The organism is Sphaerisporangium sp. NPDC005289, assembly GCF_040607455.1.
Classification (GTDB): Bacteria; Actinomycetota; Actinomycetes; order Streptosporangiales; family Streptosporangiaceae; genus Sphaerisporangium; species Sphaerisporangium rhizosphaerae.
Genome location: NZ_JBEXGS010000002.1, coordinates 574,941 through 632,611 on the forward strand (window position 1 = coordinate 574,941; position 57,671 = coordinate 632,611).

The following is a 57,671-nucleotide window of genomic DNA, read 5'->3' on the forward strand; positions in this document are numbered from 1 at the left end:
GCACACGCGCACTGGTCCAACGCGGTGACCACACCCGTCCACCGGGCACCCCTCTCCCCCCGCCATGTGCCGCAACTATCGGCTCCGAAACGGCGGGCCGAGGTACGGCGATGCCGGCGCCCACACACAGGTCCAGTGCGATGGTCACATCCGTCCACCAGGCGTCCGTCTCCACCCACGGCCACATGCCGCAGTGATCGGCGCCGCGCCGGCGGGCCGTGGTACGGCGATTCCCGCGCCCGCTACGGCGACCGAGGCGGAGCGCCGCCGCCGTGGTGATCCCCGCCCGTATGCGCCGTCCTCACCTCGCGCCCCTCGCCGTCTACCCGGAGCGCTTCTTCGACGAGGGTCGTCGCGTGTACCGCCTTCCGAGACGCCGACTCGTCACCCATGTGCCAGGCGGCGGGCAGAGCGCTCGCGTGGGGGCCCCGGCGGCGCGGGCCATGAGCTTTTCGGCCGTGCCGCCAGGCCGCCCCAGAACCGGGACCGGCCTCGGTCGGGGTGCACGTGCGGATGGCGGACCGGGCGCCCGCGGGCCGCGCGGACGACCCGGCCCGTGCCTCTCCACCGGGCACAGGGCCCGGTGCCGCGCCACCGGAGGGTGCGGGCTCCGGCGGAGCGGCGGACCGCGGACCGGCCAAGGCGGCGGTTCCTGGGCCGACCGGGTGTGCGGTCCGCGGGTCCGAGGGTGCGGAGTGGCTCACACCTTCTGCACCAGCCGGCCGTTCACCAGGTCGAGCAGCTGGCGGGGGGTCGTCACCTCGCCGATCTCCTCGTCCAGCACGGCGACGCCGACCTCGTGCTCGATGCGGCTCGCCGTCTCCAGCAGGGCCAGCGAGTCGTAGCCGAGCTCCTCGAAACCGCTGTCCAGGATGTCGCCGTCCAGGCCGACCGCCTCGTCCTCGCCCGCGCAGGCGCGCAGGATGCGCTTGAGGTCGTCGATGGTGAACTCGCTCATGTTCCTTCTCCTTGGATGACGGCCGCGGCCCTTGCGGGCCGCGGCGCGGCCGGGGGGCATCGCCGCACGACCATCGCGGCGTTGAAGCCGCCGTAGCCGCGGGCGATGATCAGCGCGGCGCCGACGCGCACGTGCCGGGCGCCGGTCACCAGGTCCAGGCCGTAACGCTCGTCGGGGCCGGTGACGCCGGCCGTCGGAGGGATGACCCCGTCCCTGATGGACAGCAGCGCCGCCGCCAGGTCCAGGGCCGCCCCGCCCGCGTTCAGCCGGCCGGTCATGCTCTTGGGCGCCGTCACCGGCACCCCGTTCCTGCCGAAGACCTCGGCGATCGCCTCGGCCTCCGCCAGGTCCAACTCGGGCACGCCGGCGCCGTCGGCGTAGACGACGTCGACGTCGACGGCGTCGATGCCGGCGTCGGCGAGCGCGCCGCGGAGGGCCGCGGCCAGGCGCGGCGGGCGCCCGGTGCGCGGTGCGGGGTCGAAGGTGGAGCAGTATCCGGCGACCTCGCCGTACAGATGCGGCGCGCCCCGGCGGCGGGCGCTCTCGGCGTCCTCGACGACGAGGATCGCCCCGCCCTCCCCCGGCAGGTGACCGCGCGCGCCGGCGGCGAACGGCTGGTAGGCGGTCCGCGGGTCGTCGCCGGTGCTCAGCCGGCCGTTCGGCAACTGGGCGACCAGCCCCCACGGGCACAGCGAGGCGTCGACGGCGCCGGTCACCACCAGCGGCGTGTCCCCGCGCACCATGCGCCTGGCCTGGGCGACCGCGTCAAGGCCGCCCGCCTGTTCGGCGACGTTGATGTTCATGGGCCCGCGCAGGCCGTTCCTGATGGAGATCTGGCCCGCGTTGACGGCGTAGAACCAGGCGAACGACTGGTAGGCGCTGACGTGCCGCGGGCCGAGCCGCCACAGGTTCTGCAGCTCCTTCTGTCCGAACTCGAACCCGCCGGCCGAGGCCGCCGTGGCCACGCCCATGTCGTACTCGCCGAAGTCGCCGGGGTCGGCGGCCGCGTCCAGCAGCGCCCAGTCGGCGGCGGTCAGCGCGAGCTGCGTCATCCGGTCGGTCTGCGGGACCAGCCGCCCCGGCAGGTGGTCGCGGGCGGTGAACCCGGGCACCTCGCCCGCCAGCCGCACCGGGTAGCGCGAGGCATCGAAGCGGGTGATGGGGCCGATGCCGCTCACCCCGTCCAGCGTCCGGCTCCAGAACTCCTCCGTGCCGAGCCCGTTCGGAGCGAGCACCCCGATGCCGGTCACGACGGCGCTCATGCCGCGGTCCCCGGTCGCTGGAGCACCATCGCGCTCTGGAAGCCGCCGAAGCCGCTGCCCACGGTGAGCACGGCGTCCAACCTCTTCTCGCGGGCCGTCAGCGGGACGTAGTCCAGGTCCAGCTCGGGGTCGGGCTCGCGGAGGTTGGCGGTCGGCGGCACCACGCCGTGCTCGATGGCCAGCGCGCAGGCCGCGATCTCGATGGAGCCGATCGCGCCGAGCGAATGCCCGAGCATGGACTTGATCGAGCTGACGGGCACGTCGTAGGCGTGCGCGCCGAGGGCGGCCTTGAAGGCGGCGGTCTCGTGCCGGTCGTTCTGCTTGGTTCCGGTGCCGTGGGCGTTGACGTAGCCGACCTCCTCGGGCGCGAGCCGTGCCCGGTCCAGCGCCGCCCGGATGGCCTCGGCCATCTCCTTGCCGTCGGAGCGCAGCCCCGTCATGTGGTAGGCGTTGCTCCGGTTGGCGAACCCGGTGATCTCTGCCAGGACGCGGGCGCCGCGCCGCCGGGCGTGCTCCAGCTCCTCCAGCACCAGCACCGCGGCGCCCTCGCCGAGCACGAAGCCGTTCCTGGTGCGGTCGAAGGGCCGCATGGCGTGCTCGGGGTCGTCGTTGTGGTTCGAGGTCGCCATGATGGCGTCGAAGCAGGCCACGGTGATGGGCGAGATGGGGGCGTCGGTGCCGCCGGCGAGCACGACGTCCGCCGTGCCCTCGCCGATCAGCTCACAGCCGTGCCCCACCGCGTCCAGGCCGGAGGTGCAGCCCGCCGACACGACGGTGACCGGGCCCTCGGCGCCGGCGACCCAGGCCACCTCGGCGGCCAGCGAGCCGGGGGTGAAGTAGTCGTACAGGTGCGGGACGGCGTAGGCGGGGTCGACCTCCCACAGCCGGCCCGCGTCGCTGACGACGGCGTACTCCCATTCGAGCTTGATGGTGCACCCGACGGCGCTGCCGAGGCTGACGCCGGTCCGCTCGGGGGCCAGGTCGCCGTCGTGCAGGCCGGCGTCGGCCAGCGCCTCCCTGGCGCAGACGACGGCGAACTGCGCGGCTCGGTCCAGGCGCCGCACCTCCTGCGCCGACAGTCCCTCGCGGACGGGGTCGAAGTCGCATTCGGCCGCGACGCGCGACCGGTAGGGGGCGGGATCGAAGAAGCTGATCGGCCTGGTGGCCGTGGACCCCGACGTGATCCGCTCCCAGAAAGCCTTCGCCCCCGGCTCGCCTGGCGCCACCACGCCGATCCCGGTGATCGCGACCCGGCGCTTCATCGACACCTCCGGGACACCGAGGCTCCGCACATGATCGGGCTCCTTCCGTACGGAGGACGGGCCCTTCCGGACCCGTCATGACCTTGCGGAACGCGCCTCGAGTGCCGCTCGAAGTGCGGTGGAGGGCGGCGGCTCGACCGGTTCTCGAGGGGGCGGCGTGACCATCCCGCCATGACGCTGGGAAACGACGCACGCGAGGAGCCGGCCGAGGTCCTGGTGGCCGGCGCGGGACCTGTGGGGCTGACCATGGCCCATGAGCTCGCCCGGCGGGGGGTGCGGGTGCGGCTGGTGGACGCCCGGGAGGGCCCGGCGACGACGAGCAGGGCGATCGCCACCCATCCCCGCACACTGGAGGTCTACGACCAGATGGGGATCGTCGAGGACATCCTGCCGCGCGGGCGGCGGATCACCTCCTTCACGATGTACCAGCGGGGACGCAGGCTGACCCGGCTGGAGGCCGACTACGCCGAGACGCCCACCCGCTTCCCGTTCACGATCGCGATCGACCAGGTGACCACCGAGGAGACCCTGCGCGCGGCGGCCGCCCGGCGCGGCGTGGCCGTGGAGTGGGGGGTGCGCCTGGACGGCTTCGAGCAGCACCCCGGCGGAGTGCGCGCCAAGCTCGTCCGCCCGGACGGGACGGTGGAGCACGCCGAGACGCCGTGGCTGGTCGGCTGCGACGGCGGGCACAGCACCGTGCGCAAGCTCCTCGGGCTGCCGCTGCTGGGCGAGTCCAGCGAGACGTGGCTGATCGCCGACGCCCAGGTGGAGACCGACCTGCCGCGCGACAGCATCTACTGGGTGCGCTGCCCGGGCGTCACCATGATGACGGTGCCGATGATCGAGCCCGGGCGCTGGCGGCTGCTGGACACCGCGGCCGTCGAGCACGACCCCGACCCGGCGGCGGTGGCGCGGCGGTTCGGATCGCTGATCACGGCCGGCGTCGGAAGCGCCTTCCACGTCGCCGAGCCGAGCTGGATCTCGGTGTTCACCTTCCAGCAGCGCATGGCGCCGCGCATGCGCGAGGGGCGGTGCCTGGTCGCCGGGGACGCCGCCCACGTGCACAGCCCCGCCTCCGGTCAGGGCATGAACACCGGCGTGCAGGAGGCGTTCAACCTGGCCTGGAAGCTCGCCATGGTCGTGCACGGACAGGCCGGCGAGGAGCTGCTGGACAGCTACGGCGAGGAACGGGTGCCGGTGGGCCGCACGCTGCTCGCCTCGACCAAGCGGGCGACCCGGCTCATCCAGCTCAGGAATCCCGTGCTGGCCGGGCTGCTGCCGGTGGTGTTCGCCGTGCTGCGGGCCGTCCCGCGGCTGCGCGTGCGGATGCAGCGCGCCATCCTCGGCGGGGTGTCGGGGCTGGGCCTGCACTACGCCGGCGGTTCGCTCACCACCCCCTCCGACGACGCGGCCTCCGGGCCGGGGCCGGGCGAGCGGGTGGCCCAGGCCGACGCCGCGCGCGCCGCCGACCCGGCGTGGCGGGAGGTGCTGGCCGAGCTGCGCGACCCCCGCTGGACGCTGCTCGCCTACACCGGCGGCCCGCGGGACGCGTTCGGCGCCGTCGCGGCGGAGGCGGACGCGCGGTACGGGGCCTGGCTGTCGGTGCGCACGATGTCGCCGCGTCCCGGCTCCGGCCTGCCGAACCCGTTGCCGCCCGGCCCGGGGGTGCCGGGCCTGCTGGCCCCGGTCGAGGGCCACTGGCTGCTGATCCGCCCCGACGGCTACCTGGCCGCGCGCGGCGAGGCGCTGACGGCCGACGCGCTCGCCGTCGCCCTGGCCCGGCTGCCACTGACCCCGAACGCGCTCGGCACCACACCCACCCAGGCGCCACCGGCACCAGACGCGCTGGACGCCACACCCGCCTAGGCGCCGGACGCCGCACCCACCCCGACGCCACCGACCCCGAACGCGCTGGACACCACACCCGCCTAGTGCGGTGACCGCATACGTTCACCGGGCGCGGCTCTCTACCCCCGGCCACGTGCCGCAGTGATCGGCGCCGCGTCGGCGGGTCGTGGTACGGCGATGCCGGCGCCCGCTACGGCGCCCGAGCCGGTGAACGTTCGTGGACAGCGCACCAGGCGCCGGACGCCGCGCCCACCCGGGCGCCACCGGCGCCCGGGTGGGCTGGGGGTCACGCCCGCGGGAGGCTCCGCTCACACCCCGGGCGCGGGGCGGCCGGGAGAGTGAGTCCCCCAGCGCGGGCGCTCGGTCACCTCGAGGACGGCGCACGACCAGGTGAATCCGGCGCCGATGCCCAGCAGCATGAGCGTGTCGCCGGGGGCCGCGGCGCCGGAGGAGAGCAGGTGGTCCAGGGCGGCGATCTGGTCGCCGGCCCCCAGGTGACCGACGCGCCTGCTCCACGGCCACGTCGTGCGTTCGACGTCCACGCCGAGCGGACGCAGCAGCGCCGCCGCGAGGCGCCGCCGCCCGAAGTGCGGCAGCAGGAACCGGTCGACGTCCGCCAGCTTCACCCCGGCCTCGTCCAACGCCGTGTCCACCGCCTCGCGCAGGCCGGCGGCGATGCGGCTCAGGCAGGCGGACAGCCCGGTACGGGCGACGAAGGCGCGCTTCCACACCTCCAGGTCCATGGGTCGCCGGACGCTGAACGGCGCGACGCCGAACGGGTCGTCGCCGCGGTGCATGCCCTCGAGCTCGGGGTCGGAGACCGTGACGATGGTCCGCAGCCGGGCCAGGCCGTGACCGCGCGCCAGCACCAGGGCGACGCCGCCGTCGGCGTACACGGTGCCCGGGTCACTGCGCCAGCGGTCGAAACCGGGCGGGGAGAACCTGTCGGCCGCGGTGATCAGGGCCGCCGATCCGGGGCGGGCCGCGCTCAGGTACCCGGCGGCCAGGTCGATCGCCGCCATCCCGCCGTTGGACATCTGGCGGACCTCCACGGCCGGGCACCGGTTGCCGACGGCCGTCCGCTGCACGTAGGAGGCCGGCGGCCACAGGTCGTGGCCCTGGTAGTACACGGCGGCGTGCAGGATCAGGCCGATGTCGGCGGGGTCGCGCCCAGAGCGGCCGAGCGCCGCGCGGGCCGCCGCCGCGGCCATCTCGGCGGGCGACTCCTCCCCGGCGACGGCGACCGACAGCGCCTCGGTGCGCCGGGCCGTGTCGGGGTCGCAGTCGCCCCGCGCCAGGGCCTCCTCCACGGTGACCAGCGGGGCCAGGGCGCTGCCGGTCGCGGCGATGTGGATGTCGCGTGGGCGCATCGGTCTCCTCGGGGCGCGTGTCGCGGGCATGTCGCCCGTATTGCGAACGGACCACGGCACGTGTGGCGAACGGACGATAAGGCCGCATGGCGAACGGGCCACGTGGTCGTGTGGCGAATGGGCCACGGTGCCGTGTCGCGACCTGGTCGTGTGGCGAATGGGCCACGGTGCCGTGTCGCGACCGGGTCGCATGGCGTATCGCGGACGGGTCACAGGACCGTGTCGCGGGTATGGCCGGGGCGGGCGGGCTCGCTTGTGGCGAGCTCACCGCCCCGGCATGTGCTGACCGACGACTCGCGTCAGACGGTTCGCTTCCTGCACCGGTTCCCCGACTGTGCGCTTTCCGCTTCGACCCCTGACAGAGCCGCACTCGAGTCGCCCGCCCTGTTCCGAGGCCGCCGATCCGCCGCCCCGCACGCCACCGGCCCCCGCCGACCAGACCGGGACGATGCCGTGCCTGGTCTCCTTCTCGCGCCCCGGCCGTGGTCACCGGCGCCGGTGCTCAGGTGGGCGCGCGAGCGCCCGGCCCGGCGGTGGACGCGACCAGGGGTCGAGCGGGTCTCGATGGGTGGGGCCGACCATGACCGCCGGAGCCGAGGAGGAAGGACCCCCGCCATGGGAACCGCCAAGGACACCGTCACGGGTATCAGCACGGGCACGGGTATCCGCACCGGCACCGGGACCGGCACGGGTGTCGGCACGGGCACGGGCACGGGTGCCGGGACGAGTACCGACGCCGGGACCAGTGCCGGGAATGGGGCCGACGCCGGGACGATTACCGGGGCCGGGGCCTCCCGTGCGGATCGGGAACGGCCGCGCGGGCCCCGTCCGGTCGCGCTGCTGTTCCCTGGGCAGGGCGCGCAGCACACGCGGATGGGGACGGGCCTGTACGACCACGACCCGGTCTTCACCGCGACGATGGACGAGATCTTCGCCGAGCTGGGACGGGAGGGCGCGCGCATCCGCGCCGACTGGCTGTCGGCCGACCCCGCCGTGCCCATCGACGACGTGCTGCGCGCCCAGCCGCTGCTGTTCGCCGTGGACTACGCCCTCGGGCGCACCGTCATGAGCTGGGGCGTGCGGCCCGCCGCGCTGCTCGGGCACAGCGTGGGCGAGATGGCCGCCGCCACGCTCGCCGGGGTCTTCACTCTGAGCGACGCCGTCCGGGTGATGTGGGAGCGGCTGGTCCGGCTGAGCCGCACGCCGCCCGGCGGCATGCTCGCCGTGGCGGCGACCCCGGCGGAACTGGCGCCGCATCTGGACGGCGAGGTGGTGATCGGGGCGGTGAACGGACCCCGGCAGGTCATGCTCGCCGGGGCGGCGGCGCCTCTGGCCAGGGCCGCCGCCGAGCTGCGTGAGCGGGGCATCACCTGCAGGCCGGTGCGCGCCACCATCGGCTTCCACAGCCCGTCAGTGGCCGCGACGGCCCCGCAGGACGAGGCGGCCTTCGCCGCCCTGCCGCTGCGCGCCCCGGGCATCCCGGTCTACTCGTGCTACACCGGCGCTCCGCTCACCGAGCGGGAGGCCCGTGACCCGGGGTTCTGGGCGCGGCAGCCCTCCGCCTGCGTCGTGTTCGGCGCGGCCCTGGACGCGCTGCTGTCCGGTGGGGATCTGGTTCTGCTGGAGGCGGGCCCGTCCCAGAGCCTCACCACGCTGGCGCGGCGGCACCGCGCCGTGGGCGCCGGGAGCACGGCGCTGGCCCTGCTCCCGCCGCGGCGCCGCGAGGACGCCGCCGACCGGGAGTCCTTGGCCAGGGCCGCCGAGGCCCTGCGCGCCGAGGGAGCGGCCCCGGACCTCGCCCGGGCCTGAGCCACCGCACGCGGCTCTCCCTCACGACGGCAAAGTGACACGGCCGGGGAAGACGGGCGCCCCCAAGGCCGGCATGAGGTGAGAGCCACCAGGCAACGAGCAAAACGGCGGCCGACGCGCTCACAGCAGGCGCCAGTCGAAGAAACCGCGCAAGCCCAGGCCGACATGAGATGAAAGCCACCGGACGACGGGCAATCCCGCGGGTGACGCGCTCGCAGGGGGGGTCAGGGGAGGCCGCGGGGGTGGAGGCCGGCGTGGTGGTAGAAGGCGTCGATCAGGCGCAGGGTGGCCGTGGCGTTGGCGGCGTCGGTGGCGACCGGCGCCCCGTCCAGGACGGCTGCGGCGAAGGCCCGGAGCTGGCCGTGGTAGGTCGGCTCGCCCCGCAGCCGCTCGTGCCAGGTGCGCCCGCCCGCCCGCACCGTGATCCGGTGGAACAGGTGCGGCATGAGGTAGCCGGTCACCCGCATCTCGCCGCGTTCCCCGGTGACCCGGACCGACATCGACGGCCGGGCGGCGCTCCATAGTGAGCAGCGGAACCGGCCGGTCGCCCCGCCGGGGAAGACGCACTCCCCGGTCATGGCCCGGTCGGCGCCGGGGCCGCGCAACAGGGCACGGGCGCCGGTCGCCGACGGCTCCCCGAGGCTCGCGGAGCCGACCAGGCGCAGGCAGTCGATCGCGTAACACCCGGCGATCATCGTCGCCCCGCCGCCGAGCGCGTAGTCGTAGATCAGGCCGTCGAAGCGCGGGACGGGCCAGCAGTTGGCGGTCTCCACGCGGGTGACCGTGCCGAGCGCCTCGCCCGCGAGGACGCGCATGCGCTCGGCGAGCGGGTGGTGGCGGTAGTGCATGCCCTCCATGACGACCAGACCGGTCCGGCGGGCGGCGGCGGCGACCTCGGCGGCCTGCCGGGCGTTGGCGGCCAGCGGCTTCTCGCACAGCACGTGCTTGCCGGCCTCCAGCGCGCGCAGCGTCCACTCGGCGTGCGCGGCGTTCGGCAGCGCGATGTAGACGGCGTCCACGCCCGGGTCGTCCAGCAGGGCCTGGTAGCCGGGCAGGACCCGCGGCACGCCGTGCCGGGCCGCGTAACGGCGGGCCCGCTCGGGGTCGCGCGCCGCGACCGCCGCCACCTCGGCCCCGGGGACCGCTCGCGCCGGGCCGAACAGCGCCTCCGGCGCCACGCGGGACGCGCCGAGCACCCCTATCCGCACCACTCGCATGCCCGCACGCTAGAAGCCCGCTTTCGAGCCGACCTCGAGCCGTCCTGCACGGCCGGTCGCTAGCGTGCCGGGCATGTCAGTGACTCCTCCGCTCCCTGCAGGGAGCGGCTTCTCGCTAGGCCGCTTGTGCAGCGTCGCGAAGGGCAAGCCCTGCCCTCAAGATGTTGCGTGCCGCGTTCACGTCGGCGTGCGCGGCATGCCCGCACGCCGTACAGAAGAACTCGGCCTGGGTGATGCGGTTGTTCTGCGCGCAGTGCCCACATCGGGCACACGTGCGGGAGGTGTTGACGGGGTTCACCGCGATCAGCTCTCGACCGGCGCTTTCAGCCTTGTGCGACAGGATCGTCAGGAACACCCCCCAACCTGCGTCCAGGATGCTCCGGTTGAGGCCGGATTTCTGTGCCACGTTGGTGCCGGGCGCTTGGAGCGTGCCGGACGCCGAGCGGGTCATGTTCGCGATCCGCAGGTCCTCGTGCACGATGACGTCGTAGGCGGCGACCAGCCGCAGGGCGGTCTTGTGCGCGCCGTCCAGGCGCTGGCGGCGGACCTTGCCGTGCAGGGCGGCGAGGCGGGCCACAGCCTTTCGGCGCCGCTTGGACCCCCGCTTCTTGAGGGCAAGCTCCCGCTGCGCGACGGCCAGGCGATCGGCGGAGGCGGCCAGGTGGCGCGGGTTGACCAAATGCTCGCCATCGCTGGTGGTGGCCAGCGACGCCACCCCCAGGTCGATCCCGGCCGCCGTGCCCGTCGCGGGCAGGGATGCGGCGGGCACGTCGTCACACGACAGGACGACGTACCAGCGGATGCCCTCCCGATTGACGCTGATCGTCTTGATGGTGCCGCGCACGGCGCGGTGCTGGTGGACACGGACGTGCCCGACGCCCTGGAGCCGGACGAACGTCGCGGTGGGGTGTTCGGGCTGGGAGTCCCACCGGCAGCCGTCACCATCCTTGGGCCACTCGATGGTGTCGAACCGGTTCTCGCCTTTGAAGCGGGGAAAGCCCGGCGTGCGCCCGGCCCTGACCCGGGCGAAAAACGCGGTGAACGCCCTGTCCAGACGGCGCAAGGTGGCCTGCTGGGAGGAGAACGACCAGCGGCCCTGACCATCGGCGTCGTCGGCACGGATGTGCTTGAGGTCGGCCGACTGGTCGCCGTACCGGATGCTCACCCCGGCTTTGGCGTAGGCGGTGCGGCGATGCTCCAGCGCCGCGTTGTACAGCGCGCGGTGATCGTCCAGGCACGCTGTCAGCGCCACCGTCTGCTTGGCGGTCGGGCGCAGCAGGAACTTGAACGACCTACGCACGACCGCGCCCCTTGGGGGTGCGCTCGTACTGCGGTTCGATGTGGCGCCGCACCGTCTCGGCGGACACCGCGCCGGCCGTGGCCACGAAGAACGACCGTGACCACAGCGTGGGCAACCGGGAGCGCAGGTGCGGGAACTCGCCGCGCAGTCGGCGGGAGGTGACGCCCTCGAACTGGTCGGCCACATACGACGGTGAGTCGTTCGGGAGCGCCTTGACCAACAGGCGGCCGAGGTCGTAGGCCGCGCCGGGGGAGGTGCGCGCCTGACGAGTCACACGATCTTTATAACAGCGTCATCTGTCTAACATTCGATGAACGGAGAACTCTGATGCGCAGACCTGACCGGTCAGAGCACGCTCGGGCCTTGGCGGCCCTCCCGCTCCCGATTCCCCTGTCGCTTAAAGGCGACGGTCCCCTCAGGAGGATCTGATGGATGGGAAGGTCGCTCTGGTAACCGGAGCCAGCAGGGGAATCGGCGCGGCGATCGCGCGGGAGCTCGCGGCGCGCGGCGCCGCCGTGGCGGTCAACCACCGCGACTCCGCCGACGCCGCCGAGCAGGTCGTCAAGGAGATCACGGCGGCGGGCGGGCGCGCCCTGGCCGTGCGGGCCGACGTCACCGACGCCGGCGCGGTGCGCGAGATGGCCGCGCAGGTCGAGGCAGGGCTCGGCCCGGTGGACATCCTGGTGCTGAACGCGCACGGCTTCGACGAGAAGGTGCGCGCGCTGCCTCTGGAGGTGGACGTCGAGGCACTCGCGAACGTCGTCAGCGGGCAGATCCGGGCGACCATGCTCCCCGTGCAGGCGTTCGTGCCCGGGATGGTGGAGCGCGGCGGCGGGTCGGTGGTGTTCATCTCGGCGCTGATCGCCCGCGACCCGTGGCCGATGTCGATCACGCACGGCGCGGCGAAGGCGGCGATGGAGCTGGCCGCGAAGGTGCTGGCGCGCACCGAGGCCCGGCACGGCGTCCGGGTGAACACGGTGATCGCGGGCATCACCCGCACCCAGGCCTCCGACCAGATCCCGCAGGACAAGCTGCAGAAGCAGGCCGCGCTCATCCCGATGCAGCGCATCGGGGAACCCGAGGACGTGGCGCGCGCCGTCGCCGCGCTCGCCGGAGACGACACGGCGTACGTCACCGGGGCCTTCGTGCCCGCCTGCGGGGGCGCGCTCATCATCTGACCGCCGCGACCGCACCCACCCCAGCCCGGCGCCCGGCCCCTGCCGCCGCGCCGGGCACCGTCGCGCCCGCCCCCGCGCTCGGCCGTCGCGGCTCCGGCCAGGAGAAGCGTCGTCCCGGCCGTCGCGGCTCCGTCCGGAGTCGAGTTGCTTGGGCGAGCATGGAAGCATGAGCACTCTTCTGGTCACGGGCGCGGCCGGCTTCATCGGCGCCAACTTCACCCGGTACTGGCGGCGCGAGCACCCGTCGGACGCGGTCGTCGCCCTCGACCTCCTCACCTACGCCGGCGACATGAGCAACCTCGCCGGCCTCGCGGAGGAGATCGTCTTCGTGCGCGGCGACATCGGCGACAGGGAGCTGGTCGCGCGGCTGCTGCGCGAGCACCGCGTCGAGGTGGTGGTGAACTTCGCCGCCGAGTCGCACAACAGCCTGGCCGTGCTGGACCCGGGGCGGTTCTTCCGCACCAACGTCCTTGGCACCCAGTCGCTGCTGGACGCCTGCCGCGACGCCGACCTGCGCCGGTTCCACCACGTGTCGACCTGCGAGGTCTACGGGGACCTGGCGCTGGACTCGCCGGAGGCGTTCACCGAGCGCTCGCCCTACCGGCCGCGCACCCCCTACAACGCCAGCAAGGCGGGGGCCGACCACGCCGTGCGGGCCTACCACGAGACCTACGGGCTGCCGGTCACGCTGTCGCACTGCGCGAACAACTACGGCCCGTACCAGTTCCCGGAGAAGGTGCTGCCGCTGTTCACCACCCAGGCGCTGCGCGGCGAGCCGCTGCCGATGTACGCCTCGACCGGCAACCGGCGCGAGTGGATCCACGTGGAGGACCACTGCCGGGCGATCGACGCCATTCTGAGCCAGGGCCGGGACGGGCGGGCCTACCACGTGGGCACCGGCGACGAGGCCAGCGTCGAGCGCCTGGCCGACTTGGTGCTCGACGAACTGGGCCTGCCCGCGGAGCTGAAGACGATCGTCCCTGACCGTCCCGGGCATGACCGGCGCTACCTGCTGGACTCCGGCCGTATCCGGCGGGAGCTGGGCTGGCGGCCCCAGGTGCCGTTCGAGCCGGGGGTGCGGGAGACGGTCCGGTGGTACCGCGACAACCGGGCGTGGTGGGAGCCGCTGCTCGGCCGCCGCCCGGTCCACGAGCCGGGCACCTGACGGGTCGAGCTCGTGTCGCCGCAGGACGGGGGCGGCAGTGGCAGCGGTGGCGGCGGTCAAGGACGACCGACCGCGCGGGGACGGGACGCGGCACCTGGTCGGGGCCGGCGGGGGCCGGGCCTCGGCCGGGAGGGCGGCCGGGCCCGGCGGTCAGCGGTCCAGGTGCACGCGGCTGTGGTCGCCCAGGACCAGACGGTGCGCCTTGGGCGCGGACTCGGCGGGCGCGACGGTCACGTCCTTGCCGACCAGCGAGTCCTGGATGCGGCGCACGCCGCGGATGACCGACCGCTCCATGACGATCGAGTACTCGATCTCGGTGTCCGACAGCCGGCAGTCCGCGCCGATCGAGGTGAACGGGCCGACGTAGCTGTCACGCACCCGGGCGCGGGCGCCGATGACGAGCGGGCCGACCAGGTGGGACCGGCTGACCTCCGCGCCCTCCTCGACCACCACCCGGCCGATCACCTTGGTGTCGCCGCACACGCGGCCGGCGAGGCGGTGCTCGGCGGTCTCCAGGACCATCCGGTTGCACTCGAGCATGTCCTCGACCCGCCCGGTGTCCTTCCAGTAGCCGGAGATGACGTGCGAGCGCACGTCGGCGCCCTGGTCGATGAGCAGGCGCAGCGCGTCGGTGATCTCCAGTTCGCCGCGGGCGCTGGGCGTGAGCGCGCGCACGGCCTCGTGCACGCGCGGCGTGAACAGGTACACCCCGACGATCGCCAGGTCGCTGACCGGGTGCTCGGGCTTCTCGGCGACGCCGACGACCCGGCCCGCCGGGTCCAGCTCGGCGACGCCGAAGCCGCTCGGGTCGGGGACCTTGGTGAGCAGGATGCCGGCGTCCGGGCGCGAGCGCCGGAAGTCGCCGACGAACTCGGCGATGCCGTCGACGATGAAGTTGTCCCCCAGGTACACCACGAAGTCGTCGTCGCCGAGGAAGTCGCGGGCGATCAGCACGCAGTGCGCGAGGCCGAGCGGCGCGTGCTGGGGGATGTAGGTGACGCGCAGCCCGAAGCGTGAACCGTCGCCCACCGCCGCCCGGACCTCGGCGGCGGTGTCCCCGACGATGACGCCGGCCTCGCGGACGCCCGCGTCGCGCAGCGCCTCCAGGCCGTAGAACAGCACCGGCTTGTTGGCGATGGGCACGAGCTGCTTGGCCGAGGTGTTGGTGATCGGCCGCAGCCGGGTGCCGTGGCCGCCGGCGAGCACCAGGGCCTTCATTGGGGCCTTCATCGCGCTCCCGCGCCGGGATCCACCCCGGCGAGCTTCTCGAGGACCGGCACCAGCTCGGCGGGCGCCGGCTGCCGGCGGATGTCGTCCTGGACGGCGCGCGCCGCCTCGCCGTAGGCGGGGTCGCCGAGCAGGCCGCCGACGATCTCGCGCACCCGGTCGGCGGTGGTGTCGGCGGGGAACAGGTGGTGCCCGGCCCCGGTGGCCGCGAGCTGCTCGATGCTGATGCGCGGCTCGGGCACCTCGGTGATGCCGAGCTGGGGCACCGCGTTCGCGGCCGAGGTCAGCGTCGTGCCCGCGCCGCCCTGGTGGACGATGGCGGCGCAGGTCGGCAGCAGCATGTGCAGCGGCACCCACTCCACCATGCGCACGTTGTCCGGCAGGTCGCCGAGGTCGCGGCGCAGCTCGGCCGAGCCGGCGAAGACGACCTCGACGTCGAACGAGGCGACGACGCCGACCACGCGGCGGACCAGGTCGCTCACGCTCTCGCCCATGATGCGCTCCTGCGTCGTGCCCCAGGTGACGCAGACGCGGGGCCGCCCGGTGTTCTGGAAGAGCCAGTCCGGGGAGGAGCCGGGGCCGTTGTAGGGGACGAAGCGCTCCTGGTAGCGGTTCAGCGAGGTGGGGGCCGGGCGGATGGCGAGGTCCTCCGACAGCCGAAGGGACGGCGGGCAGGGGTCGATCCACTCGGTGGGGTTCACGCGCGGTTCCACGCCGAAGCGCTCGAACAGCCTCAGGAAGCCGGGAAGCGGCTCGCTGCCGAGGTCCTTCATCTCGATGCGCAGCAACCCGGGCGAGCCGAACATGTGGGCGACGGTGGGCACGTCCAGGACCTGCCCGGTCACCGGCCCGGCGAAGGTCACCGGGTCGTGCACGATGACGTCGGGGCGCCAGGACCGGGCGTAGGCGACCATGTCGTCCACCATGGCCTCGCACATGGCGAACTGCATATTGGCGAGGTTCTCCAGCATGCCCGACCACGCCGCCCGCTGCTGCTCCTCGGGGGTGCCCGCCTGGACGTCGCGCTTGGGCGCGAAGTCGCCGCGGGCGAGCATGGCCGCCAGGTCGAGATCGTGGCCGACCTCGACGGCCGGCAGCCCGGCCCGCGTGGTGGTCTCGGCGAGCGAGGGGGTGCTGACCATCCTGACCTCGTGGCCGGCGGCCATGCAGGCCCAGGCGAGAGGCACCATCGGGTAGAAGTGCGGGCGCTCGGGGAAGGTGGTGAAAAGCAGGCGCATGCTCGTCGCCCTTCTCGGATCCGTGGACAGGCCGAGCGAAATGTTCCCGGCGCCGCATCGAGCGCCGGTCGAACAGCGGTCGAGCAGCCTGTTTCCGACCGTTCTCGTCCACCCCTCGAGAAGGCGAAGCCTTAATCGGTGCTCTGACGTCCCCCCCACGTTCGGAGCCAGACATGGACGGAAACGCCCTCACGGCCGCCGTTCCCCCCGCGCCCCTCACCCTCGCGGAGCCGCCCGGCGCGGAGCCGCCGGCGCCGCTCGTCCCGTACGCGCCGGGGTTCCAGGCCGACCCTTACCCGGTGCTGGCGCGGCTGCGCGAGTCCGACGCGGTGGCGTCCATCCCGCATCCCTTCCTCCCGGACGTGCCGGCGTGGCTGGTGCTGCGGCACGCCGCGGTCCGCGCGCTGGTCACCGAGGGAAAGGTGGTCAAGCCGGTGGAGGAGGGCGAGCCTCCTTCGCTCAACAGCGCGCCGCCCGACCACACCCGCCTGCGCGCCCTGGTCCAGCAGGGGTTCTCCACCGGCAGGATCGAGGGGATGCGCGCGCGGGTGCAGCGCGTCGCCGACGACCTGGTGGACGGCTTCGCCGCGCGGGGCGAGGCCGACCTGATCGCCGAGCTGACCGGCCCGCTGCCGGTCGCGGTGACCGCCGAGATGCTGGGGGTGCCCGAGGACGAGCACGGCGAGGTGCGGCGGCGCACCGCCGGGTTCCTCTACGGGGAGTCGCCGGAGGGCCGCGACCGGTCCTTCGCGGAGTCCTGGGAGTACCTCACCGAGCTGGTCGCCGCCAAGCGCGCCCGGCCGGGCGCCGACATGACCAGCGCGCTCATCGCCGCCCGCGACGGCCAGGACCGGCTCAGCGAGGACGAGCTGCTGCGGATGCTGCTCACCCTGCTGGTCAACGGCTTCGCCACCACGATCTGGTTCCTCGCGAGCGCCGTGCACGCGCTGCTGGCCGCCCCCTCCCAGCTCGACCTGCTGCGCGCGCGGCCGGACCTGCTGCCGGGGGCGGTGGAGGAGGCGCTGCGGTACGAGCCGGTCGTCAGCGGCGTCACGTGGGTGGCCGAGCGGGACCTGATCGTGGACGGGGTCCCCATCGGGCAGGGGGACCTGCTGATCACCTCCTTCCAGTCGGCCAACAGGGACCCGCGGGTGTTCGCCGACCCCGACCGGTTCGACATCACCCGCTCCCCCAACCCGCACCTGGGCTTCTCGCACGGCATCCACCGCTGCCTGGGCGCTCCGCTGGCGCGGCTGGAGACGCGGATCGTGCTCGCCACCGTGCTGCGCCGGCTTCCCGGGCTGCGTCTGGCCGGCGAGCCGCGCTGGCAGCCGAACAAGGTGGTGCGCGGCCTGGAAGCCCTGCCCGTGACGTTCATCCCCCAGCCCTGACACCGCGACATCGATCGAAAGAGGCACCGATGACGACGACTCCCCCGGCCCCGCCCAGCAGCGACGTCGCGGCGGCCACCGCGATCGTCCGGCTCAACACCGCCTACACCGCGGCCAGGACCCTCCACAGCGCCGTGGAGCTCGGGCTGTTCGAGGTGCTCGCGGAGGCCCCCGCGACGCTGCCGCGGATCCGCGAGCGGCTCGGGCTGCATCCCCGCATGGCCGCCGACTTCCTCGACGCTCTCGTCGGGCTCGGCCTGCTGCTGCGCGACGGCGAGGGCGCGTACTCCAACGCGCCGGCGACGGCCAGGCTCCTGGTGCCGGGCACGCCGGAGTACATCGGCGGCACGGTCGCCAAGAGCGCGCGCCACCACTACACGATGTGGGGGTCGCTCACCGAGGCGCTGCGCGACGGCCGCCCGAAGTCGGCCGGTCTGGCCGACAAGGGCGCGATGGCGCGGCTGTACAACGACGCGGCGGCCACGCGGGAGTTCATGGGCCACATGGACGCGCACAACGGCTTCTGCGGGCGCGAGGTCGCGCGGTGCGTGGACTGGGGGCGCCACCGGGCCTTCATCGACGTCGGCGGCGCGCGCGGCAACGTCGCCGCGCAGATCGTCGGCCGCCACCCGCACCTGCGGGGCGGGGTGTTCGACCTGCCGGCGCTGCGCCCGCACTTCGAGGAGCACGTGGCGGGGCTCGGCGTGGCCGACCGGGTGGACTTCCACCCCGGCGACTTCTTCACCGACGACCTGCCGGAGACCGACGTCGTCGTCATCGGGCACGTCCTGCACGACTGGCCGGTGGAGGTGCGGCAGATGGTCATCGAGAAGGCCTTCCGCGCCACCCGCCCCGGCGGCTGCCTGGTGGTCTACGACCAGATGATCGACGAGGAGCGCACCGACCCGCACCCGCTGCTCACCAGCCTGAACGTGCGGCTGGTCCGCGAGGGCGGCTCGGAGTACACGGTGGCGGAGATCCGCGACTGGGCGGAGAAGGCGGGGTACCGGGTGGCCTACTCGGTGCGCGTCAACACCATCGGCGACGACACGGTCTTCGTGGCCGCCCGCGACTGACCGCCCACGACCGCCCACGACCGACCGCGACCGACCGGCGGCGACCGGCGGCTCGCGGTCGGTGGCTCGCGACCGGCGGCCGACCCGTTCACGGCCGGCGGGCGCGAGGGGCCGTTCGCGGCCGGCGGTTCGGGGCGCGCGGCCCCGGTCCCGCGGCTCTGCCGCCCGCGGGACCGGGGCCGTGGCTCTGCCGCGCGCCGGGCCGTGGCCGTGCGCGTTCACCCGTCCGTCGTGGCGGCGGCCATCGGCTTGACCTCGCGGTAGTAGCGGACGGCGCCGGGGTGCAGCGGAGCGGGCGCGGTGTAGACGGCGGTGCGCTGGTGCAGGTGCCGTGCCTCGGCGTGCGCCGCGGCGAACTCCACGCGCGCCTCGAACAGCACGCGGGTCAGCCAGTACGCGTCCGCCTGGGGCATGCGGTCGTTGACGACCAGCAGGTTGTGGATCCCGGCGGTGGGGACGCTGCCCTGGCTGAGGTGGTAGGTCACCGACGGGATCGTCTTGCGGACGTAGACGCCCTGGTAGCGCCGTTGCAGGATCTCGACGTGGTCGCCGAGCGGGATGATGTGGATGGGCCGCAGGTCGGCCAGCCCGGCGATGGCCGGCGTGGGCAGGCCGCCGGAGAAGAAGAACGCCTGGATATGCCCGCCCAGCAGCGCCTGCACCGAGTCGGCGACGCCCAGGCGGGCCAGGCTCGGGCGCGCGAAGCCGCCGACGGCCAGCACCCGCTCGGCGACCAGCTCGGTCCCCGAGCCAGGCGCCCCGGCGCTGACATGGTGCCCGGCCAGGTCGGAAAGGTGGTCGACGGAGGTGCCGCGCAGGCTGATGAGCTGCACGTAGTCGTCGTAGATCTGCGCGAGCGCGGAGATCTTCATCGGCCGCTGGAACGGCGGCAGCCCGAGGAGCGCGAGGGCGACCGAGTCCAGGCTGGCGAAGGCGACGTCGGCCGCGCCGTCGGCGACCAGTCGCAGGTTCTCCACCGACGCGGCGGTGGCGCGGACCTCGGTCTGGCAGCCCCACTGGTCGTGCAGGTGGTGCGCCAGCGCCCGGCCCAGCTCGTAGTACACGCCGCCCTGGCCGCCGGTCGCCACCACGACCCGTCGCAGTGGTGGCCTCTCGTCGGAGCAGCCGTAGAGCGGCAGGACCAGCGGCAGCGCCAGGGCACTGCGCCGGGCTAGAAGCGGGGTGAGCCGCATGGCCTCTCCTCAGGAAGACGCGTCGCCGCTCGGCAGCGGCAGGCGGACGCGGGCGTCGACGCCGGACGGCTCCGCCCCGCGCAGCTCGAACCGTCCTCCCATGCGGGAGACCAGCGTGGCGCAGATGGCGAGGCCGAGACCGGAGCCGGGCCTGCTCTCGCTGCCCGGTCCGCGCCAGAAGGGGTCGGTGGCGCGGGTGATCGCCTCGGGCGGCATGCCCTCGCCGTCGTCGGTGACCCGGATGACCACCCACCCCCGCTCGCCCGCCTCGGCGCCGCCTCCGCACGGCCCGCGTTCCACCGAGCCGCCGGGGTCGGCGGGCTCCGCCGTCGGCTCGAGGTCCACCCGAACGGTCACGGTCGTCCCGTGCCCGCAGAACTTGATGGCGTTCTCGATGAGCGCGTCCAGGACGTGGATGAGCATGCCGCTGCTGGACACCGCCCGCGCCGACGGCTCTCCGGTGCGGCGCAGGCGCACGCACCGCCGCGCCGCCACCGCCTCCCAGGTGACCACGCGCTCGGTGGCGATCGCGCCCACGTCCTCCACGCAGGTGGTGACCGTGTCGGACTCGGCCCGGCCGAGCGCGAGCAGGCCGTCGCAGATGCCGGTCAGCCGGTCCACCTCCTCCAGCGTCTCCACCAGGCGCGCCTCGCGGGAGGAGTACTCCTCGCACAGGCCCTCGAGCTGGAGCCGCAGCACCGCCAGCGGGGTGCGCAACTGGTGGCTGGTGTAGGAGATGAAGGCGCGCTGCTTGTCGATGAGCAGCTCGATCGTCTTGGCCATCGTGTTGAACGACGTGGCCAGGTTGCGCAGCTCCGGCGGCCCGGTGGAGGCGTCGGTGCGGCGGGTCAGCTCCCCGGCGGTGATCGCGTTCGCCGCCTGGTCGAGCTGGCTGACCGGGCGCAGGATCCAGCGGACCATGGGCTCCATGACCAGCCGCGCCAGCCCGAGCAGCACCAGCCCGCCCATGAGCAGGAGCGTCCACCAGCTCAGCGTCTCCATGCGGGCGTGGCCGGTGGGGGAGATCGTGGCGGCCGCGCCGACGGTCTCGCCGTCCACGACGATGGGCACGGCGACGACCAGGGAGGACACGTCCCAGGGCCAGATGAGCTGGGGGGAGCTGGCCCGCTCGCCCGACAGGGCCGTCTCGATGTCGTCGCGCACGTCGTCTCCGAGCCCGGTGCCGCGCCGGGTGTCGGCCTCGATGCGGTTCTCCCTGGACACCAGCACCGCGCGCACGCCGTACAGCAACTGGTAGCGGTCCAGGTCGGCGGTGATGTCGGTCATCGGCCGGGTGGCGGAGGCCGGCTGGGCGAGGTGGGCGAAGCGCTCGGTGTCGCTCTGCCTGTCCAGCACCATGGTCTGGGTGTCGGTCTGGGCCGTCATCATCGCCGCCGGGATCTCCAGGCAGAACAACGTGAGCACGATGCAGGAGAGGAAGATCACCACCAGGCGTTTTCGCACGGCTCGCCCGATCTCGAATCCTTGGCCGCGCGCGTGGGCTCGGGAACGGAGGGCACGATGATGCGGTAGCCCACCCCGCGGACGGTCTGGATCACGTTGGGCGCGCCCAGCTTGGCGCGCAGGTTGGTGATGTGCACGTCCAGGGTCCGCCGCGCCGCCTGGCCGGTGTCGTTCCAGATCTCCCGCAGTAGGTGGTCGCGGCTGACGATCTCGCCGGGGCTCGCGATCAGGCGGGACAGCACCGCGAACTCCTTGCGAGTGAGGGCCACCGGGTGCCCGGCGCGGTGGACGGCGTGCGCGACGTGGTCCACCGCGACGTCACCGACCGTGACGGCGCCGACCATGCCGGTCCTCGGCCTGCGCATCACGGCCTGCATCCGGGCCTCGAGTTCGGCCATGCTGAAGGGTTTCACCAGGTAGTCGTCGGCCCCGGTGCGCAGGCCGAGGATCCGGTCGTGCTCGGTGCCGCGGGCCGAGAGCATGATGATCGGCACATCGCTGAACTCGCGGATGGAACGGCACACCTCCAGGCCGTCCTCATCGGGAAGACCCAGGTCGAGGAGCATCAGGTCGTACCCGAACGCCTGCCGCGCCGCCGCGCCGGACGCGGCGTGCACGACTTCGTGGCTATGGTTCCTCAACAACGAGCCGAGGGCTTTTGCCATGCGTTCGTCGTCCTCAATCAGAAGAACCCGCATGTCGCCCCCAGTTATGAATGCGAACTCATCATCCCATACTGGTATATGTTCCTGTCCAAGACCATGATCTTACGCCTTAACTGATCGTCAGATCACAACGTCAACCGAATGGTCTTCGGTTGAAGGGCGCGCCGCCCGTACGCCCGATGCCGCCGCCGGTCGCGAAGTACCTGGCCAGCGGTCCCGGCGGCCGGCTCGCCGCCACCGGCCCGCGCGCGCCCCGCCGCACTCTGGGGTGCGAGGCCCGTACCGGCCGGTCGTCAAGAGGGCGTCAGATCACCGTTGTCCGTTTTGTCGGCCAAGAGATATACGAGGGGCGCTCAAAATACCGCCGCTTGCAGGTGCGCGTGACACGGCCGTGACCAACCAGTCCACATATCTGGAAAGGTCGGTATATCGGATGCCACACACCGTTAAACCACCGCCACCGATCACACATGACGTCCCCGGTGCAATACCTCTCGGCAGGATGAGGCGAATCAAAAAGATTGTCGGTGAGCGCGCGAAGCGATCGCTGCACGTTTCATCGGGCACGACGGCACGGGCACGCCCGAAGCAGCGCGTCCGCCGTCCGCGACCTCCCGCCCGGCGAACCGGCGTTGACCATCCGGCGACGCGCGGTGACAATCAGGCGCCACCCGGCACCGCACCCACCCGGCGTCCCCCGCGACTTTCCGTATCCGGCACCTCCACCCCGGCGACCTCGCACCTGGGTCGGCGCCGGAACCGGATCCCCATGACACGGCGCTCCGTTACATCGCACCCCATGACACGCACCCCATGACACCGCCCCCCGTGACACCGCACACCGCGACACGCACCCCGTGACACCGCACACCGCACCTCGGTGACACCGCACCTCGGTGACACCGCACCTCGGTGACACCGCACCTCGGTGATCGACCATCGCTCTCGCACTGGAGGTCCACCATGCAGGCCGAAACGCAGGCCGGTTCCGTTCCGACGCGCCGCCGACGCCGGGAGGTCCTCCTGGCGCTCGCGCTCGCCGCGTCCGGTGTCACCGCCACGACCCTGACCGCGACAGGACCGGCCTCCGCCGCAGCCGGATGCCGGGTCGACTACGTCGTCGCCAACCAGTGGCGCGGCGGGTTCACCGCGAACGTCACCATCACCAACCTGGGTGACGCCCTGACGAGCTGGCGGCTGGCCTGGTCCTTCACCGCCGGGCAGACCATCGCCTACAAGTGGAACGCCGTCTACACCCAGACCGGCGGCGATGTGACCGCCTCCAATGTCTCCTACAACGGCTCGCTCGCCACGGGCGCGAGCACCTTGATCGGCTTCATCGCCGACTCGCCCGGCGCCAACCCTGTGCCGTCCTCCTTCTCCCTCAACGGCGTGGTGTGCGCCGGCCCGCCCGTGCCCACCCCGTCGCCGACCGGCGACCCGGTCCCGCCCCTCCCCACGCCTTCGCGCACCCCCATCGGCGACCCGGCGCCGCCCACTCCGCGGGGTCTCGCGTGACCACGACCGACGTCATCGTGGTCCGGCGCGGAACGCCCGGCGGTAGGCGCCGGGCGTCGTGCCAAGGGTGGTGAGGAACCGCCTGCGCAGATTGGTGGCCGAAGAGAGGCCGACGCGGCGGGCGATGGCCTCCACAGCCAGGTCGGAGGACTCCAGCAGGTCGCGTGCCGCGGCGATGCGCCGCGCGAGCAGCCACCGTCCCGGGCTTTCGCCGAGCTGATCGGCGAACCGCCGGGCGAGGGTGCGCGTCGAGACGCCCGCGTGCGCGGCCATGCTCTCGATGGTCAGCGGTTCGGCGAGTCGCCCGGTGATCCACTCCAGCAGCGGCGCGAGCGTGCCGTCGATCTGCGCGGGGTGTGGCGGCGCCGCGTACTGCGACTGCCCGCCCTCGCGGTGGGGCGGCATGACCATGGTGCGTGCGATATGGGCGGCGTACCGGGCGCCCTGGTCGCCGCGGACCAGGTGCATGCACAGGTCGAAGCCGGCCCCGGCGCCGGCGCTGGTGGCCACGTCACCGTGGTCGACGTACAGAACGCCGGGGTCGACCCGGACCCGCGGGAACCGCGCGGACAACTCCGCCGCCAGCGCCCAGTGGGTGGTCGCCCGCCGCCCGTCCAGCAGACCGGCGTGCGCCAGCGCGAAGGCGCCGGAGCAGATGCTCGCCACCCGCGCTCCACGGGAGTGCGCGCGGCGCAGCGCCCGGACGACCTCGGCCGAGGGCGGCTCATCGGCGGGCAGCCAGCCCGGGACGACCACGGTGTCCGCCCGGTCGAGCGCCTCCAGCCCATCGGTGACGAGCATGTCGTACCCGGCGCAGGTCGCGACCGGGCCGGGGTGCTCGGTGCACATGCCGAAGGCGTACCGCACCGGCAGCCCCGGCCGGTCGATCCCGAACACCTGGGCCGCGCACGCGAGTTCGAAGGTGGACTGCGGTGCGCGGACGAGCGCCACCACGCGATGCATGGCAGGAAAGTACCGCAGGATGTCTTTCCTGACACTCGGCAGGGACGGCCGCCCGCCGCCAGGCTGGCGGCATGACGACAGAACGGAACACACCCGGCTACGTGTGGTCGGCCGTCCAGGACGCCCCGGTCCGCGAACTGTTCCCCGGCATCCGCGCGCGTCCGCTGTGGACCGGGGACGACGGCGCGAAGGCCGCCGTGCTGGAGATGGACGCCGGCACCTGCTGGCGCGGGGTGGACGTCCACGAACCGGGTCCCGAGGAGGTCTTCGTGGTCTCAGGCGTCTTCAACGACGGCGACCGGGACTACCCGGCCGGTTCCTTCATCCACGCCCCCGCGGGTTCCGCGCACGTCCCGCAGACGAGGACAGGCTGCACCCTGTTCCTCTTCTACCCGGAAGGGTAGATCATCCGACCATTCGCGAACCAGAGCACGCCCCCCGGCGGCGGCCACGTCGAATCCCACTCCGCACCTGCCGGAGCATCGAGGCCGCGGCGCCGCGCGACCGGGCCGCCGGCCCGGCACCGACTTCGGGCCGCCGCCGCGCGGGGACGGGGCTCAGCGCGGGAGGGAGCGGGCGAGGCGGAAGCCGACGTCGTCGATGCGCAGCGTCGGGTGGCTGCGGCGCCGTACCGAGGCGCGGCAGCTCCAGTGCTCGTCGAACCACCCGCCCCCGCGCAGCACCCGGTAGGTGCCGTAGACCTCGGGGTCGTAGAGGTCCCAGCACCACTCCCAGACGTTGCCCAGCATGTCGTACAGGCCCCACGCGTTGGGACGCCTGCCGCCCACGTCGTGCGGTCGTTCGCCGGAGTTGCCGCGATGCCAGGCGATCTCGTCCAGCGTCCCGTACCGGGCGCCCGTCGTGCCGGCACGGCAGGCGTGCTCCCACTCGGCCTCGGTCGCGAGCCGGTAGCCGCCGGAGGCCGGCTCCCACTCGGCGCCCTCCTCATCGCCATGGAGGCGGTAGGAGGGCGCCAGTCCCTCGCTCTCGGACAGGGTGTTGCAGAACCGGAGCGCGTCCCACCACGACACGCTCTCGACGGGCGACCGGTCGCTTTGCGCCGCGCCCGGCCGCCGGCCGGTGACCCGCGCGTACAGCGCCTGGGTGACCGGGACCGCCGCGAGCTCGAAGGGCGCCACCTCGACCGTCCAGTCGCGCCGCGTGCGCCGGTCCGACAGGGTGACCCGCCCCGGCGGGACGGCGAGCATCCCGGTCCGCTCGCTCACCTCCATGGGCAGGTGCTCCCGTCGCGGCCCGGCCCCGGCGGCGTGCGGGAAGGGTGTTCTCCCGGCGTCCGGCCGGGCCGGCCTGCCGCGTTCCGCCGTGGACGGACCCTCATCCGAGGAACCCGGCGGTGGTCGCCACGAAGCGGCCGGGGTCGTCGAGCCACGGGAAGTGGCCGCCCCCGCGCTGGACGACCAGCGTGGCGCCGGGGAACAGCGCCGCGACCTCGGCCATGGCGGACGGCGGGGCGGCCACGTCCGCCTCCCCCGCAAGCAGCAGGACCGGCGCCTGGAACCCGGCGAGCGCCGCGCGCGTGGCGTCAGGATCGAAGGCGCCCTCGGCGGCGTAGACGCCCGCGGCCTCGTCGTTGCGCTGCCCGTCCTCGGCTGCGTGGTGGTCCTTCGCCTCCGCGTCCCACCTGCCGTACCAGAAGGGCACGATGGCCTCCCAGTCCTGGGCGTTGGCCTTGCCCTCGGTGACCCTTTCCAGGGCCGCGAAGGCCTCGGGGAACCACGGCTCGCCGGCGCGGAGCCGCGCGGCCTCGCGGCGGTCGTGGCCGGTCACGGCGACGCCGACGGCCATGGTGCTCGGGGTGATCAGAGCGAGCCTGCTGACGCGCTCGGGGTGGCGGGCCGCATAAAGCACCGCGAGGTTGGCCCCGGCGGAGTGGGCGAGCAAATCCACCTGGTCGAGCCCGAGATGCTCGCGGAGGGCCTCGACGTCGTCGACGAGGCGGTCACAGCGGTAGGTGGCGGGGTCCGCGGGCGTCGCCGACCCGCCGGTGCCCCGGAGGTTCACCATGACCAGCCGCCGGTGGGCGGACAGGCCGCCGAGGTCGGAGAGGTAGGCCGGGTCCTGCATGGGACCGCCGGGCAGACAGATCACCGGAGGTCCATCGCCGTGAACCTGGAAGGCGACATCGAGACCGTCGTACGCGGCGAAAGTAGGCATGGCCGAATCCTCCCAGCCCCGGCGCCGGGGTGATCCGGCGGGTCGCGTGAGGTCACGGCCCGGGAAGGCGGCCGCTTCTGGCGATCGCGAAGGATGGGGATGCCCCCGGTGACCGTCGCGGCGTGCCGGACCGCGCCACCGACGGCCTCCGGGTAGTACTCCCAGCCGATCTGGGTGGTCTCCGCGCCCTCGGGGACGGGGAGCGGGCCGTGCGGTCCGATGAGCTCACGGGTGTAGAGCGCGAAACGGGCGGCGGCCTGCGGCCCCGTCCAGCAGCCCGATCGGCGGAACCAGCGCGGGACGGTGATGTGCTGGAGGGTCACCACGGGGGTGACGCCGCGTTCGTGGCAGCCCTCCACGACGCGCCGGTAGTGGTCGATGGCCGCCCGGGAGAACCGCCCCTCCTCCGGCTCGACGCGGCTCCATTCGAGGCTGAAGCGGTAGGCGTTGAGCCCGATGCCCGCCAGCAGGCCGACGTCCTCGCGCCAGCGGTGGTAGCCGTCGCAGGCGTCGCCGCTCGGCTCGGCGAAGACGGTGCCGGAGGCGTGCTCCATCTCCCAGAAGTCGCTGGCGAGGTTGCCGCCCTCGATCTGGTGACCGGCCGACGACGCGCCCCACAGGAACTCCGGCGGGAAGGCGCTCAGGTTGGGCATACCTGGTGCTTAGACGCGCCCCGGACCGCTGTCAACCCGGAAGCGCGGGCAACTGGAGGACGGCGCGGCCTTCGGCGGGCTTACGGGGACGGCCGGGGCGGCGGTGCCAGCGGGCGGCGAAGGCGGCGATGTCCGCCCGGGCCCACAGCTTGCCGGCGGCCAGGACGCAGAGCGGCGCGGGGAAGTCCGGCCGTTCGGCGAGCTGGTGCACGCGGGCCCGGGAGACGCCGAGGATCTCCCCGGCCTCGACGGCGCCGACGAGGTCGCGGCGGCCCGGGTCGCGGCGGGCCAGCTCGGCGAGCGCCGCCAGGAGCAGTTCGGCGGTCTGCCAGTCGCGGCGGCCGTCCTGGCCGAGTTCGACGGCGAGTTCGGTGACCTCGGCGGCGGTGTGGCCGAGGGCGACGGCGACGGCCCTGGCGGCGATGAGCAGGTCACGGCCGCGCGGTGTGTTCGTGGCGTCCACCATCGCAGCGTCTCAAAACCATAGAAACATCGCAAGGTTTGATCTCTCGCCGACCGCGGACACAGGGGTGCGGCCTGCCCGGACACGGGGTGGAGGGCTGATGCGCCCGGCGCCGGACGCCTCCTCGGGCAGGGGCGCGGGCGGCCCGTTCGGGGTGGGACGCCGGGGTGTCGTTGACAGGGCCGGGGGCCGGAGACCAGACTTTGGGGGCACTATAATGAACATCTGTTCGCCAGGCGAACACTCTCACGATCATCCGACAGCGCGTCGAGAGGGCTCTGGCCGCGCCGACGCGAGGACGAGGGACATTGGCTGACATCCGTACGCTCCCGGAAGCGGTGGCGGAGCTGATCCACGACGGCGACGCGGTCGCGATGGAGGGCTTCACCCACCTCATCCCCTTCGCCGCGGCCCACGAGGTCATCCGGCAGGGGATAACCGACCTGACGCTGATCCGGATGACCCCCGATGTGATCTACGACCAGCTCATCGGCGCCGGGCTCGTCAGGAAACTGGTGTTCTCCTGGGGCGGCAACCCGGGCGTCGGCTCGCTGCACCGGTTCCGGGACGCGGTGGAGAACGGCTGGCCCCGTCCGCTGGAGGTGGACGAGCACAGCCACGCGGGCATGGCCAACCGCTACGTCGCCGGGGCCTCGGGGCTCCCCTTCGCCGTGCTGCGCGGCTACCGCGGCACCGACCTCGCCGGCCGCACCGACACCGTCGCCACCGTGACCTGCCCGTTCACCGGCGAAGAGCTGGCGGCCGTCGCGGCGCTCAACCCCGACGTCACCGTCATCCACGCCCAGCAGGCCGACCGGGAGGGCAACGTCCAGCTCTGGGGGCTCACCGGGGTGCAGAAGGAGGCCGCGCTCGCCGCCCGCCGGGTGCTGGTCACCGTCGAGGAGATCGTCGAGGAGCTGCGGCCGCGCCCCGGCGCCGTCGTCCTGCCCGGCTGGGCGATCACCGCGGTCGCCCCCGCGCCCGGCGGCGCCCACCCCTCCTACGCGGCGGGCTACTCCGTCCGTGACAATGACTTCTACCAGGCGTGGGACCCGATCTCCCGCGACCGCGAGAGGTTCGCCACATGGCTCAGGGAGAACATCACGCACGACGCGCCGGCTCCCGCGAGCCAGGACGCCCCCACCCGATGACGGCCCGCACGATCTCCGGCGGCACGGCCGCGCGGCGAAGCAGCCCGCGCCCGATGACGGCCCGCACGATCCGGAGCGGCACGGCCGCGCAGAGCGAAGGAGCCCGCGCCCGATGAGCGACTGGACGCCGGACGAGGTGATGACCGTCAACGCGGCCCGCGCCCTGGCCGGGGCGCGCACCTGCTTCGTCGGCATCGGCCTGCCGAGCACGGCCGCCAACCTCGCCCGCCGCACCTGCCGCCCCGACCTCGTCCTGATCTACGAGTCCGGCGCGCTCGGGTCCAAGCCCGCCCGGCTGCCGCTGTCCATCGGGGACGGCGAGCTGGCCGACACGGCCGACGCGGTGGTCTCGGTCCCCGAGGTGTTCAACTACTGGCTGCAGGCGGGGCGCATCGACGTCGGGTTCCTCGGCGCCGCCCAGCTCGACCGGTTCGCCAACATCAACACCACCGTCATCGACCGCGGCCCCGGCCGGCCCGAGGGACGGCTCCCCGGCGCGGGCGGGGCACCGGAGATCGCGGCGAGCTGCCGCGAGGTGTTCATCGTGCTGCGCCACTCGACCCGCAACTTCGTCGACCGGCTCGACTTCACCACCTCGGTGGGCCACGGGACGGGGCGCGGCGACCGCGAACGGCTCGGCCTGCGCGGCGGGGGGCCGGTGGCCGTCATCACCGACCTCGGCGTCCTGCGCCCGGACCCGCGGACCGCCGAGCTGGTCCTGACCGAGCTGCACGCCGGGGTGACGGTCGAGCAGGCCCGCGCCGCAACCGGCTGGCCACTGAAGACGGCCGACCACGTCGCCACCACCCCGCCCCCCACCGACGCCGAGCTCACGACCCTGCGCACCCTCAAGGCCGCCTGAGATGCCGGCCGCGCCCGGCGCCAGGCGTTCCCGGCCGTCCGTCCACCCGTCTTCACAAGGAGGGCCGCGCATGAGTCTCATGACCACCGGCAAGAGATCGGTGCGCCAGTGAGCGAGGTGTACATCGTCGACGCCGTCCGCACCCCGTTCGGCAAGTACGGCGGCGCGTTGTCGAAGGTCCGCCCGGACGACCTGGCCGCCCACGTCGTCCGGGCGATCGCCGGCCGCAGCCCGGACCTCGACCCCGCCCGCATCGACGATGTGTTCTTCGGCAACGCCAACGGGGCCGGCGAGGAGAACCGCGACGTCGCCCGCATGGCCGTCCTGCTGGCCGGGCTCCCGGTCACCGTCCCGGGCACGACGGTCAACCGGCTGTGCGGCTCGGGGATGGAGGCCGTCGTCCAGGCGGCCCGCGCCGTCGCCGCCGGGGACGCCTCCATCGTCGTGGCCGGCGGCGTGGAGTCCATGTCGCGCGCGCCCTACGTCCTGCCCAAGCCCGAGCGGGCGTTCCCTGCGGGTCACCCGGAGATGTACTCCACCACGCTCGGCTGGCGCATGGTGAACCCGCGCATGCCGGCCGAGTGGACGGTCGCGCTCGGCGAGGGCGCCGAGCTGATCGCCGGCAAGTACGGGATCAGCCGCGAGCGGCAGGACGCCTTCGCCCTGGCCAGCCACCAGAAGGCGGCCCGCGCCTGGCGGGAGGGCGCCTACGCCGGCGAGGTCGTCCCCGTGGAGGGCGTGGAGCAGCCGCGCGACGAGGCGATCCGCGACGACACCTCGATGGAGTCCCTGGCCAGGCTCGCGCCGGCCTTCCGCCCCGACGGCGGCACCGTCACCGCCGGGAACTCCTCGCCGCTCAACGACGGCGCGGCGGCGCTGCTGCTGTGCGACGAGGAGGGGTTGCGGGCCGTCGGGCGCGAGCCGCTCGCCCGCGTCCGCGCCTCCGCCGTCACCGGCGTCGAGCCGCAGTACTACGGCCTGGGCCCTGTCGAAGCCGTCCGGCGGGCGCTGGCCCGGGCGGGCAAGGGGTTCGGGGACCTGTCCGTCTTCGAGCTCAACGAGGCGTTCGCCGCGCAGGCCCTCGGATGCCTGGCCGAGTGGCCGGGCCTGGACCCGGCCGTCGTCAACCCCCGCGGCGGCGCCATCGCCATCGGCCACCCGCTCGGCGCCTCCGGGGCCCGCCTGGCCGGGGCGGTCGCCCACCAGCTCGCCGCCGCGGGCTCCGGCACCGGGCTCGCGGCGTTGTGCATCGGCGTGGGACAGGGCATCGCCCTGGTCCTGGAAAGGTAGCGACAGACACATGCCCACCACCCCCGAGCCGTCTCCCGCCGTCCCCGCACCGGCCGGCAACGCGCGCGAGGCCGGACCGCCGGCCGGCGCCGCCGCGCCGGTCACCCAGGAGATCATCAGCGCGGAGATCACGCAGGCACGGCAGGACTATGTCAAGGCCGTCGAGGGCGGCGCGGCCCGCCGGGACCACCCGGCGCGGGGCTATCCGCCCTACCGCAGCAGCCTGCTACGTCACCCGCGCCACGACCTGGTGGCGGTCGGCGACCCCGAGGCGGTGGAACTGAGCGGCCCGGTGTTCGGCGTCACCGACGTCACCGACCTGGACGCCGACCTCACCGGCCAGCATCACGGGGAGCCGCTGGGCGAGCGCATCCACCTCACCGGACGGGTGCTCGACGGGGACGGCCGGCCGGTGCGCGGGCAGCTCGTCGAGATCTGGCAGGCCAACGCCTCCGGGCGCTACGCCCACCAGCGCGACCGGCATCCGGCGCCGCTGGACCCGAACTTCACCGGCGTCGGCCGCTGCCTGACCGACGACGAGGGCCGGTACGCCTTCACGACGATCAGGCCGGGCGCCTACCCGTGGCGTAATCACGACAACGCCTGGCGGCCCGCGCACATCCACTTCTCGGTCTTCGGCTCCGCCTTCACGCAGCGGCTGATAACGCAGATGTACTTCCCGGGCGACCCGCTGTTCGCGTTCGACCCGATCATGCAGTCGGTGACCGACGACGCGGCCCGCGAGCGCCTCGTGGCCCGGTACGACCACGACCTGTCGACCCCGGAATGGTCGCTCGGATACCACTGGGACATCGTCCTGTCCGGCCCCGCCGCGACCTGGACCGAACCGGCCTGATGACCCGCCCACTCGGACACCGATGGGACATCTTCCGGTCCGATCCCACCGCGACCTCGACCGAACCGCCCCGCCGGGACACCGTCCGGTCCGATCCCGGCGCGACCTCGACCGAACCGCCCCGCCGGAACAGCGTCCGGTCCGATCCCGGCACGACCTGGACAGAGCCGCTACCGCCACCGCTGGGACATCGTCCTGTCCGGTCCCGCCGCGGCCTGGACAGAACCGGCGCGGTGACCCGCCCGCACTCGCTCTTCCGCTCAGACCCCCGCCGTTCACGGCCCGGCGCCCACCTGTCCGCTCTGCCCGCACCCCCGTCCATCGTCCGGCCCATCGAGGAGGCCCCATGACGCGGCAGCCCACCCCGTCGCAGACCGTCGGCCCCTTCTACGGCTACGCACTGCCGTTCGCCAAGGGCGAGGACATGGCCCCCGCCGGGCATCCCGGCACGGTCACCGTCCACGGCCGGGTGTTCGACGGAGCCGGGTCGCCCGTCCCGGACGCGATGCTGGAGTTCTGGCAGCCCGCCGCCGACGGGTCGCGGGCGGGAGCTCCCGGGTCGCTGCGCCGCGACCAGGTCACCGGCGCCGTCATCGGCCGCACCGGGGTCGACTTCACCGGGTTCGGGCGCGTCGCCACCGACGCCGACGGGCACTACGCGGTGCGCACGCTCCCGCCGGGCGGCGTGCCGTACATCTCGGTGTGCGTCTTCGCCCGCGGCCTGCTGCACCACCTGTTCACCCGCGTCTACCTGCCCGACCTCGCCGACCCCGCCACCGAGCCGCTGCTGGCGTCGTTGCCGCAGGAGCGGCGGGCCACGTTGCTCGCCGTGGCCGAACGCGAGAAGGTCTACGGGTTCGACATCCGCCTGCAGCACGACGGTGTCCACGAGGAGACGGTGTTCCTTGCCTTCGACTGACCGGCCAGGCCCCGGCGAACCGGTGACCCGCCCGACCCCGGGCGCCACCGCCTCCGCGAAGACACCCGACCCCGCCGACCCGGCCGCTGACCGGCCCGGCCCCGGCGAACCGCCGAATCGCCCGACGTCGGACGCCGCCGCCTCCGCGAAGTCCTCCGATGCCGCCGACCGGCCAGGCCCCGGCGAACCGGCGGCCCGCCCGACCCCGGGTGCCGCCGCCTCCGTGGAGACCCCGTCCGATCCGGCCGGACCGTCCGCGACCGTCGGCTCGGATTGGGCGGATGTGGGGTTGCTCGCACCGGTCTGGGCGGGTTCTCAGGTCGAGGCGGCGACCGGGGACGCCGCGTTCGTCCGGGGCATGCTGGACGCCGAGGCGGCCCTCGCCCGCGCCCAGGCGGCGGTCGGGCTCGCCCCCGCCGCCGCGGCAGCCGCGGTGACGGCCGCGGCGGCCGAGACGGCACGGTACGACGTCAGGGACCTGGCGTCGCGGGCCCGCTCCGGCGGCAATCCGGTCATCCCGCTGGTGGCCGACCTCACCGCCGCGGTCGCGGCGCGCGACTCGGAGGCCGCCCCGTACGTCCACCGCGGCGCCACCAGCCAGGACATCTGGGACACCGCGCTGATGCTCGTCGCGAGCCGCGCCCTCGAACCGGTGCTGGCCGACCTCGGGCGGACGGTGCGGGCGCTGGCGGAGCTGGCCACCGCGCACCGCGACACCCCGATGGCGGGCCGCACGCTCACCCAGCACGCGGTGCCGACCACGTTCGGCCTCAAGGCCGCCGGCTGGCTGACCCTGGCCGCCGGCGCCCGCGACCGGCTGGCCGCCGTACGCGCGAGCCTGCCCGCCCAGCTCGGCGGCGCCGCCGGCACCCTGGCCGCCTTCCACGCCTACGCGAGCGTGCGGGCCGGAGCCGCCCATCGGGAGGGTGACGTCGGGGTGCGGCTGCTGGCCGCCTTCGCGGCCGAGACCGGGCTGACCGAGCCCGTGCTCCCGTGGCACACCTTGCGGGCGCCGATCGCCGACCTCGCGGGGGCACTGGCGTTCACCGCGGGCGCGCTCGGCAAGATGGCGGCCGACGTGCTCGTCCTGTCGCGCACCGAGGCCGGGGAGGTGGCGGAGGGCCAGGGCGGCGGATCCTCGGCGATGCCGCACAAGTCCAACCCGGTGCGCGCGGTGCTCATCGCCGCCGCGGCGCGGCAGGTCCCCGCGCTGACCGGCGTGCTGCACGGCTCGCTGGCCGCCGAGGACGAGCGTCCGGCCGGCGCCTGGCACGCCGAGTGGCAGCCGGCGCGCGAGGCGATCCGCCTGGTCGGCGGGGCCGCCCGGGAGGCCGCGGAGCTGGCCGAGGGGCTCCGGGTCCACCCCCGGCGCATGAGCGACAACCTCGGCATGACCGGCGGCCTGGTGGCGGCCGAGCACCTGAGCATCGCCCTGGCCGCCTCGATCGGCAGGGACCGCGCGAAGCGTGCGGTGACCCGCGCCTCCCGCCGCGCCGCCGAGGAGGGCATCGACCTGGCCGACGCCCTCGCCGCCGAACCGGACGTGGCGGCCCTCCTGTCCCGCCATGACGCCCTCGCCGCCGAACCGCACGGGGCGGCCGCCCTGTCCCACCAGGACGCCGCCGCCTCCGGGCGGGACGCGGCGCCACTAGGAGATGACGCCGGGTCGTCCAAGGAGAACCCCGGGGCACCTGGGGAAGACGACGGACCGTCCGACAAGAACACCAGGACACCCGGGGAAGACGACGGACCGTCCGACAAGAACACCGGGGTGTCGTGGGAGGAGTTGCGGGCGCTCGCCGATCCGGCGCGGTACCTGGGCTCCGCCGGGGCTCTGGTCGACCGGGCCCTCCGCACCATCGAGAGGACGTCATGACCGCCGCCGCGCCGCGCCCGCCGGCCCACCGGGTGGACGGGGCGGACTCGGCGCCGCCGCTGGTCCTCGGGCCCTCGCTGGGCACGAGCCTCGCCGTCTGGGACCCGCAGGTGCCGGTGCTGGCCCGCCACCACCGGGTCGTGCGCTGGGATCTGCCCGGGCACGGCCGCTCCCCCGCCGATCTGCTGCCCAGCACCACGCCGGGCGCCACCACCGTCGCCGACCTCGCCCGCCTGGTCCTGAACCTGGCCGACGCGCTCGGCCTGGACGCCTTCGCCTACGCCGGCGTCTCGCTGGGCGGGGCCGTCGGCGCGTGGCTGGCCGTCCACCACCCCGAGCGGGTCACCTCGCTCGCCCTGGTGTGCTCCTCGGCCCGGTTCGGCGAACCGGAGAGCTGGCGCGAACGCGCCGCACTGGTGCGGGCCGAGGGCACCGGCCCGGTGGCCGACGTCGCCGCCGCGCGGTGGTTCACCCCGGCGTTCGCGCGGGCGCCGGCGGCCCGGGCGCTGACCGAGGACCTTCGCGCCGCCGACCCGGAGGGCTACGCGGCCTGCTGCGACGCGCTGGCAGCCTACGACCTGCGCGCCGATCTGCCTCGCGTGACCGCGCCCACGCTGGTCGTCGCGGGACGCGACGACCCCGCCACTCCGCCGCGCCACGCCCGCGAGCTGGCCGACGGCATCCCGGGAGCCTCGCTCACCGAGGTGGGCCACGCCGCCCACCTGGCCGGCGTCGAGCGCCCCGGCCCCGTCCTGGCCGCCCTGCTCGCCCACCTGTCCCCCGCCCTGTACACCGATTACGGGCTGGAGATCGCTTCCGCCCCGGACATCGCTTCCGCCCCGGACATCGCTTCCGCGACCGTCCCTGCGACCGCGCCCGCCGCACCCACCGCCCAGAGCGTCGCCGCGCCCGTGGAGCATGCAGGCCCCGTGGACGCCGGGGCGCGGTACGCCGAGGGGATGGCCGTGCGGCGTGCGGTCCTGGGAGACGACCATGTCGACCGGGCCATCGCCCGCACGACGGACTTCACCGCGCCGTTCCAGGACTTCATCACCCGCTACGCCTGGGGGGAGATCTGGACCCGCCCCGGGCTCGACCGGCGTGCCCGCAGCTGCGTGACGCTCACGGCTCTGGTGGCGCGCGGCCACCTGGAGGAGCTGGCCATGCACGTGCGCGCGGCGCTGCGCAACGGTCTCAGCCCGGAGGAGATCCGGGAGGTCCTGCTCCAGACGGCCGTCTACTGCGGCGTCCCCGCCGCCAACAGTGCCTTCGCCGTCGCCGACCGGGTGCTCGGCGAAGAGGCGGGACAGCCTCCGCCCACCACCGGCTGACCAGGCGGGCCAGCCGCCGCGAGAGGACGCCGGCCCGAGGGTCCGCTCCAAAGTCCACCGAAGGCGTGCGGAGCGGACCCGGGCGGCACGCGCCGGCCGTACGTCTCGCCGGTGGACGGCCGGGACCGATGTCCCGCTGGTGCACGGCCGGTGGACGGCCGAGAGCAGTGTCCCGCTGGTGGGCGGCTGGGACGGGGGTCGCGCGCGAGTGGTCCCAGTTATGGGGATATAAAGCCCTTCATCCGATATACCGCGCAAATGACCCGTCGGCGCCATACCCCTTTTGCCGTATTAACCGGCAGTCGCCATAGTTGGCCCCATTAATCATCTGTGTTGCCGCCGCAATATGGGGGTAGTTCAGCTATGTGCCGCCATTATGGTGATACAAAGCGCAATTCGCTGCCTTAACTAATTGGGGGGTAGTTAGGTGATTATCTCACCTGAGAACAGGCGGTCCTTGATGCGAAGGATCAACGGCCGGTCCCTGTCCGTGTACATCGGCGCGGCGATGACGGCCGGGGTGCTCATGGCGCCGGCGCTTCCCGCGCAGGCCGACTCGAACCCCGGCACCTCCGAGGACGGCTCCCAGGTCGACTTCGCGTTCCCGTCGGCGCCCGAGGGCGGAGGCGGAGGCGAGGTTCCCGAGAAGAAGCCCAGAAAGGAAGCCCGCAAGCACTACGTCAAGCGCCCGCACAAGCACTACAAGCATCACGCCTACAAGCCCGAGCACGGCAAGACCGACGTCTACGACGTGTACGGCGGGGGCGGCGGCGGAGGCGGCGGCCGCGGGCACCACGGCCACCACCGGCACTACCACAACGGTCATTTCGCCGATGACATCTACCACACGCGGCACATGCGCCGGTTCCACAGCTTCAACGAGGCACGCGAGTCGCTCCGGCGGGACGCGAGGGACTGGTTCCGCCACAAGCCGGAGAAGGCGCACTCGCACGAGGTCCACGTCAAGCACGAGAAGCCCGTCGCAAAGAAAGACGCCGCGCGGAGGGTCGAATAGGGTCCACAGGGACAAGCCCGGGGACACGCCCGGCATCCGGGAACCGGCCGGGCCCACGAGGCCCGGCCGGGCCCCGGCCACCGCGCGGCCGAGGGTCCGGGCGCGGGGCACCGTGAGGGCCTCGTCGCCCACGGCCGGGCGGGCATCACGTCGCGACCGCGTTCACGTCGCGACCGCCTTCATGTCCCGACCGCCTTCATGTCCCGACCTGCACGTCCCGGCGCCGTCCACATCCCGGCGCCGTCCACATCCCGGCGCCGTCCACGTCGCGGCCTTCACGTCCCGGCACCGTTCACGTCCCGGCCGGTCCGCCATGGTGGACCGGCCGGGGGCCGGGCCGGGCGCCGGGGCGTCACGTTCCCATGCCGGGGTCATGGTGACGGCGGCGGGTGACCGGGCAGGACATCCGGGTCAGTGACCCAGGTGGGAGATGCGGTCCTTGAACAGGGTCGTGGCGATGGCCGCCTTGTTGGGCTGGCCGCGCAGGAACGCCTGGGCGAACTTCTTGGCCTGCTGGTACTCCACCTTGCCGGGCATGGGCGGCTCGTTCGGGTCGACGTCGACGTCGAGCAGCGCCGGCCCCGGGTGGGCGAGCGCCTCGGCCACCGCGCCGGCGAGCTCGCCAGGGTCGGTGACCTTGCGGCCGTATCCGCCGCACGAGCGCGCCCACCCGGAGAAGTCCGATGCCGGGGCGCCGAAGCGGACGCCGTGCTCGGGGAACCCGAGGACCATCTGCTCCCACAGGATCTGCCCCAGCGAGCCGTTGTTGTTGACCACGACGGTGATCGGCAGCCCGTACCGCGCGGCGGTGAGGAACTCGGCCATGAGCATCGCGAACCCGCCGTCGCCCACGAAGGCGATCACCTGCCTGTCCGGGTGGGCGTGCTGCATCGCGATGGCGTACGGCAGCCCGGGGGCCATCGAGGCGAGATTGCCCGACAGGTAGAAGCCGCGGTCGCCGCGAATGGTCCAGTGCCGCGCCGCCCAGGTGGCGATGGTGCCCGAGTCGCAGGTCAGGATCGCGTCGTCGGACGCGGCGCGGTCGACGCACGCCACGAGGTACTGCGGGGCGATCGGGTCGCGGCCGGGCGACTCCAGGTCGGCCATCCGCCGCCGCCAGCCGTCCATGGCCTTCTGGTACTTCTCCAGGTGGCCGCGGTCGTGCTTGCGGGTCAGCAGGGGCAGCAGCGCGGCGAGCCCCTCCTTGGCGTCCCCGATCATCGGCACCTCGGTGGGCAGCCGCGCGCCGGCCCGCGCCGGGTCGGCCTCCAGCTGCACCACGCGCACCTTGCCGGGTTCGGGAAGGTGCTTGGTGTAGGGGAAGTTCGTCCCGACCATGAGCAAGGTGTCGCAGTCCTCGACGAGGTCCTCGCCGGGCCGCGTGCCGAGCAGCCCGATGCCGCCGACCGCGTACGGGGAGTCGTCGGGGATGACGGCCTTGCCGGGCAGGGTCTTGATCACCGGTGCGCCGAGGACGTCGGCGACGGCCAGCACCTCCCGGCGGGCGTGCAGGGCCCCCGCCCCGGCCAGGATCGCCACCCGCTCCCCGCGTCGAGCACCTCGGCCGCGGCCCGCAGGTCCTCGGCGCGGGGCACGCCCGGAGGGGCGAGGTAGATCGGTGCGGTGCGGGGCGGGGCGCCCGGGCCCATGTGCTGGTAGGGGTCGGCGTCGGCGTCGGCGACCTGGACGTCGTTGGGCACGGTCAGGTGGGCGACCCCGCGCCGGGCGTAGGCGGTGCGGATCGCGAGGTCGACCACCCCCGGGAGCTGGGCGGGGTTGTCGACGACGAGGTTGTACTCGGCGACGTCGGCGAACACCTGGTCCAGGCGCACCTCCTGCTGGTAGGCGGTGCCGAGGACGCTGGTCTCCTGCATGCCGGTGATGGCCAGGACCGGCTGGTGGTCCAGCTTGGCGTCGTACAGTCCGTTGAGCAGGTGGATGCCGCCGGGCCCGGAGGTCGCCAGGCACACCCCGATGCGGCCGGTGGACTTCGCATGGCCGACCGCCATGAACGCGGCCGCCTCCTCATGGTGGACCAGGACGAACTTGATCCGGTCGGCGTGCCGGCGCAGCCCTTCCATGATGCCGTTGATGCCGTCGCCGGGCAGGCCGTACACCGTGTCGACACCCCAGGCGATCAGCCGTTGGACGAGTACTTCCGAGGCGATCTGCGTCATACCTCGCGGGATGCCCACTATGGGGGCGCTAAACAATGCGGCGCCATTTCATGACCCACGTTTCACCGTAGCGGGGCTCAGGGAGAGGTGGAAGGTCACCGGGGTGAGCAGGACTTCGTGCCGGCCGGGGAGCGCGGGGCCGCACGACGCCGAGCCGATGCCCCGCTGGGCCAGGTCGACGTGCAGGTACAGCACGTCCTCCGGCTCCAGGGACCCCTGGTGCGCGGTGCCCGCCAGGCGCCGCGGCGAGAAGCGGGTCGCGGTGAACCCGAAGCGCGGCTCTCCCGACACCCGGATCCCGCCCTCGGGGCCGCTGGGCTCCACCCAGGCGACGTCGAGCCGCTGCCCGTTCTCCTGGGGCCGGGCGTAGGGGGTGTGCAGGTCGGCGACCGCGGCGGTGTACCTGCCGAACCGGGAGGCCGCCCGGGTGTCGGCGTACGCCTCGCCGGGCCCGCCGCCGAGCCAGGTCACCGAATCCAGCGCGGCGGGCAGCTCGAAGGTCCAGCCCAGCCGGGCGACGGGAAAGGCCCACGCGCCCTGCGGGGTGAGGCTGATCGAGGCGGCGAGGGTGTCCCCGGCGGCGCGCCACCGGTAGCGGGTCAGGACGCCGTCGCGGAGCCCGGCCGCCGCGGTCCTGACGGTGAAGACGACGCCGCCGGGTTCCTCCTGGGCGGAGACGAGCCGGTGGGTGAGCCGGTGCAGGCCGAGCGCCTCCCACATGGCCGCGGTGGTCGCCCCCTCGGGCCGGTGGCCGAGCCGGTCGTTGTCGGTGGGCGCGCGCCACAGCTCCAGCCGGGGGCCGGCGACGGGCATGCCCGCCAGTTCGCGCAGCTCGCCCCGGGTCAGGTCGAAGACGGCGGACCCGAGCCGCAGCAGTCCGCCGGCCTCCCGGACGGGCCGCGCGCCGGCGGGGGTCACGGCGGCCGGGACGGTGGGGACGGGCTCGGGCGAGGGGGCCGGGGCGGGGTCGGGAAGGGGGAGCTGGGTGCGGGCGACCACATGGCCGGCGGGGGCCCAGGAGGTGGCGGCGGACAGCCGGGCGGTCACGGTCAGGAAGCGGTCATCCGAGCCCGCGAGGGCCGCCGCCTCCTCGGGCACGTCGAGTTCGGCACTCTGCCACGGCGCGAGGTCCGGCACGGCGAGCGTCCCCTTGCCCGCCTCGACGCCGCCGGCCTCGACCGTCCAGCCGAACTCCAGGTGGGACAGGCCGATGTGGTCCTGGACGTTGCGCACCCGCAGCCGTGCCGGCCCGGCGGCCTCCACGCGCACGGGCTCGATGACCTTGGCGTACTCCACCATGCCCGGCGAGGGCGTCCGGTCGGCGAACATCAGCCCGTCGCACACGAAGTTGCCGTCGTGCGGCGACTCGCCGAAGTCCCCGCCGTAGGCGAAGATCGGCCTCCCCCGGTCGTCGGCGGCGGCCAGGCCGTGGTCGATGTACTCCCACACGAACCCGCCCATGCACCGGTCACTGGACTCCATCAGCTCGCGGTACGCGAGCAGCCCGCCCGGGCCGTTGCCCATGGCGTGCGCGTACTCGCACAACAGGTACGGCTTACCGCGCCGGGCGGCGTCCTGGGCGAAGTCGGGCAGCGGCGGCTCGGACCGGGCGGCGACGGCGGCGACCGCCTCGGTGGCGGGGTACATCTGCGACCACACGTCGCTGCAGCGGGTCTCCTGGTCCCCCTCGTAGTGGACGGGCCTCGACGGGTCGGCCCGCTTGGCGAAGTCGTACATCGCGGCCAGGCCGGCGCCCGTTCCGGCCTCGTTGCCGAGCGACCACATGACGACGCTCGGATGGTCGCGGTCGCGGGCCACCATGCGGCGCATGCGGTCGACCAGCGCGTCGCGCCACATCGGCTCGGCCGACGGGTTGCCCTGCCAGCCCCCGGCCTCGAAGCCGTGGGTCTCCAGGTCGCACTCGTCGATCACGTACAGCCCGTGGCGGTCGCACAGGTCCAGGAAGTGCGGATGCGGCGGATAGTGCGAGGTGCGCACGGCGTTGACGTTGTGCCGTTTGAGGATGAGCACGTCGTCGAGCATGTCCTGGAAGGTGAGCGCGCGCCCGCGCTCGGGGTGGAACTCGTGCCGGTTGACCCCGCGCAGCAGCACCTCGCGGCCGTTCACCGTGAAGACCCCGCCGTCGACGCCGACGCGGCGGAAGCCGACCGCGACCGCCACCCGCCCGGTCTCGGTGGCGACCACCGCCTCGTACAGCCGCGGCGCCTCGGCGCTCCACGGTTCGACGGGGCCGGCCGGGAGGTCCTCGCCGGTGCGGCCGGACAGGCCGAGTTCGGCGATCTCCACCGTGGCGGGCACGTCGCACTCCACGCGCAGCAGCCCGTGGCCGGTGCCCGGCTCGTAGTCGGCGTGCACCACGACGTCCGACGGAGCCCCGGCGGGCAGCAGTTCGAGGGCGACCGAGCGGAAGATGCCGGAAAGCCACCACATGTCCTGGTCTTCCAGGTAGCTGGCCGCCGACCACTGGTGCACGCGCACCGCCACGACGTTGTCGCCCTCGCGGACGTGGGCGGTGACGTCGAACTCCGCGGGCAGCCGGGACCCGACGACCAGGCCCAGCGGGCCGCCGTTCAGCCACACCGCGGCCGTGGAGTCGACGCCCTCGAAGCGCAGCACGACCCGTCCGCCGGCGGCGACGGCGCCCAGCCAGTCCGCGCCCAGCCGGAACCGCCGCCGGTAGGAGCCGGTGGGGTTGTCGCCGGGCACGTGCGGCGGGTCCACGGGGAAGGGGTACTGGATGTTGGTGTACCAGGGGCGGCCGTAGCCGTGGAGCTGCCAGTGGGCGGGCACGGGCAGCTCGTCCCAGCCGCCGTCGTCGAACCCCGGATCGGCGAACCCGGACGGCGCCTCGCCGGGCCGTGCGGCCCAGTGGAACCGCCAGGGGCCGTCGAGGTCCAGGCGCGGGCCCGGGCAGGCCGGCGCGGTACGCGGGGCCCGGGTGCCGACCGGCGGCCCGGTCCAGGTCAGGTAGGGAGGCGTACCCTCGGGTGACAGATCATCGGAGATCAGGGCGGGCAGGTCGCTCGTCACTGTTGGTCCTCTGGTCGTCGGTCGTCGGCGTGGATGAACCGGTGCACCACGACGCTAACGCCCCGCCTCTCCCCCGCGACACCACCCCGACGGCATGATCACCCCTCAGCCGGGCTCGGGAGTGAGGTGGGCGAGGGCCGTCTCGGCCTGACGCAGGAACAGCACCGCGCCCTGGGCGCCGGCCACGACCATCGCCTGGCGCAGCGGCCGCGACGCCTCCTCCACGGGGCGGCCGCAGGCGTGGAGCGCCAGTGCCCGCAGGTGCAGGTTCCTTGCCTGGAAGGCGCGCTCCCCGGTCTCGGCGGCGATCTCCTCGGCCTCGTCGAGCCGCGCCAGCGCGTCGGCGGCACGCCCGCGCCGCAGCTCCTGCTCGGCCAGCATGCCGAGGAAGCAGGGCCGGTTGAGCGCGGTGCCGGTGCGCGACAGCTCGTCCAGGCCGTACTTCAGGCGCGTGATGCCCTCCTCGGCGTCCGCGGGTTCGGCGAGCTCGGCCTCCGCCCAGCCGGCCAGGATGGTCCCCATCACGCTGATCGGGGTGATGGAGTAGCGGCTGACCCGGTCGAGGGCGGCGGTGGCGTGCCGCCAGGTCAGGTGGGCGTCCCCGCGCAGCCAGGCGAGCCGCGCGGCGAAGATCGAAGTGAGGCCCTCGGGCACCGGGCTGTCCAGGGCGGCGGCCCGCTCGCGCGCCTCCTGGTCCAGGAGATCGGCCTCGGCGTCGTCCCCGCGCAGCGCGGCCGACAGCGCGGCGATGGATCGGCCGTGAACGCGCGGGTCGTTGAACCGCAGGACGGCCGCCACCTCCCCCGCGCGGTCGGCCAGGCCGACGCTGGAGGCCAGCAGCTTGCTCGCCAGGTGCTGGTCCCCGCGGAAGAAGGTGATCATGCCCCGGCCGTGCACGGCGGCGAGCGCGGCCAGCGCGTCCTCGGTGTGCTCGGCGAGGCTGAGGGCGACGCGTTCGGCCTCGTCAAGCCGGCCGCCGTTGATCGCCGCCACGCACAGTCCCCAGGCGGCCGGCACCCACTGCGCGCTCGGCAGCGCGCTGCGCGCGGTCAGGTCGCGGGCGCGCAGGAACGCCGCGCGGGCCGGCTCGCTGGCGTACCCGTGCCGGCGGGCGAGCAGCGCGCCGAGGCGCACCTGGATGCGCAGTTCCTGGTCGACGCGCTCCTGCTCGCCGGGCAGCGCCCGGGCGAGCAGCAGGGCGCGTTGCAGCAGCGTCTCGGCGTGCTCGTGGGCGAGGGAGCCCTGCGCGCGCCGCGCCGCGGCGAAGACGTGCGGAAGCGCGACCGCGGGGCCGGTCACCGGCCACGCCTCCCACAGGTGGTGGGCGATCTCGTCGACGTCCGCGCCGGACCGCAGCAGCGCGAGCCCGATCTTCTCGTGCAGCCGCGCCCGCCTCACCTGGCCGAGCTCGGCGTACACGGCCTCCCTGACCAGAGGGTGGGCGAAGCGGTAGCGGCCGACGGCGGAGGGGTCCTCCACGAGCAGGCCGGTGACGACGGCGCTCTCCAGGCTCTCCAGCAGGCGCTCCTCGTCCAGCCCGGTGACGGTGGCGAGCGGCGCCATGCCGAACTCCTGCCCGGCGACGGCGGCGATCGACAGCGTCTCCCGCGCGGAGTCGGGCAGCCGGTGCCGGCGGCGGCGGATGACGTCCCGCACCCCCGCCGGGATCTCGCGCTCCAGCCGGGTGCGGATGTCCTGGTCGCTGAGGGCGCGTTCGCTGCGCAGCATGCGGGTGAGCTCGGTGACGAAGAACGGGTTGCCGCCGGTGCGCTCGTGCAGGACGGCCGGCAGCTCGGAGGGGACGGCGCCCTCGGTGCAGTTCTTCACCAGCATGGCGACGTCGTCCACGTCCAGCGGGCCGAGCTGCAACCTGCGCGTGCGCCGCTCCCTGACCAGGGAAGCCAGCAGGTCGGCGACCGGCGGGTCGTGCCGGTCGTCGCGCAGCGTGGCCACCAGCAGCACCGGCGAGCGCCACAGCTCGGCGGCGAGGTAGGCGGTGAGCTGGATGGAGGGCGGGTCGGCCCAGTGAAGATCCTCGAACACCAGCGTGAGCGGCCGCAGGGCGGCCAGCCGGACCACGACGCGGGCGATGGCGTCGTAGATGGGGACGCGGATGTGCTCGGCGGAAAGGCCCCGCAGGTGCGGGTCGGCGGGGACGGGCGCCTCCAGCAGCGCCGGGATCAGCGGGGCGAGCAGCGTGGTGTGCGGGCGGGCCGCCTCGGCGAACGCCTCGGGCAGCTCCTCCGCCAGCCGCCGGAGCAGTTGCACCCCCAGCCAGTACGGGGGCGTCGCCGCGTCCTCGACGGCGCGGCTCCACACGACGAGGGATCCGTGGGTGTCCGCCCGTTCGGCGACCGCCTCGGCCAGCCGGGTCTTGCCGATGCCCGGCTCGCCGACCAGCAGCAGCGTGCGCCCTTCCCCGTCGAGCGCGCCCTTGAGGTCGGACTCGGCGAGGCTGAGCTCCAGGCCGCGGCCGATGAGCTGTTCCGCGGGCGGGGCGGCGACGCGTTCCGGCAGGGTCACCGGGGCGAGGACGGGGACCTCGGGGTCCAGGGAGGCGGACTGGCTGAGGATCTCGTCGAACCGGCGGCGCAGCGCCGGGCCGGGATCGATGCCGAACTGGTCCGCCAGCGCCAGCCGCACCTGGTGGAAGGCGTCCAGGGCCTCCGACTGGCGCCCGGCCCGGTAGAGGGCCAGCATGCGCAGCGCCACGAGGCTCTCGCGCAGCGGGTGGTCGGCGGTCAGCCTCTCCAGGGCCTCCAGCACCTCGTGGTGCAGCCCGAGGGCCAGCAGGCTCTCGGCGTGCGTCTCCATCGCGATCAGGCGCAGGTCGCCCAGCCGCTCGCCCTCCTGGCGGGCGAAGGCGTACTCGGCGAGGTTCTCGTACGGCGTGCCCCGCCACAGGGCGAGCGCCCCTTCCAGGACGGTGCGGGCGTCCCATGGCCAGCTCCTGCCCAGCAGCTTCCTGCCCTGCCTGACGGCGTCCTCGAAGACCAGCGCGTCGAGCTGTTCGCGGGCGACGGCCAGCATGTACCCGGGCGGCTGGGTGAGGATGACGCGGGGAGGCTCGCGGGGCACCCTGGACGGCTCGACGATGGTGCGCAGGTTGGACACGTACGCCTGCACGGTGCCGGTCGCGGTCGGAGGCGGCGAGCACTCCCACAGCTCTTCGATGATGCGGTCGAGGGACATCACCTGGCCCGCGCGGGTGAGGAGCACCGCGAGGACGGCCCGCTGTTTCCGGGGGCCGAGCGGCACCGGCCGGCCCTCCTCGGAGACCTCGAGCTGTCCAAGGACACGGAACTCCATCGAACCCCCTTGACCGGCCTTATCCGTTCACGTCATGCATAGGCCGTCCGCGCCGCCGGGACAAGCGGATATACGGTCATCGATCCGGCACGGCTCCGTTCATGGCATCACGGCCTCCATGGCACCACGATCCCGACGAACGGCACTAATCACTTACTAAAAATTTCAAGCGTCCTACAAGGCCCGCCCAGCAGGCTCGGGAGCCGGCGCACCAAGCGCCCCTCGGGGGGAACACGGGGATGACCGACACTACGGAGGAAGGCTGTGAGCGGGGCACAGATGCAGATGACCCGGATCGCAGGGGGCGAACCGGAGTCGTCGCTGCGAGCCGGGGAAAGCTCGTTGCACACCGACGGCGACCTGCGCACCGGCCGCCGATGGTTCGAGGCGGCCTACCGGGCCGCGCAATGCCGCGGCGACGGGGACGCGATGGCCCGCGCCGCGCTCGGGCTCGGCGGCCTCTGGGTGCACGAGCACCGCACGGCCGCCGACGCGGCGAACGTCCGGGTGCGCCAGCGGCACGCGCTGGCGCTCGCCGACCCGGCCTCCTCGCCCGCGCTGCGGCTGCGGGCCAGGCTGACCGGCGAGGACGACTACCGCACCGGCGGGCACGCCGCGATCCTCACCGTCGTCGCGCAGGCCAGGCAGGCGGGCGACCCGGTGGCGCTCGCCGAGGCGCTGAGCCTGGCCCACCACTGCGTCCTCGGCCCCGGCCACGAGGCGCTGCGGCGGCGCCTGGCCCAGGAGCTGATCGAGGTCGCCTCGGTCACCGGCCGGCACGGGGACCTGCTGATGGGACTGCTGTGGCGCACGGTCGACGCCTTCGCCGAGGCCGACCCGCATGTCGAGCGGCGCCTGCGGGAGCTGCGCGCCCTGCTCGAACAGCACGACCACCTGGCCGTCTCGTTCGTGGTCAGGGCGATGGAGGTGATGCTGAGCATCCGCGCCGGCCGGTTCGCCGAGGCCGAGACCCTCGCCGCCGCGTGCGCGGCCCGGGGCGCCGAGGCCGGTGACATCGACGCGCTGGGCTGGCACCGGGCGCAGCTCGGCACCATCCGCTGGTACCAGGGCCGGGCGGCCGAGCTGGTCGGGGTGCTGACGGACCTGGCCGGCTCCCCCGAGCTGAGCGCGATGGACAACTCCACGTTCGCGGGCCTCGCGGTCGCGGCCGCCTCGGCGGGCGACCGGCACCTCGCGGCCGCCATGCTCGCCCGCCTGTGCGGCCAGGACCTGGCCGACCTGCCGCGCTCCAGCAGCTGGCTGATGGCCATGTACGGGGTCGTCGAGGCGGCGCACCTGCTCGCCGACACCCGGCTGTCCGCCCAGGCGTACACCCTGCTGGCGCCGTTCGCCCACCTGCCGGTGGTCGTCAGCCTGGGAGCGGCCTGCCTCGGGTCGGTGCACCACTGCCTCGGAGTCGCCTCGCTCACCGTCGGCGACCTCGACCGGGCCGTGGAGCACCTGCGGGCCGCCGTCCAGGGCAACCTGGCCATCGGGCACCGGCCGGCGGTCGTGCTGTCCCGGGCGCGGCTCGGGCAGGCGCTCGCGCTGCGCCACGGGCCCCGTGACGAGGCCGCGCGCCGGCAGCTCGCCCTGGCCGCCCAGGAAGCGGCCGCGCTCGGCATGAGCGTGCCCGGCGGCGGGCCCGGCACGACCGCCCGTCCCTCCGCCGGCGGGCGGCGCGCGACGGGCGCCGTGTGCCGGCGGCGCGGTGAGCAGTGGCTGGTCGAGCTCGGCGGCCGGACCGCGGTCGTGGACCACGGCGTCGGCATGAGTCACCTGGCCGTCCTGATCGCCAACCCGGGCTACGAGGTCCCCGCCGTCGACCTGGCCGCGGGCCCCCGTTCCCGGGACGCCGGCACGGCGTGGTCGTCCGGCCAGCCGGTGCTGGACGAGGCGGCCAGGCGCACCTACAAGGAGCGCCTGTCACGCCTTGAGGCGGAGATCGAGGAGCACGAGGCGATGAACGACCACGAGCGCGCCGCCGCCTCGCGCGCCGAGCGCGACTGGCTGGTCGCCGAGCTCGCCGCCGCCGCCGGCCTGGCCGGCCGCGCCCGCGAGTTCGCCGGCGGCGAGGAACGCGCCCGGATCGCCGTCGGCAAGGCCATCCGCCGCGCCCTCAACCGCATCACCGAGGCCGACCCCGTCCTCGGCGGCCAGCTCCGCGCCACCGTCCACACCGGCCTTCTCTGCTCCTACAACCCCGGATAGCCGCGCGTCCGCGCACCTCAAAGGGCCGGTCCCCTCCAGGGACCGGCCCTTTCCCGCGCCTTGCCCCCTCCTCCCGCCCGCCGTCTCGTGGCGGGCGGGGGGCGGGGCGACGGTCAGCGGGTGAGGAGGGCCGAGGGCTCGGCGCGCAGGGAGCGCGGGCCCAGCCGGAGCGCGGCGGTGAACGCCTCGCCCACGGCGCGGGCCGCGGCCGCCGGGACCTGGTCGGGCCGGTGGGCCAGGCGCACCTCGCAGCCGCCGCCGTCGTCCGGCCACACCCCGGTGACCAGGTCGCAGGTGGCGTCCACGGCCTCGGGACGGCGGAACTCGGCGGCGCACCCGGCCAGCCGCAGCCTCGGCTGCCGGTCGTGCAGGCTGAACATGACCCGGTACAGCGGGTTCGACATGCCTTCCCGCACCGGGTTGACCAGCTCCACGACCTCGCTGAACGGCACGTCGGCCGCGGCCAGCGCGGCCCCGGCGGCGTCCCTGGCCTGCCCGATCAGCGTGCCCGCGTCGCCCGCGAGACCGGGGCGCAGCCGCACGCAGACCGTGTCGATCAGGCAGGTCAGGGCGTCCTTGAGCACCGGCCCGCCGCGCCGCGCCACCGGGGTGCCGACGGTCAGATCGCCCTCGCCGGTGACCCGGTACAGGACGTCGGCGTACGCGGCGAGCAGCACCGCGAACCTGGTGGCGCCGTGGGCGCGGGCGGCGCGGTCCCACACGGCCAGCTCCTCGGCGGTGACCCGCCAGGACAGCCCGCCCGTCGCCTGGCGCTCGTCCGCGAGCAGGTCGAAGGCCACGGGGACCCGCGGCACCGCCGGCCGGGGCAGGCCGCGCAGGGCCGAGCGCCAGTACTCGCGCTGGACCGCCAGGTCCGCCTGCCGGAGCTGCCGCCGGTACTCGGTGACCACCTCCGCCAGCGTCGGAGCGGCGCCCCGCCCGGAAGGCCGGTCCACGCCGGACCGCCCGTCCCCGGGCCGGGCGCCCTGAGACGGTTCCACCTCGGCGTGCCCGTCCCGTGAGCGGCCTGCCTGAGACGGGTCCGCGCCGGGCCGTCCGTGCTCGCCGAGCCGGGAGCGGTAGGCGGCCGACAGGTCGGCGCACAGGACCTCCTGCGACCATTCGTCGAAGGCGACGTGGTGCACCGCCAGCCCGAACAGCGTGCGCCCGGAGCCGGCGGCGCGCACCAGCCCCGCGCGCCACACCTCGCCCTCCGCCAGGTCCAAGGGGCGGGAGAGCGCCGCGTCCAGCGTCCGCCAGGCCGCCTCCTCGTACAGCTCGTCGGGCAGCACCCGCCACTCCGTGGACGCCGCGCCGGTCACGACCGCCACCGCGTCGTCGTCGAAGACGTACCGCGCTCGCAGCGCCTCGTGCCGTGCGGTCACGTCCCGCACCGCGCCCGCGAGGGCCCGCTCGTCCACCGGCCCGTCCAGCCACCACGCCATCCGGCACAGGCCGGACACGTCGCCGGGGTCGATGAGGTGCCTGAGCAGGAAGCCGACCTGCATCGGCATCAGCGGCACGCGCGCCGGGTCCACCGCCTCCTCCGGGACGTCCTCGGCCGCCGCGGCGACGGGCCGCTCCAGCCACCCGGCGAGCGCGTCCACCTCGGGGGTGCGGAACAGCTGCGATATCGGCACGGCCGTGCCGAACCGGGCCTCCACCCGCGTGCACAGCCGCATCGCGTCCAGCGAGTCGCCGCCCAGGGCGAAGAACGGGACGTCCCCCGGCACGTGCGCGACCCCGAGCACCTCGGCGTACACGGCGGCCAGCTCGGCACGCAGGGACCCCTGCCCGGCGACGCCCGCCGCCGCCTCCGGCGCGCCGCCCCCGGCCGGCGGGCCCGGGCGGCGGACGGCGGAGGTCATGGCCAGCAGGGCCGGCTGGTCCAGCTTGCCGGTCGGGGTGAGCGGGATGTGCCGCACCTCGCGCACCTCGTCCGGCACCAGGTAGCCGGGCAGCCGGCGGCGCAGCAGCGCCGTCAGGCCCGCGGGGTCGACGCCCGCGCCGGCCGCGGAGCGGTAGAACAGGACCAGGCGGCGGAAGGTCCCGTCCTCCTCGACCGGCACGGCGGCGCACCAGCCCACCCCGGCCACCTCGCCGGCGGCGCGCTCGATCTCGCCCGGCTCGATCCGGTTGCCGCGGATCTTCACCTGGCGGTCCGCACGGCCGGCGAAGTGCAGCAGGCCCGTGTCGGACCAGTGGCCGAGGTCGCCGGTGCGGTAGACCCGCGTGGGGACGCCGTCGAGGTCCACGGTGGTGAACCTGCGCGAGGTCAGCCCGGGGTCGCCGAGGTACTCCACCGCCAGGCCGTCGCCGGCGATGCAGATCTCCCCCCGCTCCCCCACCGCGCAGGGACGGTCGTCGCCGGAGAGGACGTGCACCGCGGTGTTGGCCACCGGACGGCCGATCGGCACCTGCGCGTGCGCGCCGAGGTCGTCCAGGGTGATCGGGTGCGTCGTGGCGAAGATCGTGCTCTCGACCGGCCCGTACGCGTTGACCAGCCGGATCCCGGGATGGCGCGTGAGGAAGCGCCGCACGTGCGAGACCGACAGACGCTCCCCGCCGGTCATCACCTGCCGCACTCCCTCGAACGCCGCCGGGTCCTCATCGACGTACAGGTTGAACAGCGAGGCGGTCAGCCACAGGGTGTCGACGCCGTGCCGGGCGACCATCTCGCGCAGCCGCCCGGGCAGCAGATGCTCGCCGTGGACGAGCACCGAGGTCCCGCCGTTCATCAGCGTGCTCCACAGCTCCAGGTTGAAGGCGTCCCACGGCAGCGGGGCCGCCTGGGGCATCACCGTGTGCGCGCCGAAGTCGGCGAACGCGCAGTCCTGGAACAGGCGGACGGTGCCGCGGTGCGGTGACACGACGCCTTTGGGGGCGCCGGTCGTGCCGGAGGTGAAGAAGATGGACGCGGGCGCGTCCCCCGCCACGGCGACCGGCTCGTGCGCCCGCGCCGTGGCGGCCACCTCCGCCAGGTCGGCCGCCGGGGGCGACCACACCGGCACCGGCCAGCCTTCGCCGCCGTCCCCGGTGCCCTCGGCCCGGGAGCCGTCGGCCCGGGAGCCGTCGGACCGGGACCCGGCGGCCCGCGGGCCGCCGGCCTCGTCACCGTCCGGGCCAGCCGGACCCGCCGGGTCCGGGCGGTCGGTGACGACGATGGAGCCGCACTGCCGGGCCAGGGCGGTGAGGCGGGCGGCCGGCCAGCGGGGATCCAGCGCGGCGTACGCGGCGCCGCGCTTGAGGACGGCCAGCAGCACCGCCACCAGCCGCGCCGACCGGGGGAGCACGACCGGGACCGTCATCCCCGGCCCCACCCCCGCCTCGGCCAGGCGCACGGCGTACTCCTCCGACGCCGCGTCCAGCGCGCCGTAGGTCACCCGCACCTCGCCGTCGACCAGCGCGACGGCGCCGGGCCGCCGGGCCGCCTGTTCCCGGACCAGTTCGTGGATGGTGTCCACGCGGTACGGCAGCGCCGTCGCGTTCCATCGTGGATCCGGTCTCATGTCAGCTTCCCCATCCTTCCTGGCAGGTGCCGAGCAGCGTGCGCAGCCGCTCGGCGAGCACGGCGACGGCCGGGGGCCGCATGACCGAGTGGTGGTCGCCGGGGACGAGTTCGACGCTGAGCCGCGCGCCGGCGAGCCCGGTCCAGCCGAACGCGGCGTCCTGCCCGGCGTCGAGCTCGCGCACCGGCCGGTAGAGCACCACGGGATGGTCGAGGGTCTCTCCGGGGGTGAAGGCGCGCAGGTAGTCGTGCACCGCCAGGATGTTGTTCTTGTAGACCCGCAACAGCCAGCCCAGTTGCTCCGGCCCGGCGTCGGCCGGCAGCACGTCGTGGCGCCGGGCGAGGTCGAGCAGGTGCGCGAGCCGCTGCTCCTCGGTCAGCTCGGCCAGGTCGGCGCGGGTGTCCTCGATGCCGAAGTGCCAGGCGAACCGCTTGAGCAGCGTCGTGTCGTCCAGGTCCGCGCCCGGGCCGCCCGCGGCCTCCTCCGCGCGCAGGCCCGCGGCGGCGGTGGCCGGGGACTCGCTGTCGATGAGCACCAGCACGCCGGTGCGCTGACCCTGGGCGCGCAGCACGCGGGTCATCTCGAAGGCGATGATCCCGCCCAGGCACCACCCGCCGATCAGGTACGGCCCCTCCGGCTGGATCCGGCGCATGCACTCGACGTACCGGGTGGCCATCTCCGTCAGGTCCGGCAGGGGCTCCTGGACCCCGTCCAGGCCGAGCGACTGCATGCCGTGGAACGGCTGGTCGGCGCCCAGGTTGCGGGCCAGGTCCAGGTAGCCCAGCGTGGTGCCGCCGCCCGCGTGGACGCAGAAGAACGGCCTGCGCGCGCCGAGCGCCTGGATCGGCACGGCGATCGGGTCCCGGGTGACCGGGCCGGCGCCGCCATCGCCGTCCCCGGCGATCCCGGCGTCCTGCCCGGCTGTACGGATGAGGCGGGCCATCGCCGCCACCGTGCCGTCGGTGAACAGGGACGCGAGCGGAAGGTTGTGCCCGGTCCGCCGGCGGATCTGCGCGATGAGCCGCACGGCCAGCAACGAGTTGCCGCCCGCCTCGAAGAAGTCGTCGGTCACGCCGAGCGGGCGGGTGCGCAGCGTGTCCCGCCAGATGGCGAGCAGGCGCGCCTCCTCCTCGTCCCGGGGCTCCACGACCTGCCGTTCCCGCGCACCGGCCACGGGCGCCCTGGCGAGCAGGGCCGCCCGGTCGACCTTGCCGTTCGGCGTGAGCGGCAGCGCGTCCATCGTCTCCACCGTGGCGGGGACCATGTGGTCGGGCAGGCGTTCGAGCAGGAACTCCCGAAGGCCCGGTACCTCGCCGGGGCCGTCGGCGCCGCAGGCGCGGCGGACGACGACGTAGGCGGCGAGCTGCCGGTCGCCCGCGGCGTCCTCGCGGGCCAGCACGGCGACGTCGCGGACCCGCGGATGCGTGCGGACCACGGCCTCGACCTCGGCCGGCTCCACGCGGAACCCGCGCACCTTGACCTGGTCGTCGACCCGGCCGAGGAACTCGTGCGCGCCGCCGGGCAGCCGCCGCACCCGGTCGCCCGTGCGGTACATCCGCCCGTCCGGGTCTCCGCCGGAGTGGTCGGGCAGGAAGCGTTCGGCGGTGAGGCCGGGCCGGTTGAGGTAGCCGCGCGCCACCTGCGGCCCCGCGATGTACGCCTCGCCCGGCACCCAGTCGGGGACCGGGGTGAGCGACGGGTCGAGCACCAGCACCCTGGTCCGGCCGAGGGGACGGCCGATGGGCACGGTCCGGCACCGCGGGTCCATGCCGTCCGCGGTGACGGCGTGCGTGGTCGCGCCGACGGTCGTCTCGGTCGGGCCGTAGTGGTTGACCACCGCGCAGGACGGCGCGAGCGACTCCACGCGGTCGACCAGGTCCGGCTGGCAGGGTTCGCCGCCGAGCACCAGCGCCGCGCGGGGCAGCAGGTCGCTCGGCCGGGTCGCCGCGTCCAGCAGGGCGCGCAGGTGGGACGGGACGATCTTCATGCGGTCGACCGGCTCGCGCCGCAGGTAGGCGGCGAGCCCGTCGGGGTCCGAGGCGCGGTCCTTGGTGATCAGGTGGAGCGTCCCGCCGTTGCAGAGGGCGTGGAACAGCGCCGTGTTGCCCAGGTCGGAGGCCAGCGACGAGACCATGGCGAAGCCGCCTGCCACGGGCGCTCCGAGCGCGGCGGTCAGCCCGGCCACGTAGTGCGCGAGCTGGTCGTGCTCGATGACCACGCCCTTGGGCGTCCCCGTCGTCCCCGAGGTGTAGATCACGTACGCGGGGCCGTGCCGCTCGGGCCGCGGCAGGGAACGGTCCGGAGCCGCCGCGCCCGGGGCGTGCGGCAGGTCCAGGTGGACGGCGCGGGCGCCCGCGGGGAGCCGGGAGGCCAGGTGGGCCTGGGTGAGCACCGGTCCCGCGCCGATGTCGTCGAGCAGGAAGGCCAGCCGCTTGGCCGGCGTCACCGGCTCGACGGGCACGTACGCGGCGCCCGCGAGCAGGATGCCGAGCACGCCGGCGATGGCGTCGAGGCCCCGGTCGGCGAACAGCGGCACCAGGTCGCCGGGCAGCACACCGGCGTCCGCGAGCCGGGCGGCGACCCGCCGGGCGTGGTCGCGCAGTTCGGCGTAGGTGAGGCGCTCCTCCTCGCAGACCACGGCGACGGCGTCCGGCCTGGTGGCGGCGTGCCGCTCGAACAGCTCGTGCACCAGCTCGGGATCACCGGCGACGCGCGCCGCCGACGGCTCGCGCGCCGGGCCGGGGTCCGCGCCGGCGTGCCGCCGCGACGGCCGTTCCGCGAGCGCGGTATCGCCGCCGTCCACGGTACCGACGGCGGTGCCGGTGCCGGTGGCCTCGCCGGTCAGGCGCAGCAGGCCGACGGGGGTCCCGGGCTCCGCGCTCGCGTGGGCGATGAGGGCGGTGAGGGCCGCCCCGAGCCCGGCGACGTCCGCGCGGTCGTACCGCCGAGGGCAGTGGTGCAGGGTCAGGCGCACGGTCCCCGTCGGCTCCACACAGCGGAGCTCCAGCGGGTGACGGCCGGGCCCCTGGTCGATCGCCGCGATCGTGAAACCGGGCTCTCCCGCGGACGGCGTCGTGACGGCCTGGTAGGCGAACCCCACGGGGTGGGCCGGGGACGCCGTCTCACCGGCCGGGCCCGCGGGATCGGTCCGCCCGCCCGCGCGCCCGGCCGTCTCCGTGAGCCCGCCCACCGGCGCCGGCGTCCCGCCAGGGCCGTCCGCCGGAGCGGCCTGTCCTGAGGGCGTGGCGCCCGAGAGGCCGGACGGGCGTGGCGCGGCGTCCAGACGGGCGGTCTCGCGGGCCAGATCCGAGAAGGCGAGGGTCTCCGGCACCTCCAGGGTCAGGGGCGCGTCGTGGGTCAGCGGCCCGACCACGTCGCGCGCCTCGGTGGTGTCGCGGCCGTCCGCGGCCACGGTCAGGACCATCGACTGCTGCCGCGTGTAGCGGTAGAGGGTCGCGGCCCAGGAGGCGGCGAGCAGCGCCCGCGCGGGGACCTCCAGCCGCTCGGCGGCCAGGCGCGCCCGGCTCCACGCCGCCGCGCCGATCTCCACGGCCACCTCGCCGGTCCCGGGAGCGCCCACGGGGTCCGGGACCGCCACCGTCCGCAGGAAAGGCAGCCGGGGCGGGCCCGCCGCCGCGGGAGCGGCGCCGGCCTCGGGAGGCGAAGGCAGGTCGTTCAGCCACTCCGACAGGTCCGCGTACTGCCAGCGGTCGGCGGCGTCGGAGAGGGGCTCGCCGCGGTACAGAGCGGCGAGCTCGTGGACCAGACGCTCCATGGCTGGGCCGTCGGCGCACAGGAGCGGTAATCGCAGCAGCAACGTGTGCCGCCGCGCGCTCTCCCGGCGCACGGCCACCGACAGCAGACCGCCGGCCGTCAGGTCGAGCGGCCGCCCCGCCCAGCGGGCCACGGGGTCGTCCCCGTCCGGCACGGTCCCCGCCCACGGGGCCGAGGGGTCATCGTCTCCGCCCGGCGCGGTCCCGGACCGGAGCGCCATGGCGTCGTCGTGCTCGTCCGCAAGGGGGGCGGCCGGGGGGAGGTCCTCCAGCGGGACGCCGGCCGTGGCACTGATCACCTGTACCGGCAGGGTCAGCCCGGGAACGGCGTGGAACCCGGTCCGCAGGATCTCGTGCCGGCGTACGAGCTCGGCGATCGCCCGGCGCAGGACGCCGCGGTCGAGGTCGCCGTCGATCCGCACGGCGCAGACGATCGACGGCGCGGGCGCGCCCTCGCCGCCCGCCCGTACCCAGGTGTCGCGCTGCTGCGGCGACAGCGGGAAGCCCTCCAGCGCCTCGAACGCCTCGGACGCCTCGAATGACGTGGTCACTTCGTCTCCTCCTGCACGGCCGGGCCGATGGGGTCGAATGCGGGGTACGACGCGGTCACTTGCTCTCCTCGTGCTCGCCGCCGGCGGCGGGGGACCCGGGCACGGGGTTGGGGTCGGTCATGGCGACCAGCACCTTGCGCGGCCCCTCGTAGGGGCGGCGGCCGTGGGACATCAGCACGTTGTCGATCAGCAGGACCTCGCCGGCGCTCCACGGCTCGGCCACGGTCTCGGCGGCGAACGCCGCCCTGACCTCCTCAAGCGCGGACTCCTCGATCGGCGTGCCGTCGCCGTACAGCGCGTTGCGGGGCAGGTCCTCCTCGCCCGAGGAGGCGAGCAGCGACTCGCGCACCTCGGCGGGCAGGCTGGAGGGGTGGAACAGGTGGGCCTGGTTGAACCAGGCGGCCTCGCCGGTCACCGGGTGGGACACCACGGCCTGGCAGACCTGCCAGGTGCGCAGCCGGCCCCCGTCGAACCACTCGTAGGAGATCCCGAGATCGCGGAAGGTCCGCTCGGCCTCCCCTCGGTCGTCGGTCTCGAAGGCACGTTGCCACGACAGGTCCAGCCCGCCGCCGTAGTTGCGCACGTACCGCACCCCGCGCTCGGCGAAGCGCGCCCGCAGGGCCGGGTCGATGCGGCGCAGGACGCGGCGGCTGTCGGCCAGCGGCGTCTCACCGCCGGCGGCCGCCGGGTACTGGCAGTAGAACCAGAGCTTCATCGGCCACCGGGTGGAGTAGGCCATCTCGTTGTGCTGGGGGATGGTCTGGTCCGGCGGGTACTCCGTGGAGGTGTAGACGCCGCCCTTCTCGCGGCTGCGCGGGGTCGAGCCGTACACGTAGTTCAGCAGCTCGGGCGACAGGGCGCTGGAGACCGACTCGAACGCGGCGGCGGTGGTGACGTCGAACCCCTGGAAGCGGATCGCGCCCCGCTCGCCGAGCAGCCGTTCGACCCGTTCGTGGTTGTCCTTGAGCCAGCGCGCCAGGTCCACGCCGGGGACGCGGGGGCGGACCAGCACCGACAGGCCCCCCTCGGTGTCGATGGTGACCAGGTCCAGTTCGGAGAGCCGGATCGCGCGGCGGCGCGGCGCCCGGGTGGGCGCGCTCTCGCTCGGGGCGGTCAGGCCGGTCGTCTCAGTGGTCATGGTTGCCTCCGGGAATAGTGATAGGTGAGGGTCGGTCGGATGCCGCCATGGACGGCGGCAGGTGGGATCTCAGCCGCGCGAGCGGGGAGACCAGGACGAGGACGACGGGGACGGCAAGGCCGGCTCCCGCCACCAGGACGGCCGTGCGCAGCCCGGCATGGTCGCCGAGCAGGCCGCCGGCGAGCGCGCCGAGCGGCATCGTGCCGAAGACCAGGAAACGCATGGTCGCGTTGGCCCGCCCGAGGATGCGGGGCGGGGTGATGAGCTGGCGCAGGGTGACCACCGCGACGTCGAAGAGCGGAACGCCGCCGAGGAGCAGCATCAGGGCCGCCACCGCCCAGGCCACGCGCAGCGCGTACGGCCCGTCCACCGGGGCCAGCAGCAGGCCGCCGGCGGCGGTCACCGCCAGGCCCGCGGTGAGGGTGGGCCCGTAGCCGGCGCGCCGGATCAGCCGCTGCGCGACCGCGGCGCCCAGCACCGCGCCGAGGCTGCCGAGGCCGAGGACGAGCCCGACGACGGCCGGGGCCAGCCGGAGCTCGGTGAGGACGTACAGCACGAGGATGGCCAGCAGGATGTTGCCGAAGAAGTTGGCCACCGCCGCCGCCAGCACGTTCCACCGCAGAAGGGGGTGGCCGAGGACGAACCGCAGCCCCTCCCGCATCTCCCCCGCGACCGACCCCGCGACCGACCGACCTGCGACCGGCTCCGCGATCGGCCCCGCGACCGACTCCGGCCCGGCCCCCGGGCCGGTCGTGGCCGCCGACCCCGCGCCGGTCCCTGACGCGGCGTGCGCGCCGCCCGGGCCCGTGCGCTCGTCCACCTTGAGGCGGCCGAGCAGCGTCGCCGAGAGCAGGAAGGACACCACGTCGGCGACGATCGCGAACGGCGCGGTCACCGCCTGCACCAGCACGCCGCCGAGGCCCGGGCCGACGGCCTCCGCCGACGCCCTGCTGACCTCCAGCTTGCCGTTGCCGTCGGCCAGTTGCGCGGGCGCGGCCAGGCTCGGCAGGAACGACTGGGCGGCGACCTCGGACAGCACGGTCATCGTGCCGACGACGAAGGTGACGGCGTAGAGCTGCCCGACCGTGAGCACGCCGAGCCAGGCGGCCACCGGGATCCAGGCCAGGACCGCCGCCCGTACCAGGTCGGCCCCGACCAGCAGCGGACGGCGCCGGGCCCGGTCGGCCAGCGCCCCGGCGAGCAGCCCGAACAGCAGCCACGGCGCGCGGCCGAGCGCGGCGAGCAGGCCCACCTCGA

Annotated in this window: 41 protein-coding genes and 1 pseudogene (1 of these 42 only partly in view); 17 read left to right on the forward strand and 25 right to left on the reverse strand. The window is 74.5% G+C overall.

The features are described from left to right. Nucleotides 1–700: 700 nt before the first annotated feature. From ABZT47_RS05285 to ABZT47_RS05295, 3 genes are read right to left on the reverse strand one after another with little or no spacing between them, the layout of a single operon-like run. Nucleotides 701–958, reverse strand: a complete 258-nt coding sequence (locus ABZT47_RS05285) for an acyl carrier protein (RefSeq protein WP_354836400.1) — start codon at nt 956–958, stop codon at nt 701–703. After that, the gene (locus tag ABZT47_RS05290) at nt 955–2,220 is read right to left on the reverse strand and encodes a ketosynthase chain-length factor (protein WP_354836402.1); all 1,266 of its coding nucleotides are present in this window, start codon (nt 2,218–2,220) and stop codon (nt 955–957) included. The genes ABZT47_RS05285 and ABZT47_RS05290 overlap by 4 nt, the downstream gene beginning before the upstream one ends. Then, entirely contained in the window at nt 2,217–3,482 is a 1,266-nt protein-coding gene (locus ABZT47_RS05295; RefSeq protein WP_354836580.1) for a beta-ketoacyl-[acyl-carrier-protein] synthase family protein, read from the reverse strand. The genes ABZT47_RS05290 and ABZT47_RS05295 overlap by 4 nt, the downstream gene beginning before the upstream one ends. Nucleotides 3,483–3,653: 171 nt before the next feature. Here ABZT47_RS05295 and ABZT47_RS05300 point away from each other — a divergent pair, with 171 nt between their 5' ends. Next, nucleotides 3,654–5,348 (forward strand): FAD-dependent oxidoreductase, encoded by a 1,695-nt coding sequence (locus tag ABZT47_RS05300; RefSeq protein ID WP_354836404.1) that lies wholly within the window; start codon nt 3,654–3,656, stop codon nt 5,346–5,348. A gap of 290 nt (nt 5,349–5,638) precedes the next feature. Here the strand turns inward: ABZT47_RS05300 and ABZT47_RS05305 are convergent, their stop codons facing one another. Continuing rightward, nucleotides 5,639–6,700 carry a ketoacyl-ACP synthase III family protein gene (locus ABZT47_RS05305; RefSeq protein WP_354836406.1) on the reverse strand — a complete coding sequence of 354 codons (1,062 nt, stop codon included), beginning with the start codon at nt 6,698–6,700 and terminating at the stop codon, nt 5,639–5,641. Between the two features lie 615 nt (nt 6,701–7,315). Between ABZT47_RS05305 and ABZT47_RS05310 the strand changes: the two genes are divergently transcribed. Next, entirely contained in the window at nt 7,316–8,509 is a 1,194-nt protein-coding gene (locus tag ABZT47_RS05310) for an acyltransferase domain-containing protein (RefSeq protein WP_354836408.1), read from the forward strand. A gap of 224 nt (nt 8,510–8,733) precedes the next feature. Here ABZT47_RS05310 and ABZT47_RS05315 read toward each other — a convergent pair whose 3' ends face one another. From ABZT47_RS05315 to ABZT47_RS05325, 3 genes and pseudogenes are all read right to left on the reverse strand, one after another. Then, on the reverse strand, nt 8,734–9,726 hold the full coding sequence (locus tag ABZT47_RS05315) for a Gfo/Idh/MocA family oxidoreductase (protein ID WP_354836409.1): 993 nt from the start codon (nt 9,724–9,726) through the stop codon (nt 8,734–8,736). Between the two features lie 115 nt (nt 9,727–9,841). Further along, nucleotides 9,842–11,026 carry a transposase gene (locus tag ABZT47_RS05320; RefSeq protein WP_354836411.1) on the reverse strand — a complete coding sequence of 395 codons (1,185 nt, stop codon included), beginning with the start codon at nt 11,024–11,026 and terminating at the stop codon, nt 9,842–9,844. After that, a pseudogene (locus ABZT47_RS05325) lies at nt 11,019–11,249 on the reverse strand (transposase); the annotation flags it as partial. The gene ABZT47_RS05320 and the pseudogene ABZT47_RS05325, both read right to left, overlap by 8 nt. A gap of 205 nt (nt 11,250–11,454) precedes the next feature. Here ABZT47_RS05325 and ABZT47_RS05330 point away from each other — a divergent pair. After that, nucleotides 11,455–12,204, forward strand: a complete 750-nt coding sequence (locus tag ABZT47_RS05330; RefSeq protein WP_354836413.1) for an SDR family oxidoreductase — start codon at nt 11,455–11,457, stop codon at nt 12,202–12,204. A gap of 166 nt (nt 12,205–12,370) precedes the next feature. Next, entirely contained in the window at nt 12,371–13,369 is a 999-nt protein-coding gene (gene rfbB / locus ABZT47_RS05335) for a dTDP-glucose 4,6-dehydratase (protein ID WP_354836415.1), read from the forward strand. A gap of 150 nt (nt 13,370–13,519) precedes the next feature. Here the strand turns inward: rfbB and ABZT47_RS05340 are convergent, their stop codons facing one another. After that, nucleotides 13,520–14,599, reverse strand: a complete 1,080-nt coding sequence (locus ABZT47_RS05340; protein ID WP_354836417.1) for a glucose-1-phosphate thymidylyltransferase — start codon at nt 14,597–14,599, stop codon at nt 13,520–13,522. Beyond that, on the reverse strand, nt 14,596–15,834 hold the full coding sequence (locus tag ABZT47_RS05345) for a nucleotide disphospho-sugar-binding domain-containing protein (RefSeq protein ID WP_354836419.1): 1,239 nt from the start codon (nt 15,832–15,834) through the stop codon (nt 14,596–14,598). Before ABZT47_RS05345 ends, ABZT47_RS05340 begins: the two co-directional genes overlap by 4 nt. Before the next feature lie 173 nt (nt 15,835–16,007). Here ABZT47_RS05345 and ABZT47_RS05350 point away from each other — a divergent pair, with 173 nt between their 5' ends. Then, on the forward strand, nt 16,008–17,225 hold the full coding sequence (locus tag ABZT47_RS05350) for a cytochrome P450 (protein ID WP_354836421.1): 1,218 nt from the start codon (nt 16,008–16,010) through the stop codon (nt 17,223–17,225). 29 nt (nt 17,226–17,254) lie between these two features. Next, complete coding sequence (locus ABZT47_RS05355) at nt 17,255–18,301, forward strand: methyltransferase (protein ID WP_354836423.1); 1,047 nt, start codon at nt 17,255–17,257, stop codon at nt 18,299–18,301. A 218-nt stretch (nt 18,302–18,519) separates the two neighbouring features. Here the strand turns inward: ABZT47_RS05355 and ABZT47_RS05360 are convergent, their stop codons facing one another. Genes ABZT47_RS05360 through ABZT47_RS05370 form a run of 3 tightly spaced genes read right to left on the reverse strand, consistent with a single transcriptional unit; the run spans nt 18,520 to nt 21,656 of the window. Next, nucleotides 18,520–19,494, reverse strand: coding sequence for a TAXI family TRAP transporter solute-binding subunit (locus ABZT47_RS05360; protein ID WP_354836425.1), 975 nt, complete (start codon nt 19,492–19,494; stop codon nt 18,520–18,522). Between the two features lie 9 nt (nt 19,495–19,503). After that, entirely contained in the window at nt 19,504–20,958 is a 1,455-nt protein-coding gene (locus ABZT47_RS05365; protein ID WP_354836427.1) for a HAMP domain-containing sensor histidine kinase, read from the reverse strand. Continuing rightward, complete coding sequence (locus ABZT47_RS05370) at nt 20,937–21,656, reverse strand: response regulator transcription factor (RefSeq protein ID WP_354836429.1); 720 nt, start codon at nt 21,654–21,656, stop codon at nt 20,937–20,939. Before ABZT47_RS05370 ends, ABZT47_RS05365 begins: the two co-directional genes overlap by 22 nt. A 930-nt stretch (nt 21,657–22,586) precedes the next feature. Between ABZT47_RS05370 and ABZT47_RS05375 the strand changes: the two genes are divergently transcribed. Beyond that, nucleotides 22,587–23,141 (forward strand): cellulose-binding domain-containing protein, encoded by a 555-nt coding sequence (locus ABZT47_RS05375; protein WP_354836431.1) that lies wholly within the window; start codon nt 22,587–22,589, stop codon nt 23,139–23,141. A gap of 12 nt (nt 23,142–23,153) precedes the next feature. Here the strand turns inward: ABZT47_RS05375 and ABZT47_RS05380 are convergent, their stop codons facing one another. After that, complete coding sequence (locus tag ABZT47_RS05380; protein ID WP_354836433.1) at nt 23,154–24,104, reverse strand: helix-turn-helix domain-containing protein; 951 nt, start codon at nt 24,102–24,104, stop codon at nt 23,154–23,156. Nucleotides 24,105–24,175: 71 nt separating this feature from the next. Here ABZT47_RS05380 and ABZT47_RS05385 point away from each other — a divergent pair, with 71 nt between their 5' ends. Further along, nucleotides 24,176–24,508 carry a cupin domain-containing protein gene (locus ABZT47_RS05385; protein ID WP_354836435.1) on the forward strand — a complete coding sequence of 111 codons (333 nt, stop codon included), beginning with the start codon at nt 24,176–24,178 and terminating at the stop codon, nt 24,506–24,508. Nucleotides 24,509–24,661: 153 nt separating this feature from the next. Here the strand turns inward: ABZT47_RS05385 and ABZT47_RS05390 are convergent, their stop codons facing one another. The 4 genes from ABZT47_RS05390 to ABZT47_RS05405 all read right to left on the reverse strand — a co-directional run bounded on the left by ABZT47_RS05390 (nt 24,662) and on the right by ABZT47_RS05405 (nt 27,395). Next, nucleotides 24,662–25,312, reverse strand: coding sequence for a formylglycine-generating enzyme family protein (locus tag ABZT47_RS05390; RefSeq protein ID WP_354836581.1), 651 nt, complete (start codon nt 25,310–25,312; stop codon nt 24,662–24,664). 127 nt (nt 25,313–25,439) lie between these two features. After that, the gene (locus ABZT47_RS05395) at nt 25,440–26,213 is read right to left on the reverse strand and encodes an alpha/beta hydrolase (protein ID WP_354836437.1); all 774 of its coding nucleotides are present in this window, start codon (nt 26,211–26,213) and stop codon (nt 25,440–25,442) included. Continuing rightward, nucleotides 26,210–26,932: a family 1 glycosylhydrolase gene (locus ABZT47_RS05400; protein WP_354836439.1), complete on the reverse strand. Its 723-nt coding sequence runs from the start codon at nt 26,930–26,932 to the stop codon at nt 26,210–26,212. The genes ABZT47_RS05395 and ABZT47_RS05400 overlap by 4 nt, the downstream gene beginning before the upstream one ends. A gap of 31 nt (nt 26,933–26,963) precedes the next feature. Continuing rightward, nucleotides 26,964–27,395 (reverse strand): hypothetical protein, encoded by a 432-nt coding sequence (locus ABZT47_RS05405; protein ID WP_354836441.1) that lies wholly within the window; start codon nt 27,393–27,395, stop codon nt 26,964–26,966. A gap of 308 nt (nt 27,396–27,703) precedes the next feature. Between ABZT47_RS05405 and ABZT47_RS05410 the strand changes: the two genes are divergently transcribed. The 8 genes from ABZT47_RS05410 to ABZT47_RS05445 all read left to right on the forward strand — a co-directional run bounded on the left by ABZT47_RS05410 (nt 27,704) and on the right by ABZT47_RS05445 (nt 36,695). Further along, a complete protein-coding gene (locus ABZT47_RS05410; protein ID WP_354836443.1) occupies nt 27,704–28,546 on the forward strand; it encodes a CoA transferase subunit A in 843 nt (280 codons plus the stop codon). A gap of 112 nt (nt 28,547–28,658) precedes the next feature. Beyond that, on the forward strand, nt 28,659–29,408 hold the full coding sequence (locus ABZT47_RS05415) for a CoA-transferase (RefSeq protein WP_354836445.1): 750 nt from the start codon (nt 28,659–28,661) through the stop codon (nt 29,406–29,408). 108 nt (nt 29,409–29,516) lie between these two features. Continuing rightward, nucleotides 29,517–30,698, forward strand: coding sequence for an acetyl-CoA C-acyltransferase (locus ABZT47_RS05420; RefSeq protein WP_354836447.1), 1,182 nt, complete (start codon nt 29,517–29,519; stop codon nt 30,696–30,698). Between the two features lie 10 nt (nt 30,699–30,708). Beyond that, complete coding sequence (pcaH, locus tag ABZT47_RS05425) at nt 30,709–31,554, forward strand: protocatechuate 3,4-dioxygenase subunit beta (protein ID WP_354836449.1); 846 nt, start codon at nt 30,709–30,711, stop codon at nt 31,552–31,554. Nucleotides 31,555–31,900: 346 nt separating this feature from the next. Beyond that, nucleotides 31,901–32,473, forward strand: a complete 573-nt coding sequence (gene pcaG / locus ABZT47_RS05430) for a protocatechuate 3,4-dioxygenase subunit alpha (RefSeq protein WP_354836451.1) — start codon at nt 31,901–31,903, stop codon at nt 32,471–32,473. A 283-nt stretch (nt 32,474–32,756) separates the two neighbouring features. Further along, nucleotides 32,757–34,349, forward strand: a complete 1,593-nt coding sequence (pcaB, locus tag ABZT47_RS05435; RefSeq protein ID WP_354836453.1) for a 3-carboxy-cis,cis-muconate cycloisomerase — start codon at nt 32,757–32,759, stop codon at nt 34,347–34,349. After that, entirely contained in the window at nt 34,346–35,680 is a 1,335-nt protein-coding gene (pcaD, locus tag ABZT47_RS05440) for a 3-oxoadipate enol-lactonase (RefSeq protein ID WP_354836455.1), read from the forward strand. Before pcaB ends, pcaD begins: the two co-directional genes overlap by 4 nt. Nucleotides 35,681–36,140: 460 nt before the next feature. Then, nucleotides 36,141–36,695: a hypothetical protein gene (locus ABZT47_RS05445; protein ID WP_354836457.1), complete on the forward strand. Its 555-nt coding sequence runs from the start codon at nt 36,141–36,143 to the stop codon at nt 36,693–36,695. Nucleotides 36,696–37,106: 411 nt separating this feature from the next. Here the strand turns inward: ABZT47_RS05445 and ABZT47_RS05450 are convergent, their stop codons facing one another. The 4 genes from ABZT47_RS05450 to ABZT47_RS05465 all read right to left on the reverse strand — a co-directional run bounded on the left by ABZT47_RS05450 (nt 37,107) and on the right by ABZT47_RS05465 (nt 45,232). Further along, a complete protein-coding gene (locus ABZT47_RS05450) occupies nt 37,107–38,234 on the reverse strand; it encodes a thiamine pyrophosphate-dependent enzyme (RefSeq protein WP_354836459.1) in 1,128 nt (375 codons plus the stop codon). Further along, nucleotides 38,153–38,872: a thiamine pyrophosphate-binding protein gene (locus ABZT47_RS05455; RefSeq protein WP_354836461.1), complete on the reverse strand. Its 720-nt coding sequence runs from the start codon at nt 38,870–38,872 to the stop codon at nt 38,153–38,155. Before ABZT47_RS05455 ends, ABZT47_RS05450 begins: the two co-directional genes overlap by 82 nt. Before the next feature lie 48 nt (nt 38,873–38,920). Continuing rightward, entirely contained in the window at nt 38,921–41,923 is a 3,003-nt protein-coding gene (locus ABZT47_RS05460; RefSeq protein WP_354836463.1) for a glycoside hydrolase family 2 TIM barrel-domain containing protein, read from the reverse strand. Between the two features lie 105 nt (nt 41,924–42,028). Continuing rightward, the gene (locus ABZT47_RS05465; protein ID WP_354836465.1) at nt 42,029–45,232 is read right to left on the reverse strand and encodes a BTAD domain-containing putative transcriptional regulator; all 3,204 of its coding nucleotides are present in this window, start codon (nt 45,230–45,232) and stop codon (nt 42,029–42,031) included. A 264-nt stretch (nt 45,233–45,496) separates the two neighbouring features. Between ABZT47_RS05465 and ABZT47_RS05470 the strand changes: the two genes are divergently transcribed. Continuing rightward, the gene (locus ABZT47_RS05470; protein WP_354836467.1) at nt 45,497–47,443 is read left to right on the forward strand and encodes a hypothetical protein; all 1,947 of its coding nucleotides are present in this window, start codon (nt 45,497–45,499) and stop codon (nt 47,441–47,443) included. A 113-nt stretch (nt 47,444–47,556) separates the two neighbouring features. On the opposite strand, the gene ABZT47_RS05475 is transcribed toward ABZT47_RS05470, so the two are convergent. The 4 genes in view from ABZT47_RS05475 to ABZT47_RS05490 are tightly spaced (at most 55 nt apart) and all read right to left on the reverse strand, a layout consistent with a single transcriptional unit that may run on beyond the window. Further along, the gene (locus tag ABZT47_RS05475; RefSeq protein ID WP_354836469.1) at nt 47,557–50,952 is read right to left on the reverse strand and encodes an amino acid adenylation domain-containing protein; all 3,396 of its coding nucleotides are present in this window, start codon (nt 50,950–50,952) and stop codon (nt 47,557–47,559) included. Between the two features lies 1 nt (nt 50,953). Next, the gene (locus ABZT47_RS05480) at nt 50,954–55,276 is read right to left on the reverse strand and encodes an amino acid adenylation domain-containing protein (RefSeq protein ID WP_354836471.1); all 4,323 of its coding nucleotides are present in this window, start codon (nt 55,274–55,276) and stop codon (nt 50,954–50,956) included. Between the two features lie 55 nt (nt 55,277–55,331). Further along, complete coding sequence (locus ABZT47_RS05485) at nt 55,332–56,414, reverse strand: TauD/TfdA family dioxygenase (protein ID WP_354836473.1); 1,083 nt, start codon at nt 56,412–56,414, stop codon at nt 55,332–55,334. Next, a protein-coding gene (locus ABZT47_RS05490; RefSeq protein WP_354836475.1) for an MFS transporter crosses the window boundary here: on the reverse strand, nt 56,404–57,671 show its 3' portion. 226 nt of this gene lie beyond the right edge of the window; only the last 1,268 of its 1,494 coding nucleotides appear in the window; its start codon lies off the right edge, out of view — the gene reads right to left on this strand; the stop codon is at nt 56,404–56,406. The genes ABZT47_RS05485 and ABZT47_RS05490 overlap by 11 nt, the downstream gene beginning before the upstream one ends.

What these genes read in the sequence shown, in the direction of transcription:
- ABZT47_RS05475 (WP_354836469.1), bottom strand. Translation starts at nt 50,952, where the DNA reads ATGAGACCGGATCCACGATGGAACGCGACGGCGCTGCCGTACCGCGTG.
- ABZT47_RS05445 (WP_354836457.1), top strand. Translation starts at nt 36,141, where the DNA reads ATGCGAAGGATCAACGGCCGGTCCCTGTCCGTGTACATCGGCGCGGCG.
- ABZT47_RS05355 (WP_354836423.1), top strand. Translation starts at nt 17,255, where the DNA reads ATGACGACGACTCCCCCGGCCCCGCCCAGCAGCGACGTCGCGGCGGCC.
- ABZT47_RS05295 (WP_354836580.1), bottom strand. Translation starts at nt 3,482, where the DNA reads ATGAAGCGCCGGGTCGCGATCACCGGGATCGGCGTGGTGGCGCCAGGC.
- rfbB (WP_354836415.1), top strand. Translation starts at nt 12,371, where the DNA reads ATGAGCACTCTTCTGGTCACGGGCGCGGCCGGCTTCATCGGCGCCAAC.
- ABZT47_RS05340 (WP_354836417.1), bottom strand. Translation starts at nt 14,599, where the DNA reads ATGAAGGCCCCAATGAAGGCCCTGGTGCTCGCCGGCGGCCACGGCACC.
- ABZT47_RS05415 (WP_354836445.1), top strand. Translation starts at nt 28,659, where the DNA reads ATGAGCGACTGGACGCCGGACGAGGTGATGACCGTCAACGCGGCCCGC.
- pcaH (WP_354836449.1), top strand. Translation starts at nt 30,709, where the DNA reads ATGCCCACCACCCCCGAGCCGTCTCCCGCCGTCCCCGCACCGGCCGGC.
- ABZT47_RS05455 (WP_354836461.1), bottom strand. Translation starts at nt 38,872, where the DNA reads ATGACGCAGATCGCCTCGGAAGTACTCGTCCAACGGCTGATCGCCTGG.
- ABZT47_RS05375 (WP_354836431.1), top strand. Translation starts at nt 22,587, where the DNA reads ATGCAGGCCGAAACGCAGGCCGGTTCCGTTCCGACGCGCCGCCGACGC.
- ABZT47_RS05315 (WP_354836409.1), bottom strand. Translation starts at nt 9,726, where the DNA reads ATGCGAGTGGTGCGGATAGGGGTGCTCGGCGCGTCCCGCGTGGCGCCG.
- ABZT47_RS05350 (WP_354836421.1), top strand. Translation starts at nt 16,008, where the DNA reads ATGGACGGAAACGCCCTCACGGCCGCCGTTCCCCCCGCGCCCCTCACC.
- ABZT47_RS05465 (WP_354836465.1), bottom strand. Translation starts at nt 45,232, where the DNA reads ATGGAGTTCCGTGTCCTTGGACAGCTCGAGGTCTCCGAGGAGGGCCGG.
- ABZT47_RS05290 (WP_354836402.1), bottom strand. Translation starts at nt 2,220, where the DNA reads ATGAGCGCCGTCGTGACCGGCATCGGGGTGCTCGCTCCGAACGGGCTC.
- ABZT47_RS05370 (WP_354836429.1), bottom strand. Translation starts at nt 21,656, where the DNA reads ATGCGGGTTCTTCTGATTGAGGACGACGAACGCATGGCAAAAGCCCTC.
- ABZT47_RS05330 (WP_354836413.1), top strand. Translation starts at nt 11,455, where the DNA reads ATGGATGGGAAGGTCGCTCTGGTAACCGGAGCCAGCAGGGGAATCGGC.
- ABZT47_RS05390 (WP_354836581.1), bottom strand. Translation starts at nt 25,312, where the DNA reads ATGCTCGCCGTCCCGCCGGGGCGGGTCACCCTGTCGGACCGGCGCACG.
- ABZT47_RS05285 (WP_354836400.1), bottom strand. Translation starts at nt 958, where the DNA reads ATGAGCGAGTTCACCATCGACGACCTCAAGCGCATCCTGCGCGCCTGC.
- pcaG (WP_354836451.1), top strand. Translation starts at nt 31,901, where the DNA reads ATGACGCGGCAGCCCACCCCGTCGCAGACCGTCGGCCCCTTCTACGGC.
- ABZT47_RS05305 (WP_354836406.1), bottom strand. Translation starts at nt 6,700, where the DNA reads ATGCGCCCACGCGACATCCACATCGCCGCGACCGGCAGCGCCCTGGCC.
- ABZT47_RS05310 (WP_354836408.1), top strand. Translation starts at nt 7,316, where the DNA reads ATGGGAACCGCCAAGGACACCGTCACGGGTATCAGCACGGGCACGGGT.
- ABZT47_RS05485 (WP_354836473.1), bottom strand. Translation starts at nt 56,414, where the DNA reads ATGACCACTGAGACGACCGGCCTGACCGCCCCGAGCGAGAGCGCGCCC.
- ABZT47_RS05345 (WP_354836419.1), bottom strand. Translation starts at nt 15,834, where the DNA reads ATGCGCCTGCTTTTCACCACCTTCCCCGAGCGCCCGCACTTCTACCCG.
- ABZT47_RS05380 (WP_354836433.1), bottom strand. Translation starts at nt 24,104, where the DNA reads ATGCATCGCGTGGTGGCGCTCGTCCGCGCACCGCAGTCCACCTTCGAA.
- ABZT47_RS05300 (WP_354836404.1), top strand. Translation starts at nt 3,654, where the DNA reads ATGACGCTGGGAAACGACGCACGCGAGGAGCCGGCCGAGGTCCTGGTG.
- pcaD (WP_354836455.1), top strand. Translation starts at nt 34,346, where the DNA reads ATGACCGCCGCCGCGCCGCGCCCGCCGGCCCACCGGGTGGACGGGGCG.
- ABZT47_RS05360 (WP_354836425.1), bottom strand. Translation starts at nt 19,494, where the DNA reads ATGCGGCTCACCCCGCTTCTAGCCCGGCGCAGTGCCCTGGCGCTGCCG.
- ABZT47_RS05385 (WP_354836435.1), top strand. Translation starts at nt 24,176, where the DNA reads ATGACGACAGAACGGAACACACCCGGCTACGTGTGGTCGGCCGTCCAG.
- ABZT47_RS05400 (WP_354836439.1), bottom strand. Translation starts at nt 26,932, where the DNA reads ATGCCCAACCTGAGCGCCTTCCCGCCGGAGTTCCTGTGGGGCGCGTCG.